The organism is Acinetobacter sp. CIP 102637, from assembly GCF_000368425.1.
GTDB classification, from domain to species: domain Bacteria; phylum Pseudomonadota; class Gammaproteobacteria; order Pseudomonadales; family Moraxellaceae; genus Acinetobacter; species Acinetobacter parvus.
Genome location: NZ_KB849435.1, coordinates 1424296 through 1481966, shown reverse-complemented (window position 1 = coordinate 1481966; position 57671 = coordinate 1424296). Strand labels below are relative to the sequence as shown.

Annotated in this window: 50 protein-coding genes, 1 other RNA gene and 3 pseudogenes (2 of these 54 only partly in view); 29 read left to right on the top strand and 25 right to left on the bottom strand. The window is 42.1% G+C overall.

From position 1 onward, the window contains the following. Both F967_RS10120 and trxB read right to left on the bottom strand, forming a co-directional pair. On the bottom strand, positions 1 to 1217 hold the 5' portion of the coding sequence (locus F967_RS10120; RefSeq protein ID WP_004757377.1) for a methyltransferase regulatory domain-containing protein. The gene continues 340 nt to the left of window position 1, outside the view; only the first 1217 of its 1557 coding nucleotides appear in the window; it begins with the start codon at positions 1215 to 1217; its stop codon lies beyond the left edge, outside the window. Between the two features lie 111 nt (positions 1218 to 1328). Further along, positions 1329 to 2279, bottom strand: a complete 951-nt coding sequence (gene trxB, locus F967_RS10115; RefSeq protein WP_004761805.1) for a thioredoxin-disulfide reductase — start codon at positions 2277 to 2279, stop codon at positions 1329 to 1331. A gap of 293 nt (positions 2280 to 2572) precedes the next feature. On the opposite strand from trxB, the gene F967_RS10110 reads away from it, so the two are divergent. Both F967_RS10110 and rhtC read left to right on the top strand, forming a co-directional pair. Next, complete coding sequence (locus tag F967_RS10110; RefSeq protein WP_004799691.1) at positions 2573 to 5656, top strand: DNA translocase FtsK; 3084 nt, start codon at positions 2573 to 2575, stop codon at positions 5654 to 5656. Positions 5657 to 5783: 127 nt separating this feature from the next. After that, entirely contained in the window at positions 5784 to 6398 is a 615-nt protein-coding gene (rhtC, locus tag F967_RS10105; RefSeq protein WP_004799689.1) for a threonine export protein RhtC, read from the top strand. Between the two features lie 46 nt (positions 6399 to 6444). Here the strand turns inward: rhtC and F967_RS10100 are convergent, their stop codons facing one another. The 6 genes from F967_RS10100 to F967_RS10075 all read right to left on the bottom strand — a co-directional run bounded on the left by F967_RS10100 (position 6445) and on the right by F967_RS10075 (position 11150). Next, on the bottom strand, positions 6445 to 6732 hold the full coding sequence (locus F967_RS10100) for a PA4642 family protein (protein WP_004676583.1): 288 nt from the start codon (positions 6730 to 6732) through the stop codon (positions 6445 to 6447). A 125-nt stretch (positions 6733 to 6857) separates the two neighbouring features. Continuing rightward, positions 6858 to 7130 (bottom strand): cell division topological specificity factor MinE, encoded by a 273-nt coding sequence (minE, locus tag F967_RS10095; RefSeq protein ID WP_004676585.1) that lies wholly within the window; start codon positions 7128 to 7130, stop codon positions 6858 to 6860. 2 nt (positions 7131 to 7132) lie between these two features. Beyond that, positions 7133 to 7945: a septum site-determining protein MinD gene (gene minD, locus F967_RS10090; RefSeq protein WP_004757381.1), complete on the bottom strand. Its 813-nt coding sequence runs from the start codon at positions 7943 to 7945 to the stop codon at positions 7133 to 7135. A 73-nt stretch (positions 7946 to 8018) separates the two neighbouring features. Further along, positions 8019 to 8738: a septum site-determining protein MinC gene (gene minC / locus F967_RS10085; protein ID WP_004676589.1), complete on the bottom strand. Its 720-nt coding sequence runs from the start codon at positions 8736 to 8738 to the stop codon at positions 8019 to 8021. A 409-nt stretch (positions 8739 to 9147) separates the two neighbouring features. Beyond that, positions 9148 to 10209 (bottom strand): hypothetical protein, encoded by a 1062-nt coding sequence (locus F967_RS10080; protein ID WP_004799684.1) that lies wholly within the window; start codon positions 10207 to 10209, stop codon positions 9148 to 9150. 23 nt (positions 10210 to 10232) lie between these two features. Continuing rightward, positions 10233 to 11150, bottom strand: coding sequence for an acyltransferase (locus F967_RS10075; RefSeq protein ID WP_004799683.1), 918 nt, complete (start codon positions 11148 to 11150; stop codon positions 10233 to 10235). Positions 11151 to 11533: 383 nt separating this feature from the next. Between F967_RS10075 and F967_RS10070 the strand changes: the two genes are divergently transcribed. The 10 genes and pseudogenes from F967_RS10070 (at position 11534) to F967_RS10025 (ending at position 21617) form a co-directional block, all read left to right on the top strand. After that, complete coding sequence (locus F967_RS10070) at positions 11534 to 12187, top strand: YiaD family glycine zipper/OmpA-like lipoprotein (RefSeq protein WP_004676595.1); 654 nt, start codon at positions 11534 to 11536, stop codon at positions 12185 to 12187. A gap of 223 nt (positions 12188 to 12410) precedes the next feature. Beyond that, positions 12411 to 14450 (top strand): UvrD-helicase domain-containing protein, encoded by a 2040-nt coding sequence (locus F967_RS10065; protein WP_004761799.1) that lies wholly within the window; start codon positions 12411 to 12413, stop codon positions 14448 to 14450. 23 nt (positions 14451 to 14473) lie between these two features. Then, complete coding sequence (gene dut, locus F967_RS10060; RefSeq protein WP_004682795.1) at positions 14474 to 14926, top strand: dUTP diphosphatase; 453 nt, start codon at positions 14474 to 14476, stop codon at positions 14924 to 14926. 193 nt (positions 14927 to 15119) lie between these two features. After that, positions 15120 to 16541: a phosphomannomutase/phosphoglucomutase gene (locus F967_RS10055; protein ID WP_004799680.1), complete on the top strand. Its 1422-nt coding sequence runs from the start codon at positions 15120 to 15122 to the stop codon at positions 16539 to 16541. A 14-nt stretch (positions 16542 to 16555) separates the two neighbouring features. Continuing rightward, positions 16556 to 17455, top strand: a complete 900-nt coding sequence (gene argB, locus F967_RS10050; RefSeq protein ID WP_004682793.1) for an acetylglutamate kinase — start codon at positions 16556 to 16558, stop codon at positions 17453 to 17455. 123 nt (positions 17456 to 17578) lie between these two features. Beyond that, entirely contained in the window at positions 17579 to 18355 is a 777-nt protein-coding gene (locus F967_RS10045) for a GNAT family N-acetyltransferase (RefSeq protein ID WP_004757387.1), read from the top strand. 98 nt (positions 18356 to 18453) lie between these two features. After that, positions 18454 to 19302 carry a class II glutamine amidotransferase gene (locus F967_RS10040; protein ID WP_004682790.1) on the top strand — a complete coding sequence of 283 codons (849 nt, stop codon included), beginning with the start codon at positions 18454 to 18456 and terminating at the stop codon, positions 19300 to 19302. A 428-nt stretch (positions 19303 to 19730) separates the two neighbouring features. After that, positions 19731 to 20021, top strand: a pseudogene (locus F967_RS10035) (bacteriohemerythrin); the annotation flags it as partial. A gap of 193 nt (positions 20022 to 20214) precedes the next feature. Further along, positions 20215 to 21297: an SLC5/6 family protein gene (locus F967_RS10030; RefSeq protein WP_004799677.1), complete on the top strand. Its 1083-nt coding sequence runs from the start codon at positions 20215 to 20217 to the stop codon at positions 21295 to 21297. Then, a complete protein-coding gene (locus F967_RS10025) occupies positions 21297 to 21617 on the top strand; it encodes an RnfH family protein (protein ID WP_004682787.1) in 321 nt (106 codons plus the stop codon). The genes F967_RS10030 and F967_RS10025 overlap by 1 nt, the downstream gene beginning before the upstream one ends. A 325-nt stretch (positions 21618 to 21942) precedes the next feature. On the opposite strand, the gene F967_RS10020 is transcribed toward F967_RS10025, so the two are convergent. Beyond that, on the bottom strand, positions 21943 to 22341 hold the full coding sequence (locus tag F967_RS10020; protein WP_004676608.1) for an outer membrane protein assembly factor BamE: 399 nt from the start codon (positions 22339 to 22341) through the stop codon (positions 21943 to 21945). A 380-nt stretch (positions 22342 to 22721) separates the two neighbouring features. On the opposite strand from F967_RS10020, the gene fur reads away from it, so the two are divergent. Next, positions 22722 to 23159, top strand: coding sequence for a ferric iron uptake transcriptional regulator (gene fur / locus F967_RS10015; RefSeq protein ID WP_004682786.1), 438 nt, complete (start codon positions 22722 to 22724; stop codon positions 23157 to 23159). 103 nt (positions 23160 to 23262) lie between these two features. Here fur and F967_RS10010 read toward each other — a convergent pair whose 3' ends face one another. Next, the gene (locus F967_RS10010; protein WP_004799675.1) at positions 23263 to 24381 is read right to left on the bottom strand and encodes a PilT/PilU family type 4a pilus ATPase; all 1119 of its coding nucleotides are present in this window, start codon (positions 24379 to 24381) and stop codon (positions 23263 to 23265) included. A 25-nt stretch (positions 24382 to 24406) separates the two neighbouring features. Then, a complete protein-coding gene (locus F967_RS10005) occupies positions 24407 to 25444 on the bottom strand; it encodes a type IV pilus twitching motility protein PilT (RefSeq protein ID WP_004676611.1) in 1038 nt (345 codons plus the stop codon). Positions 25445 to 25570: 126 nt separating this feature from the next. On the opposite strand from F967_RS10005, the gene F967_RS10000 reads away from it, so the two are divergent. Then, positions 25571 to 26257, top strand: coding sequence for a YggS family pyridoxal phosphate-dependent enzyme (locus F967_RS10000; protein WP_004799671.1), 687 nt, complete (start codon positions 25571 to 25573; stop codon positions 26255 to 26257). Here the strand turns inward: F967_RS10000 and F967_RS09995 are convergent. The 3 genes from F967_RS09995 to F967_RS09985 form a co-directional block, all read right to left on the bottom strand. Next, positions 26254 to 26463, bottom strand: a complete 210-nt coding sequence (locus tag F967_RS09995; RefSeq protein ID WP_004676613.1) for a hypothetical protein — start codon at positions 26461 to 26463, stop codon at positions 26254 to 26256. The two genes, F967_RS10000 and F967_RS09995, sit on opposite strands and share 4 nt — an antisense overlap. A gap of 127 nt (positions 26464 to 26590) precedes the next feature. After that, on the bottom strand, positions 26591 to 30187 hold the full coding sequence (locus F967_RS09990; RefSeq protein ID WP_004799669.1) for an AAA family ATPase: 3597 nt from the start codon (positions 30185 to 30187) through the stop codon (positions 26591 to 26593). Between the two features lie 9 nt (positions 30188 to 30196). Further along, on the bottom strand, positions 30197 to 31447 hold the full coding sequence (locus tag F967_RS09985; protein WP_004799666.1) for an exonuclease SbcCD subunit D C-terminal domain-containing protein: 1251 nt from the start codon (positions 31445 to 31447) through the stop codon (positions 30197 to 30199). A 210-nt stretch (positions 31448 to 31657) separates the two neighbouring features. On the opposite strand from F967_RS09985, the gene F967_RS09980 reads away from it, so the two are divergent. Genes F967_RS09980 through F967_RS09960 form a run of 5 tightly spaced genes read left to right on the top strand, consistent with a single transcriptional unit; the run spans position 31658 to position 39301 of the window. Continuing rightward, positions 31658 to 33124 carry a DUF3375 domain-containing protein gene (locus tag F967_RS09980; protein WP_004676616.1) on the top strand — a complete coding sequence of 489 codons (1467 nt, stop codon included), beginning with the start codon at positions 31658 to 31660 and terminating at the stop codon, positions 33122 to 33124. Positions 33125 to 33136: 12 nt separating this feature from the next. After that, on the top strand, positions 33137 to 33922 hold the full coding sequence (locus F967_RS09975; RefSeq protein ID WP_004799664.1) for a DUF4194 domain-containing protein: 786 nt from the start codon (positions 33137 to 33139) through the stop codon (positions 33920 to 33922). Continuing rightward, positions 33922 to 37299, top strand: coding sequence for an ATP-binding protein (locus tag F967_RS09970; RefSeq protein ID WP_004799662.1), 3378 nt, complete (start codon positions 33922 to 33924; stop codon positions 37297 to 37299). The genes F967_RS09975 and F967_RS09970 overlap by 1 nt, the downstream gene beginning before the upstream one ends. Next, entirely contained in the window at positions 37292 to 38506 is a 1215-nt protein-coding gene (locus F967_RS09965; protein ID WP_004799659.1) for a Wadjet anti-phage system protein JetD domain-containing protein, read from the top strand. The genes F967_RS09970 and F967_RS09965 overlap by 8 nt, the downstream gene beginning before the upstream one ends. 12 nt (positions 38507 to 38518) lie before the next feature. Continuing rightward, positions 38519 to 39301: a crotonase/enoyl-CoA hydratase family protein gene (locus tag F967_RS09960; RefSeq protein ID WP_004682775.1), complete on the top strand. Its 783-nt coding sequence runs from the start codon at positions 38519 to 38521 to the stop codon at positions 39299 to 39301. A 58-nt stretch (positions 39302 to 39359) separates the two neighbouring features. Here F967_RS09960 and F967_RS09955 read toward each other — a convergent pair whose 3' ends face one another. Next, positions 39360 to 40013, bottom strand: a complete 654-nt coding sequence (locus F967_RS09955) for a hypothetical protein (RefSeq protein WP_004761774.1) — start codon at positions 40011 to 40013, stop codon at positions 39360 to 39362. Positions 40014 to 40403: 390 nt separating this feature from the next. Here F967_RS09955 and F967_RS09950 point away from each other — a divergent pair, with 390 nt between their 5' ends. Together F967_RS09950 and F967_RS09945 are read left to right on the top strand one after the other, a co-directional pair. Continuing rightward, positions 40404 to 40850 (top strand): ABZJ_00895 family protein, encoded by a 447-nt coding sequence (locus F967_RS09950; RefSeq protein ID WP_004769643.1) that lies wholly within the window; start codon positions 40404 to 40406, stop codon positions 40848 to 40850. Positions 40851 to 40925: 75 nt separating this feature from the next. Continuing rightward, positions 40926 to 41831 carry a TIGR01777 family oxidoreductase gene (locus F967_RS09945; RefSeq protein ID WP_004757410.1) on the top strand — a complete coding sequence of 302 codons (906 nt, stop codon included), beginning with the start codon at positions 40926 to 40928 and terminating at the stop codon, positions 41829 to 41831. Here F967_RS09945 and thiO read toward each other — a convergent pair. Both thiO and hemB read right to left on the bottom strand, forming a co-directional pair. Then, entirely contained in the window at positions 41817 to 42938 is a 1122-nt protein-coding gene (thiO, locus tag F967_RS09940) for a glycine oxidase ThiO (protein ID WP_004799656.1), read from the bottom strand. The genes F967_RS09945 and thiO overlap by 15 nt on opposite strands. 391 nt (positions 42939 to 43329) lie before the next feature. Further along, positions 43330 to 44343 carry a porphobilinogen synthase gene (gene hemB / locus F967_RS09935; RefSeq protein WP_004799654.1) on the bottom strand — a complete coding sequence of 338 codons (1014 nt, stop codon included), beginning with the start codon at positions 44341 to 44343 and terminating at the stop codon, positions 43330 to 43332. A gap of 171 nt (positions 44344 to 44514) precedes the next feature. Between hemB and F967_RS09930 the strand changes: the two genes are divergently transcribed. Continuing rightward, a complete protein-coding gene (locus tag F967_RS09930) occupies positions 44515 to 45012 on the top strand; it encodes a thioesterase family protein (protein ID WP_004676633.1) in 498 nt (165 codons plus the stop codon). 35 nt (positions 45013 to 45047) lie between these two features. On the opposite strand, the pseudogene F967_RS09925 reads toward F967_RS09930, so the two are convergent. From F967_RS09925 to F967_RS13915, 3 genes and pseudogenes are all read right to left on the bottom strand, one after another. Next, positions 45048 to 45203 (bottom strand): annotated as a pseudogene (locus tag F967_RS09925) (Arm DNA-binding domain-containing protein); the annotation flags it as partial. Between the two features lie 178 nt (positions 45204 to 45381). Beyond that, positions 45382 to 45741, bottom strand: a transfer-messenger RNA (tmRNA) gene (gene ssrA / locus F967_RS13920). A gap of 172 nt (positions 45742 to 45913) precedes the next feature. Then, positions 45914 to 46230: pseudogene (locus tag F967_RS13915) on the bottom strand (integrase core domain-containing protein); the annotation flags it as partial. Between F967_RS13915 and F967_RS09920 the strand changes: the two are divergent. The 6 genes from F967_RS09920 to F967_RS14355 all read left to right on the top strand — a co-directional run bounded on the left by F967_RS09920 (position 46216) and on the right by F967_RS14355 (position 50542). Continuing rightward, on the top strand, positions 46216 to 46539 hold the full coding sequence (locus F967_RS09920; RefSeq protein ID WP_004676637.1) for a hypothetical protein: 324 nt from the start codon (positions 46216 to 46218) through the stop codon (positions 46537 to 46539). The pseudogene F967_RS13915 and the gene F967_RS09920 overlap by 15 nt on opposite strands. Before the next feature lie 63 nt (positions 46540 to 46602). After that, positions 46603 to 48066 (top strand): NAD-dependent succinate-semialdehyde dehydrogenase, encoded by a 1464-nt coding sequence (locus F967_RS09915; protein WP_004682769.1) that lies wholly within the window; start codon positions 46603 to 46605, stop codon positions 48064 to 48066. Between the two features lie 323 nt (positions 48067 to 48389). Further along, positions 48390 to 48710 (top strand): metalloregulator ArsR/SmtB family transcription factor, encoded by a 321-nt coding sequence (locus F967_RS09910; protein WP_004682768.1) that lies wholly within the window; start codon positions 48390 to 48392, stop codon positions 48708 to 48710. A gap of 6 nt (positions 48711 to 48716) precedes the next feature. Further along, positions 48717 to 49190, top strand: coding sequence for an arsenate reductase ArsC (locus F967_RS09905; RefSeq protein WP_004761761.1), 474 nt, complete (start codon positions 48717 to 48719; stop codon positions 49188 to 49190). Positions 49191 to 49197: 7 nt separating this feature from the next. After that, positions 49198 to 50262 (top strand): ACR3 family arsenite efflux transporter, encoded by a 1065-nt coding sequence (gene arsB / locus F967_RS09900; RefSeq protein ID WP_004799652.1) that lies wholly within the window; start codon positions 49198 to 49200, stop codon positions 50260 to 50262. Positions 50263 to 50431: 169 nt separating this feature from the next. Then, positions 50432 to 50542, top strand: a complete 111-nt coding sequence (locus F967_RS14355; RefSeq protein ID WP_004799650.1) for a hypothetical protein — start codon at positions 50432 to 50434, stop codon at positions 50540 to 50542. A gap of 328 nt (positions 50543 to 50870) precedes the next feature. On the opposite strand, the gene F967_RS09895 is transcribed toward F967_RS14355, so the two are convergent. The 5 genes from F967_RS09895 to carA form a co-directional block, all read right to left on the bottom strand. After that, a complete protein-coding gene (locus tag F967_RS09895; protein WP_004799649.1) occupies positions 50871 to 51308 on the bottom strand; it encodes a universal stress protein in 438 nt (145 codons plus the stop codon). A 230-nt stretch (positions 51309 to 51538) separates the two neighbouring features. Beyond that, positions 51539 to 52165, bottom strand: coding sequence for a CatB-related O-acetyltransferase (locus F967_RS09890; RefSeq protein WP_004799648.1), 627 nt, complete (start codon positions 52163 to 52165; stop codon positions 51539 to 51541). A 68-nt stretch (positions 52166 to 52233) separates the two neighbouring features. Beyond that, complete coding sequence (greA, locus tag F967_RS09885) at positions 52234 to 52710, bottom strand: transcription elongation factor GreA (protein WP_004761751.1); 477 nt, start codon at positions 52708 to 52710, stop codon at positions 52234 to 52236. 91 nt (positions 52711 to 52801) lie between these two features. After that, positions 52802 to 56035 (bottom strand): carbamoyl-phosphate synthase large subunit, encoded by a 3234-nt coding sequence (gene carB, locus F967_RS09880; protein WP_004799645.1) that lies wholly within the window; start codon positions 56033 to 56035, stop codon positions 52802 to 52804. A 96-nt stretch (positions 56036 to 56131) separates the two neighbouring features. Beyond that, entirely contained in the window at positions 56132 to 57286 is a 1155-nt protein-coding gene (carA, locus tag F967_RS09875) for a glutamine-hydrolyzing carbamoyl-phosphate synthase small subunit (protein WP_004757565.1), read from the bottom strand. A gap of 360 nt (positions 57287 to 57646) precedes the next feature. On the opposite strand from carA, the gene F967_RS09870 reads away from it, so the two are divergent. Next, positions 57647 to 57671, top strand: the start of a protein-coding gene (locus F967_RS09870; protein ID WP_004682762.1) for a hypothetical protein. 518 nt of this gene lie beyond the right edge of the window; only the first 25 of its 543 coding nucleotides appear in the window; its start codon is at positions 57647 to 57649; its stop codon lies beyond the right edge, outside the window.

Genomic DNA, 57671 nt, shown 5'->3' with positions numbered 1-57671 from the left:
AACATTTTTTGAGATGGTTCATTATTTTGACATGGTTGAGCTAGTCCAAGATGGCACAGGATAACGAGCGCATTTAAGATTTTTGCATAGTGAAGCTCGGGAAAACTAGCTTCTAAATCTGCAATAGTGAGCGGTTGATAGTTAACTTCAGCAAATCGATTGCCAATTGGTTGATAAATTTCCTCTATCAAATTGAATGTCCCCAATAGTCCTGTAATGCTACTCGGTAATTGCTCTTTGGCTGTTAGAAGCACAAATGCTGTTTTTCGGAGTTTTGCTTGGACTTGTAATGGGGTTAAATTATTCTTGCCTCGAATAAATAAATCCCGTCTAAATTGTGTGTTGGCAAAATAATCTCGGCACTGTTCTTTGAAAATCGGGTGTTCAATCGCATTTAGAAATTGCTGATGTTCTTCTGAAAAATTAATGTTATCTAGATGCGTTCCTAAGTCTGTAGACCCAGCATAAGATAATTTAATTTCATCTAGGATTCTGACTACTTGCTGAAATGAAAAGCATTGCCAATCTTGATTCAAATATTCATGAATTAAGTAATTTGGATTTTGTTGTTTGAGATCGATTACTTTTTGCAAAGCATTGGGATTTCTTTGAGCAAAGATTGGATTTTGTTTAAGTAGTTCTTCGCTAAAATTTAATGCTTCATTTACTTTTTGCAGTGGGTTTGTACTTTTGCTATTAAATTTAAAATGACTATGAAATAACTCGCGTATAGGCATATTGGCAGCCCAACCTGTCACGCAGTTATAACTGATATAGACAATACCATTGGGTTTTAAATATTTACGAATGAATTTCAAAATGATGTGTTGGTTTTCATAGCTTATCCAGCTCCATATTCCATGTAGGCTAATTGAATCAAACATGGGTAAATCATTTCGATTTAATAATTCTTCAAAGCTATCATCAAAAAAATAAGGCTTAGTTTGGCTATGTTGTGCTAATTGGTTGGCATGAGCTGCATGTGCAGGGTTAAAGTCAGTACCATAAAAATTGGCATCAGTACTTGCTGCATGTATGTTGATGCTGACACCTTGCCCAAAGCCAAGTTCACAATGTGTTTGATTTGTCTGAATATCTGGACTATCTATCCCATTTAAAAGTAAACAGAATTTTTGGAAGTTAGGGCTAAGATCACGATAATATCCATAGGTGTAATTGACTTCAGTTTGGTAGCCATTGGTCCATGTTGTTGTCATGTATTCATCCAAAATATAATTGTTGTTAAATAAAGCCATGTTTTTGATTATATATATCATTTAACAAAAAAAGCCACCATAAAAATGGTGGCTTTTTAAACTTAATGTAAATTAGTTTAAATTATCAAGATACTTCTCAGCATCTAATGCAGCCATACAGCCTGAACCTGCCGAGGTAATGGCCTGACGATAAACGCTATCCGCTACATCACCCGCCGCAAATACACCCTCAATGGAAGCTGCCGTTGCATTACCCGAAGTACCACTTTGAACCTGAATATAACCATCACGCAGGTTAAGCTGACCATCAAACATGCTGGTATTTGGTTTATGGCCAATCGCAACAAACAGGCCCTGAACCTGAACATCCTGTGTGCTGGCATCCTGGGTTGACTTGATACGCACAGCAGTTACACCCGTCTTGTCACCAAGCACTTCATCAACCTGATGGTTCCAGATGATACTGATCTTGCCTTCTTTTTCTTTGGCAAATAAATGGTCTTGTAAAATCTTTTCGGAACGCAGGCTGTCACGACGGTGTACCAGCGTTACATGCGCCGCAATGTTTGAAAGATAAAGCGCTTCCTCAACCGCAGTGTTACCACCACCCACAACCATGACATTCTGGTTTTTATAGAAGAAACCATCACAAGTTGCACAAGCACTTACACCTTGACCCATAAATGCAGCTTCAGATTCAAGACCCAAATATTGTGCTGTTGCACCTGTAGCAATAATCAGCGCATCACAGGTGTATTCTTCCATGTCGCCTTTTAAGACAAATGGACGCGTTTTAAGATCTACTTCGTTGATGTGATCATAGACAATTTCTGTACCGAAACGTTCTGCATGAGCTTGCATGCGTTCCATCAATACAGGACCAGTTAATCCCTCTGGGTCACCTGGCCAGTTATCCACTTCGGTGGTCGTTGTCAACTGTCCACCAAGTTGCAAACCAGCAATCAGGGTCGGCTTGAGGTTGGCACGCGCTGCATAAACTGCCGCGCTATAACCTGCAGGACCAGAACCCAAAATAATTAACCGTGAGTGACGAGCGCTCATTAAAGAACATCCTTTTTATATTGAAACTATTAAAATTATACGTGAATCCACAGGGGAGTGGGTTGGATAATATTGATATACTTAATCGAATTGGGCTATATCATCAATGGGGCTGTTGATATTTCGCCAGCGCTTTGCGATAAAGTCAACACGCCCACGATGTTAACAACAACATTAAACAATCGTGCATCTTTTTTGTAAGAACGGGTGCATAATAGAGAGCGTATTGATTGAAGATTCTTGATGAACTTCATTAATTCTAATGATAAATGAATTGGGTTACAGGACTGTATATGACTGCGGTGTCAAGTGTTTATGCACAACGCTTTTTAATGACATTATTTTTGATTTCTTTTGGCATTTACCTATTTCTTGCCACAGTGACTTATACACCATTTGATCCAGGATGGATGCATATCTCCAGTGATACCCAGCAGGTTTCCAACGCCAGTGGGGTGGCAGGTGCCTGGATTGCGGACCTGTTGTTTGGCTTTCTAGGCTGGGCCAGCCTGCTGATTCCATTATTCCTGTTTATGGAAGCGATTCAGGTCTGGTGGCCAAGAAGTTTTCTAAATCGCCCGTTTCGTTATGCGGCCCAGTTTTTCCTGATTTTATCGTTATCAACCCTGTTGTATTTACACTGGAATATGCCAGCCGACACGCTGGAAAATGCGGCGGGTGGCATTATCGGTTATGAGCTGGGACAGAGTTTATCGCAGTTGCTGACGATTTATGGGGCAACCTTATTCTTACTGATATTTGGCATTGTATTGATTACCTTGGCATTTGGAATCCAGTGGGACAAAACCTGGGTGACATTGAAAAATACGCCCGCTTATTTGCAGGACCTGTTTTATAAAAATGTACCACAGACCGAGTCGGCCTATGACCTCACTGAACAATTGACCAAAGAAACACCTGCCATTAAAAATAAAGTGCAAGCAGAAGCTACAGTTACCAGCCCCCCTGAGATGAAAGCAGTTGATCTAGTACAGAATGATAAAACTGCTACAGCTAAAGTGGAAGATACACATCATCAACAGGTGGCAGAAAGATTATTTGCGGATGTGGTTGCGAAAGAGCAGCAAAGTGTCCAGTCAGACGAAGCCCATGTCATTGAGGATTTTGAACAAACCCTGCAAAAGGCACATCAACTGGAAGCGGAAAGCCAACGCCTGATTCAGACGGGTGAGGTATGGCGTGCGCTGCAAAGCGATGATATCAGCCATAAACAGGAGATTGATGCGTTGTTAAAGGCTGCCGATGATTCTGATCAGCATGTGGCATCCTACAATACCATGCAGTCTCAACTGATTGAACCTACTTTGCAAAGAGAAAGCGGTAGCAATTTAGACTGGAATGATGACCAAATTTTTGATGAGTTGCTGGCTGCCGTTCCAAATAATAAAACTGCAACGCACACGCCGTTTACGCAAGATGTTCCAGCACATTCAAACTTTCATGAACAAGTGGATGTGGTGGAGTTTGAAGCAGATATAGAGGCATTGATCGCAGAATCGGCACAAACCATTGTAGTCCAGCCACATGCGTCTTCAGTTCAAAATGTTGTTCAGGAAGAGAAGCACAGTTCTACAAGTGAAGCGTTTGATGAGTTTAACGATCTTCTTGTTGATGAAGAGCAGGAAAATATAAGACCTCAAGCTTCAAGTTATGCTCAATCCTCTGCTTTTGTAAAAGCGCCAATTGAGGTCGCCGCACCAAAAGAGACACTTTCCAAGGAAGCCTTTATTGAGGCCTGGCAGGAGACCGCAGGTAAGGCTGAACCTGATGCAGACCTGGATATTGAAGATGATTTTGATCTGGATGCGCCATTAACCGATTCGTTTGGTCGTCCAATGTCCCGTGCCATGCAAGTGGCGCAGAAACGCCGTGACTTGCCAACCTTACCAGGTCTGGAACTACTGGATGATGTTGATCCAAATAAAAAGGTGAACTTCACTGCTGAACAATTAGCCCGATTGTCAGAGCTTCTGGAAATCAAGCTACAGGAATTTAACGTCAAGGCACAGGTAATTGAAGCCCAGCCAGGTCCAGTGGTCACACGTTTTGAACTTGATCTTGCACCAGGGGTTAAGGCATCCAAAGTCACCAATATTTCGCGTGACTTGGCGCGTTCTATGTCAATGGCTTCAGTACGTGTAGTTGAGGTAATTCCAGGGAAACCATATATCGGCATTGAAGTACCGAACAGTAGCCGTGAAATGGTACGTTTGATCGAATTATTGGAAACACCAACGTATCGTGATCCCAATAATTTAATTAGTATGGCGATGGGTAAGGATATTTCTGGTAATCCTGTACTGACTGATTTAGCCAAGGCGCCACATATGCTGGTTGCGGGTACTACAGGTTCGGGTAAATCGGTTGCGGTCAACTCGATGATCCTTTCGATGTTGCTGAAATATACACCTGATCAGTTGCGCCTGATCCTGATTGACCCGAAACAGTTGGAATTGGCCAACTATAATGATATTCCACATTTATTAACACCAGTAGTCACTGACATGAAAGATGCTGTCAGTGCATTAAACTGGTGTGTGAATGAAATGGAACGCCGTTACAAACTAATGTCATTCCTAAAAATCCGTAAACTTAGTGACTACAACCGCAAGGTGGAAGAGGCGATTACCAATGGTGAGGACCTGATTGATCCAACCTGGAAAGCAAGTGATTCGGTTGTGGGGGAGCGCGCACCGCGATTGACCCCACTCCCTTCGATCGTCATCGTTGCCGATGAGTTTGCTGATATGATCATGCAGGTCGGTAAAAAAGCTGAAGAGATGATTACCCGTTTGGCACAGAAATCCCGTGCGGCAGGCATTCATTTACTACTTGCGACACAGCGCCCCTCTGTAGATGTGATTACAGGCCTGATTAAGGCCAATATCCCAACCCGTGTGGCACTGCGTGTAAACAGTAAAATTGACTCACGTACTATTCTTGATGCGGGCGGGGCAGAAGATCTGCTTGGTCATGGTGATATGCTGTTCCTTGGACCTGGGAAGATTGAACCTGAACGTGTACATGGTGCATTTATCAGTGATGATGAGGTCAACCGTATCTGTGATGCTTGGCGTGAACGTGGTGAGCCTGATTATGTTGATGAAATCCTGACCCCATTTGACGAAGAGCCAACATCCCGTGGTTTTGAGGATGGAGAGGGTGATCCAAGTCGGGATGCATTATATGATCAGTGTGTATCTTTTGTACTGGAAACCCGTAAAGTATCTACTTCATCTATCCAGCGTAAATTTAGTCTGGGCTATAATCGTGCTGCCCGTATTGTTGATCAAATGGAAGAAAATGGGATTGTCAGTGCAATGGGAGCAAATGGCAAACGGGATATTCTGGTTTAACGATCATATTCCATTAACCAAGCCTCTATTCTGAGGCTTTGTCGTTTTTATTTTCTTGTTTTTATATGGTAATAATCACGTTTTTTATTTAAGCTAAACCTTTAGGGTTTTAACACTGGGTTTGGCTATGTGGGTTGCATTATGTACGCTCATCTTTATTCATTTTTGTGCATTGATTACCCCTGGTCCAGATTTTTTCTTAGTTTCCCAAACTGCAATTAGTCGCTCCCGCAAAGATGCGGTATTGGTGGTTCTCGGTATTTGTTTGGGTGCGATGTTGTGGTCTTTATTGGCACTCATGGGGCTGAATATTATTTTTGAAAAGATGGCATGGCTAAAGCAGGGCCTTTTAATTGCAGGTGGCCTGTATTTATGCTGGCTCGGTTTCCAGATGCTGCGCTCAGCCTTTTCAAAGGGTGATGAAACAGTAAAACAGATGGCCCTACCTCAATCACCTTATCTATTCTTTATGAAAGGTCTGCTCACCAACCTGTCCAATCCCAAGGCGATTATTTACTTTGGTAGTGTATTTTCACTGTTTTTAACCAATCCTTTATTTGACCAGCATCATTCCCTGCTTTTTATTATTGTGTCAATTGAGACAGCCTTGTGGTTCTTATTGGTTGCCTTTGTTTTTTCCTTGCCCGCATTTAGAGCTGCATACCAAAACTTTGCCAAATGGATTGATGGCATTTCTGGTGGAATATTCACTTTATTGGGTGTTTATCTGATTGGCAATTGATAATAATAGATATAATAAAAAAGCCTGCATGATGCAGGCTTTTTTATTAAGCAAATTTCGCTAAAACTTCCAGAAAGCCCTCTTTTTGGCGAGGATACTGTGCGATGACATCATGGATGCGCTGTCCCTCTGGATTGGTCGCATTCAGGTCACGGCCATCTGCCAGAAACTTGGTAATCAAACGCTCATAGTCATGTGGACGCATATGCTTGAATGCATGATAGAGCACATGGAAGTCAGCATTTACACCCGCTGGTGGAAGCTGGTTGAGGTAGGCAAACACACGCTCATCTGACCATTCTTCATTGAAAGTTGCTGGCTGTGATAATGCCATGACAATCTCCTCAGTTTTATAAAACAATAAAGGCAAAATCTTTGAAGTGGATGAAAAAGCAATGCTTTCCAAATCCACTCACGTATTCTGCCTTTATTTGCGAAAAATCGCTAATGAAAAAACTTCTATCGCTCTTCAGGTAAATTGATATTCATCTCAAGCATTTCGATATTTGCTTCTGAACGAACCTGCATTTGGATATGCTGTTCATCCACACCACGCACATAACGACTCACCACTTGCATGATTTCTTTCTTCATTTGATCAAGTTTGTCTTGCCCTAAACGGCGACCCAAGCCCTGTTCAGATGCAACAATGACCTTTAAACGATCTTTAGCCGTTTGTGCACTTGATGGTTTTTCATCACCGCTAAACAGTTTACTCCAGAATCCTGCCATAATTACGCTCCAAATAGTCTAGCCAACCAACCTTTTGGTTGCACTGCAATGTGTCGATAAGGACGGTCTTCGCCAAGGAAACGAGCAACCAGATCATCATAGGCTTGTCCAGCCTTTGCTTCTGGATAAAGAATCACAGGTTTACCTTCGTTCGATGCCTGTAGCACGCTTGAACACTCTGGAATCACGCCCAAAGTTGGAACACGTAAAATATCTTTAGAAATATCATCAATGGTCAGCATTTCCTGTTTATCTGCACGTTCAGGGTTGAAACGTGTGATACACAGGTGCTTACGGATACGGCCTTCATTTTGTTCGACTTTTTTGGTCTTGCTGTCCAGCATACCAATGATACGGTCAGAGTCACGAACCGATGAAATCTCAGGGTTAGTGACAATGATGGCTTCATCCGCATGGTACATGGCTAAAATCGCACCACGTTCAATCCCCGCAGGAGAGTCACAGATAATGTAGTCAAATTCCTGTGAAAGCTCGTCGATGACGCGCGCTACACCTTCATCACTCAGCGCATCTTTATCACGCGTTTGTGATGCAGGCAAAATGAACAGGTTTTCAATGTCTTTATCACGGATCAGTGCTTGCTGCAGACGGGCTTCATTATTGATGACATTGACAAAGTCATAAACCACACGGCGTTCACAGCCCATAATCAAATCAAGGTTACGTAAACCCACATCGAAATCAATCACAACAGTTTTATGACCACGTAGGGCTAAACCTGTTGCAAAAGCTGCACTTGTTGTAGTTTTACCTACACCACCTTTGCCTGATGTTACGACAACAATTTTGGCCACCGAATCCACTCCTATTTATGGTCATACGCCCCTAAAAGGGCTTTTTGGTGCTTTTTTGACTTAATCAGTTAAGTTAAAACTGTAAGGGTTCAAATTCAAGCTCTTGCTTGTTATTTAAATAAATATGTACAGGTTTTTTGATCATATCTTTGGGGATATCATCCGCCACACAATAGGTTCCTGCAATCGAGATCAGTTCCGCTTCCAGAGAATTGCAGAAAATACGTGCTGAGCCATGTCCACCTGCGCCTGCAATGACTCTACCACGGGCATTGCCATAGATGTGAATATTTCCAGATGCAATCACTTCTGATCCACTATTCATGCCAGCATTCAGGATAATATCGCCCTGATCCTGTACCAAAGACTGACCTGTACGCAAAATCTCATCATGATATGAGGTGACATGGGTAACCGATGTGTTTTTTTGTGGTGTTTGTATTGCAGTGCTATCGACTGTTTTTTCAGGTGCATGGTCAACGACCTGCTCTTTAGAGGCCTTGATGCGTTGCAAGGGCTGATCGGTAGGCAAAACAGGGAACTGGATTGCGCGTGCCTCATCCCCCAAGATACCATCGATCACCGCCATTGGCTGTAAACCCAAATCAATTAACAGTTGGATCAGGGCAATCAGCTCTTGCTCGACGGTACTGTCAATAATGACTAAAGTCCCTAAATAAGAACCCTCATTGAGTGTGCTTGTCAGTTGCTGTCGGATTGCAGCATGGTCATTTGTGTCGAAAGTCAGTCGACTAAAATTCACCATTCTGCCCGTAATCCGTATATCAGCCATAATTTATCCTTCAGGGCTTTTTAAGCACTCTATTGTATAGGGTCTGTTGATATTTCAGCCATGCATTGCGTTATCGGCTAAAACGACATAAACAAGGCATGAAACGTAGGCAATGGCGATCCCCTTGTCAAGTTTCATAACGCAGTTTAGGGAAGTTTTAGCCATAACCCTGCGGGACAGGGACATTTTTTGCCGCTACGGCGTTATGTCTTATTTATTTAGAATGACTAAATTGCATAAGCCACGCCTTGTATCGTCTAAAAAATGTCCTCTGTCGCAATGAGAGCTGAAAGCTCGCAAGGTGAAATGTCAACAGACCCTAAGGGCAATGCCCTGCATATGTTGTAAATAAGAGCAAATGCTAGAACAAATTACAGTAATTCTCTAGCGTGATTGGTAAATTTTCTTGTCAACTTTCTGATTTTTTATCCAATTGATCGTATTCCTGCAAAGTTTGCTGCCATTGTTTGATCTTGACCTGCTTTCGTATTGCTTCAAGGCTTTCAAATACCACCGATTCCACCAGCTCTTCCAGATATTGGTTGTCAATGTTCAGTGCACTGACCTTTTCTGCGATAAGTTGATAGTTTTCATTGGGGCGATGTAGGGAACCTGCTGTAAATGGCTCAATTAAACCCGCACTGATATTCTCACCCAGACGTTGTCCAATACTCTGAATCTGCTGTTCAATCCGCCCCCCGACAATTGGAATCAAACGCAGCAGTTGTGTCAGCTCAGGTGTATCCTCAATCGCCTGATTAACGATGATACCCACTTTCTGAGTAATCACAGGCTGTTGCTGCTGTAATGCCTTGGCTAGCGATTCCTGTAGCATGGAGGAAAGCGTGATTGTAAACAATTCACGATGATGATCAACCAGGTCGTGGATAATCTTTTTGTGCGTGGAGCTGGTTTCAAGTTCGTGTCTTATACCATCAATCACGGTGATCACCACACGGTCAGACAGTTCTTCCATGATCACACTGTAATAAAACATCGCCTTAATGCGGATATTGTCTGGGATGACCTTGTAGCCAAGTTCATATAAACGGTAGGCGATGATACCTGCACGAAATAAGCGCAAAAAACGCAGGTGTGGAATGATGGCCAGAATCTCATACCAGTGGATAAAGGGAAAGAACCACCAGCGTGCATGATGTTTTTGCACAATTGAGAGTAGCCAGCGTACCGCCAGCTCAGTGATTAAAAAAATAATAAACCATGCTTCAGTGGTAATCACCCAGGGATGTAAATATGTACGATAGAACTCAAGGACACTGGGAAGATGGATAGTGTTGAAAAACCATTCCCCAATGTTGCTCATAAGGAAAAAGTTCATGCCCAGACAGAATAGATTGAAAACAATAATAAAGACCATGAAAATATCATAGGCGAGGAATAGTTTAAAAAACTTACTATTCGGATTCACATTATTATATTTAGGGTTTTGTCCTGAGTCCTGCTGGGTCATTTCTTGTTTAATCCCTAAAAAAATTATGGCTTATATTTGGATTTCATTGCAGTAATGAGTTGATCTTTTTCAGTCCAGACCTGATCCACCCATTTTTGGAAACGTTCCCGATAAACAGGATCATCTTCATAATTACCGCCAACCACCCAATTAGGAATGTCAATTTGACGCAAATCCACTGCAATGCGTGGAACATCGCCAAGCCAGAAATCTCCATAGTCTGGTACGCCGTCTGGATAGACAATAGTCATGTCAACCAGGGCATCAATCTTATCTCCCAGAATATTCAAGGCCAATGCCAGACCGCCTGCTTTAGGCTTGAGCAGGTTTTTATATGGGGATTGCTGCTGTGCATGCTTTTCTGGAGTGAAACGTGTACCTTCCAGATAGTTTAAAAGGGTAAAAGGCTGGCTCAATAACTGTTCGCAGGCTTTTCGCGCCTCATACATATCGCGTGACTTCAGTTCAGGATTTTTTGCAATCTGTTCCTTGGTGTGGCGTTTCATCATCGGGAAACCCAGGATTTTAAATGCCTGACCCACAAACGGAATGAAAATAAGTTCCCATTTGGTAAAGAAACGGGTAAGGGGCATACGGCTTAAACCAAAATACTGGTTCACTGTGGTATCCACCCAGCTTTGATGGTTACAAATCATCATATAGCGGCCCTGTAAATTAAGGTCAAGCTTTTCATCAATGCTGATATCCCACTTTAGGTTTGGCAGCACCTTTTCAATCAGGTGGTTGTTTATGCCAATCCAGCTATTGGCCAATTGAATATTGGTTTCGTCTATTTTTTTTGATTTTTTAAACAGCTTGGTAAAACCGAGTGCCAAAACAGGGGGACCATGTAAAAACGTGCTTCCTGTAATGACTGAACCAACTGTGAGTCCTTTACTGACTTTTTGCAATAAGGATGCTTTTTTATGGGCAGTAGACATAAATCTAACCTTGAGTACAGAGATTTAAAAAGATGTTCCAACTATAAACAACGGAAATTGCAATACAATTGTATATTTGAAGATGTTGACATTTTTTATGGACTTACCCATTTTCTGCAATTTTAATCCACTTTATCATATGTGAAGCACCCAGCATTTATAAAGTTCTTAAATAACTTTTATTGAAACATATATCTCATATTTTTAGAAATCCGATAAATTGAAAATAATGGAGAGAATATGAGGATTTTATGAAGTAAAATGCATCAAAATATTACAAAAAGATAAATAAATTGTTTATTATTAACAAAATATCAATGGTCTAGCTGAATTTTCTCATTCATTATTTGATCAGACAAAAATACATAGACAGGAGCTACGCAATGCGTGCATTAGTAATTTCAACACTGGTTGGGGCTGGATTGGTACTTTCTGGTTGCCAAACTACAGGTAATAACATGGGTGGCGTAGAATATGATAAAGCTGCCCTAGGTACAATAATTGGTGCTGCGGCAGGTTATGGCATATCTAAAGGTAATGCAAACACAAGTAAGCAAAATAACCGTGCTGCGGCAATTGGTGCGGTGCTTGGTGGTGCTGGCGGTTTATATCTTGACGATAAAGAGAAAAAACTACGTCAACAAATGCAGGGTACTGGTGTAGAAGTGGGCCGTAATGCAGATGGTTCTGTTCAATTGATTATGCCTGGTAGCATTACATTTGACACCAACAAGTCAAACATTAAGCCAAACTTCTATGGTACCTTGAACAAAGTGGCGCAAACTTTGGCTGAAGATAACCAGAGTGCGATTCTTGTAACTGGTTATACAGACAATACAGGTAATGACTCAATCAACATTCCATTGTCTCAAGCGCGTGCTCAGTCAGTAAAAAGCTATTTGGCAAGTCAGGGTGTATCAGCGGGCCGTATTGATGCGCAAGGTTATGGTTCATCAAACCCAATTGCGGACAACAGCACTGCTTCTGGCCGTGAACAAAACCGTCGTGTTGAAATCAGCATTTATGCAAAACAGTAATCTTCTTTACTGATTTGTGGGAAACCAGCTTCGGCTGGTTTTTTATTGCCTAAAATTAGGGTGTTGGAACTTTTAATATAATTAGTGCGACGAGTGGCGACGTATGGGTTGAGCGAGGCATCATAATTTATACATATCCTGAGATTTAGGATTAGGATTCTAAAACGGAGATGTCTATACTTAGTCTCGCAAAATCGGGCTCAAAAATGAGGGGTATGTACAGATGTCGACTGGTAGTCAACTCAATGACAAGCAATATGAAGCCATGAAATATGTTCAAGGGCCTTTGTTGGTGCTTGCAGGAGCAGGTTCTGGTAAAACATCTGTGATTACCCAAAAAATTGCCTATTTGGTGAAGCAATGTGGGATACCTGCCTACCGTATTACCGCGATGACCTTTACCAATAAGGCCGCACGTGAGATGAAAGAGCGTGTGGGGAAACTACTTTCCCGTGAAGAGGCCAAAGGGCTTTCTGTCTCAACGTTTCATACCTTTGGTTTGAATTTATTACGTTTGGAACTTAAACATTTACCGCTTAAAAATAATTTTTCCATTTTAGATGCTGATGACTGCAAACGTATCCTGATGGACTTGATGCAGCGTGACAACCTGTCTGGTGCGGAGAGTAAGGAACTCATTGCCAAGGCGATGAAGAAGATTTCAGACTGGAAGAATGATCTCATCATCCCTGAACAGGCGCATTCTGTCTGTGAAACAGTTGAGGATGTTCAACTTGCCCATTTGTATCAACTCTATGAACGTAACCTACGTGCCTATAATGCGGTTGATTTCGATGACTTGATTGTGCTGCCAACCCGCTTGCTTCAGGAAAATGCTGAGGTGCGAGAAAAATGGCAAAACCGTGTCCGTTATTTATTGGTCGATGAATATCAGGATACCAACACCGCACAATATACGCTGGTCAAGCTTCTGGTTGGAGTGATGGGGCAGTTCACCGCCGTTGGTGATGATGACCAGTCCATTTACGCATGGCGTGGAGCAAAGCCTGAAAACATGGCATTGCTGAAAGAAGATTTTCATAATTTAAACGTGATCAAGCTGGAGCAAAACTATCGCTCCACCAGCCGTATCCTCAAAGCAGCAAATGCTGTCATTGGTAATAATCCACATATCTTTGACAAGAAATTGTGGAGTGACAAGGGACATGGTGAAACCATTCGGATTATCACCTGTTTAAATGACGATGATGAAGCTGAACGGGTGGTGAAAGACCTGATTACGCATAAACTAATGAATGGCAAAAGCTGGAAAGACTACGCAATTTTATATCGTGGCAACTTTCAGGCACGGGTTCTCGAAACGCAACTGCGCCAAATGCAGATTCCTTATAAACTATCAGGTGGTCAATCATTCTTTGCTCGTGCCGAGATTAAGGATGTGATGAGCTATTTACGCTTAATTATCAATCCAGAAGATGACAGTGCATTCTTGCGTATTATCAATACGCCAAAACGAGCCATTGGTCCTGTGACATTGGAAAAACTTGGCTTGTTTGCGCAGGAAAACACCTTGTCATTGCTTACCGCATCATCAGACCAGCGTTTAGCTATGGTATTGCCAAAAAAAGCAGCCACACAATTGCATGAGTTTGCCGAATTTATTGCCACTTTTACCCGTGAATTACTGGATGATGATACGCCTGTGCCTAAGGTTCGTCAGATGATTATGGAAGCGGGTTATATCGACTATGTCCGTGAACAGGCTGCGACTCCTGCACAGGAAAAAACCAAACTCGACAATATCGAGAGTCTATATACCAGTATTCAAAATCTAATTAATCGCACTGATGATGTTGATGAGAAAAATATTGAAAGCGTGATTCGCAAGCTGGTGCTGCTGGATATGCTGGAGCAGCAACAGGAAGAAGAAGACACGGATAAGGTGAATTTGTTGACATTACATGCAGCGAAAGGGCTGGAATTTCCGTATGTGTACATGATTGGGCTAGAAGAAGAACTATTACCACATAAAAACTCGATTGCGGCTGAAACGATTGAGGAAGAACGCCGTTTAATGTATGTAGGAATTACCCGTGCGCGTCAGGGTCTAACCCTGACTTTGGCTGAGCAACGCAAGAATGGTGGGCAGATGCGTCAAATGACCCCAAGCCGTTTTCTGGATGAATTGCCACAGGATGAACTGGAGTGGCATGGTCGTAAAAAGAAACTTGCCCCGAATGTTGATCCGAAAGAACAGGCTCAACAGCATCTCGCCAATTTAAGAGCTTTATTGAAACGTTAATAAATCATCAGTAGGAATTTGTCATGAAAGTTCAGGTTAAAGTATTAGATGCCCGTTTAGGTCAGGAGTGGGCAATGCCTGCCTATGCAACTACAGGTTCAGCAGGTCTGGATTTACGTGCCTGTTTAGATGAAGCGATTGAGATTGCAGCGGGTGAAACCGTCCTGGTCAAAACTGGTCTGGCCATTTATATTGAAGATCCAAACTTTGCGGGCTTGATCTTACCACGTTCGGGTTTGGGACATAAGCATGGCATCGTATTGGGTAATTTAGTGGGTTTAATTGACTCGGATTATCAAGGTGAATTGATGGTTTCTGTGTGGAACCGTGGACAAAACACTTTCCGTCTGGAACCAGGTGAGCGTTTGGCACAATATGTTTTAGTGCCTGTGGTACAGGCAGAGTTTGAACAAGTGGAAGAATTTGTTGCAACTGGGCGTGGTGCAGGTGGTTTTGGACATACTGGGAAACAGTAAGTTTTTCGTTAATTATCACTTTAAATGCAATGTTTTGCTTAAAAACGTTGCATTTTTCATATTGCTTGTTCCTTAAAATTAGATTAAAAAGCAGCTGATTCATTATTTTAATTTTTCTGAATAAGGACTACTCATTTACTTAATAGTCTATATTTTTTAATTATTCTTAAATGTTGAGAATAGAGGGCTTGCTGTGAATATACAACAAACGTTTCCTCTGAATATTTTTCGTGCTTATGATATTCGCGGAAAACTTTCAAATCTTACCCCAGATATTATATGTTCCATTGCATATGCTTTAGCCCAACAATATAAATATGCTGAGCAGACTCAAATTGTGATTGGCTATGACGCACGTTTAACCAGCCCAAGCTATGCCAATATTATTCAAAAAGTATTGGAACAACAAGGCTTGAACGTGACTAATATCGGTTGCTGTTCATCGCCAATGATGTACTACATTGCCCGTGATTTTGGTGGGAATGGCATTATGGTGACTGCCAGCCATAATCCTAAATCGGACAATGGTATTAAATGGATTTTAAAGGGTGAACCGCCTAGCCCTGAGATTATTCAGCAGGTCGGTTTAGCAGCTCAATTTGCCTCAGAAAAAATTGGAAAAAATACTGATCTACAAGAATTATCGCATCATATTATTCCTGAATTTTGTTTAAAATATCAACAATCCTTATTGAGTGATATTCAGTTGCTGCGCCCCTTAAAAATTGTTCTGGATGGCTTACATGGTTCAGCAGGACACTGTGCCAAACAGGTCTTGCAGAATTTGGGCTGTGAAGTCATTGCATTGCGTTGTGAGGCGAATGGCCATTTCCCAGACCATGCACCCGATCCATCCCATGCTGCCCATTTGCAGCAATTGCAGGCCACGATTATTGCTGAAAAAGCGGATTTGGGTATTGCCCTTGATGGGGATGGTGATCGGGTCGTATTGCTGGATGAACAGGCACATATTATTAGTCCTGACCGCCTCATCTCTTTATTTGCGCAAATATGCTTACAACAACATCCGCATAAAGAAATCGTATTTGATGTGAAATGCTCTCGGATGGTTGCTGATACGGTGGGGCAACTTGATGGTCAGGCCAAAATGATCCGTACGGGCAGCAGTTTCCTGCGTGCCTATTTGTCCAAATCGCACGGTACAGCCGTATTTGGTGGTGAATATGCAGGCCACTATGTATTTAATGATGGACGTGGCTTTGGCTACGATGATGGTTTGTATGCCGCGTTACGGGTGATGGAATACCTCACCCAGTCCAATGCTCAAAGTCTGTCTGAATTGTTTAGTATTTACCCTGAACGATATTGTACCGAAGATACCTATATCAGTACGCATGAGGTCAATCCTAAACAGGTTTTGGATGACATTGAGCTGCTAAGCCAGCATTTAGGCGCTCGTTTAAGTAAAATTGATGGGGTAAGGCTTGATTTTGACGATGGTTTTGGCATTATTCGAGCATCCAATACAGGTGAATATTTCACTGTCCGCTTTGATGCAGATCATCCAGATCGGTTAACTGAGATTCGCCAAAAATTTGTTTCTATGCTGCAACATCAATATCCACAAATTGCACAAGAACTTGCACAGGCTTAATAAGGAGAGGGCGCATGCCACACGAGCATATCGGCATTGATAAAGCAAAAATTTTGATTGAAGCTTTGCCGTATATTCAGCGTTTTGCAGGAAAAACGCTGGTGGTCAAATATGGTGGTAATGCCATGACTGATCCAGAGCTGGAAAGCTCATTTGCTCGTGACATCGTGTTGTTGAAAACAGTGGGTTTAAATCCAATTGTGGTCCATGGTGGTGGTCCACAGGTCGATTCATTGTTGAAGCGTCTTGGGCAGGAATCTGACCGTATTGATGGGATGCGTGTGACTGATGCTGCCACTATGGAAGTGGTTGAAATGGTTTTGGGCGGTAGTGTCAATAAATCCATTGTCAACCTGATCAACCAGCATGGTGGCCGTGCCATTGGTTTAACAGGTAAAGATGGTAACTTGCTGCGTGCCCGTAAATTACTGATGGAAAAACAGGAAGCCGACGGTTCAGTCACTCAAATTGATTTGGGGATGGTCGGTGAAGTCACAGGTGTTAAAACAGATGTACTGGAAATGTTTACCCAAGGTGACTTTATTCCAGTGATTGCGCCTTTGGGTGTGGATGAAGAGGGCAATACCTATAACATCAATGCAGACTTGGTTGCGGGGAAAGTGGCTGAAGCCTTGGGTGCTGAAAAATTGATTTTATTGACCAATATCACAGGGGTATTGGATGAGAATAAAAACCTGTTGACTGGACTGAGCACGCAGGAAGTTGATCGCCTGATTGAGACTGGTGTGATCTATGGTGGTATGATTCCTAAAGTGGGTTGTGCACTGGATGCGGTGAAAGGTGGTGTAGTCAGCGCACACATCGTTGATGGTCGTGTACCACATGCCACCTTATTGGAAATCTTTACCGATCATGGGGTGGGTACTTTAATTACCAATCGAGCAAAACACTAGGATTTTGCAAATAAAAAGAGACCTCATACAGGTCTCTTTTTTCGTCATCATCTGTTCATGTTTTATTCATTGAAGTGTCATTGAAGCGATTTAAGGTAACTCTAGTCATAAGGAGCTTTCATTATGCTAGAAAAATTAAATCAGTATCGTCATACACTGACTTCACCTTTACGCCAGAAACCATCACAAAACCAGTTTCGTTTTGAGTGGGTGGATAATCTAAAAGAATTACAACAAGTACAACGCTTTAGGGCAGCACAGTTTAGCCACCAGTTTGGACTGTCCTTTGAGGATGGTCTGGATCAGGACCTTTATGATTTTGGCTGCGAACATGCGGTATTACGTGAAAAATGGACAGGTGAAATTGTTGCCTATACTCGCCTCAAGTTGTTTCAGGGGCATGAAATTGGGCAGAGCTACAGCGCTCAGGAATTTGAAATCATCCCTCATTTGTCCCATTTACCAAACGTTTTGGAAATTGGACGTACCTGTGTACATCCACAGTTTCGATCTGGCAAGGCATTATCCATGTTGTGGCTGAATCTTGCCCCTAAAGTGCTTTGGTCGATGCGTGCCAAATACCTCATGGGCTGTGTCAGTATTCATCTGGAGGATAATCTGGCGCGTGCCTATTATACCCATCGCCAGCTTCAGCAGTTGGCGGATCATCAAAGCATTGACATTCGTTCCAAGCGTGCCTTTGAACCAGAGCGTCCTGACTACAGCTTTCCGCAGGATGAAAAGATGCCTAAGCTATTTCAAACCTATTTGGGCATGCAGTCCAGACTCTCCAAACAAGCCTTTTATGATGAGGATTTTAAATGTCTGGATTATTTTGTATTTCTGGAAGTGAACAAGATCGCCACCTCATTTGTGATGAATAAAATGGCGCAACGGTAGGAATTATCACACTTCATCCAATAGTGCGCACATATTCAGATTTACAACGCATCTGAACCTCATGCACAATAGGCATAGATGTTAGCAAGTTAGAAGATATGTGCCAGCTATTAGGAATGAATTGCGCCACCCCTACAGACATTACCTTTTCTTTTCGTGGTTTTTCCCAACGAGCTGGTGTCACGTCTGATCACTGTGATGGTTTTGGTATTGCTTTTTTTGAAGATAAAGCCTGTCGCCTATTTGTCGATAATCAGTCTGCGGTTGAATCGCCAATTGCCGATTTAATTCGCAATTATCCGATTAAATCCCGTAATGTGATTGCACATATCCGAAAAGCAACACAAGGCAAAATTACGCTGGAAAATTCCCATCCATTTTTGCGTGAGTTATGGGGGCGGCATTGGATTTTTGCGCATAATGGCGATTTACATGATTTTAATCCCCAACTCAGTGGTCGTTTTGAACCTGTGGGCAATACCGATAGTGAACGTGCATTCTGTTACTTGCTGGATCAAATGGTTCAAACATTTGGCTATACCGAGCCTTGTATCGAAAAAGTCTTTTCCCTGTTAGAGCGTATTGCGCCACAGATTGCTGAATTCGGCACGTTCAATTTCTGCCTGTCCAATGGCAAGGCACTGTTTAGCTATGCAACCACCAAGCTGCACTGGCTGGTACGTGAATACCCATTTCAGCATGCCCACCTGATTGATCTGGATGTCGAGGTTGACTTTAGTGAGGTGACCACCCCAGAAGATCGTGTGGCTGTGATTACCACTGAACCTTTAACGCATAATGAAGCGTGGAAAGCGTATCAGCCTGGAGAAATGATCTTGTTTGAACATGGTCAACCGACTAAACATGCTTTAACGCGGGTCGAGCGTCTTATGCGGGAAGCTGAAAATCCAGCATTAAAGCGCATAACAAGGGCAGACCAATATTAGAGAAGAGAACAACAGAGTGGCTATTATCTCATTCAGATATTGTAGAGGGTATTCATTTTATAGATTTAAAAACACTTGTTGGTTTTAAAGCAGGTTATGGGTGTGAAAAATATATTCCTGATTTAAAGTGATAGAGCCTTATCTTTAAAATCTGAATAATAGGTTTTAATACCAAAGTATAATTTAAAATAATAAAAATTATTTTATTTCAATAAAATAATGAAGTTAATTTTATCATTGATTAAAAAATACTTGAGTGTTTTGATCGGTATAATATTAAATTAAATAGAAGACAATAGGTTAATTGTTTTTAAGTGAAAATTTTTAAAATCTGACAAAAATGCTGTGTTTTTATTTAAAAAATTTGTCGATATGATGTTTGAATTCGCCTTTTTATTCACTAAATAACGTTGGTTTTCAGGTGGGGTGTGGGGATGAAGTGGTCTGTCGAATATAATACAGGAATAGACGTTATTGATGATCAGCATCGTCGTATTCTGGATTATATCAATGAAATTGCTGATTTAAAATATGCCAGTGATCGGGTAAAGATGAAAGGGATTCTGGATAATATTATTGATTATACCCAGTCACATTTTATCTTCGAGGAAAGCTTGCAGGAAGAGGCAAACTATAAATACCGTATACCACACAAGCGCGTACATGACTTATTTATCAAGAAAATAGAGTCCTATCGAGAGCGTTTTGAGTGGGGGCATGATAAATAAGGGATCGAACGAGTAAAATAATAAATGATGCGCGGCAAATCATCTGAATGGGTGATTTGCTTTTTTCTTTCGGCATCTTTTGTTTTGATTTTCACGCTTGAGAAAGGCAAAATAGATTGAATATTTCATTGTAAGCTCCATAAAGAAGTGCAATGAGTTCAAGGATTTTTTCAAGGAATGCATTATGCAGGACACCGCTCTGTCACGCTGGCTGGCTCCAGTGATGGCATTTTGCTTATCTTTTGTCATGATCACAACATTGGCCCCTACCGTTGGTATCCAGATTGATCGTCAATTTGACTTCTGGCTGTTGTGGTTGGGTACTATGTTTGTGTTGGCATTACCCATTGGCTATCTTGAAATTGCTTTAGCAAAGCGTTCACAGACCACAGCATTGCAGGCACTTTCCAGCTTGACACGCGATGCGGATGCCTCACCTAGATGGCGTCTGGTTGGCTGGTTAGCTGTGATTTTTGTTCCCTTTTTTACAGGGAGTGTTTTAACCACAGCAACGCATGTGGTCGCTCTGCAACTTGCAGCAGATATGTCCAGCCAAATTATTTTTGCGGTTTTGGCAATCATCGCTGTTGGCGTGTCCTTTATTCCACGTTTATTTTTAATTGCACTGACAGCAATTGGTGTGATTAGCGCATTTATCCTTGCCAATGTAATGGGAACCGAGCTACAGGCATGGCACTGGACAGGAGTGGAGTTTAGGGAATGGGGCAATGCCACCGTTTTGGCTCTGGTGGCCAGTGGTTTAGGCTTGGGTCTATATTGGCAGAGCAGCTTGTCTACAATTAAAAAGCAGGACAATGCATCTTCAGCCACATTACCGATCTGGATAGCCCAGTTATTTGCTGTGATTGCTTTTGGATTCTTTTCAATTCAGGCCCAGCTTCCAGCTCTAGCCTGGGTGTTTGCTGCAATCATGTCAGCCGCGTTATTGATTCAATTGGCGAAAGAACAGTTGGCACAACGTCAACTTGCAGTCATTGTGCAGTGGGTGATTATTGTTGCTGCCATTGCAGTTTGGATCATACCTCAGGTTGAGCAAATCTTTAATGTTTTACTGATGTTATGGGGACTGGTCATTTGCCTGATCTATGCCATTTTTGCAGGCTGGATCATGAAGATTAGCCATCTGCGTAAAGCCATGAATTTTAGCAATGAACTGTTTTATAACCTGTGGCGTATTGCCGTGCGTCTGGTGTTGCCACTTTCCATTATTGTTGCGATGGTGGCCGTTATTGGACAAAGTCTATAATGGAACAGGGCAAACAAGTCTGGGTTGCCTTTGCCAGCCCTGAGCATCAATTTCATATCGCCGTTGCCTTTATTGAGGGCATGACTGCATTGCAGGCAATCCAGAACAGTGGCTTGGCTGATCAGGTCAGTTTACCTGAACCTTTGCAGTTGGGCGTTTTTGGTTCAAGAATTGAGGCTGAAACAATATTGCAGGCTGGGGACCGTGTTGAGGTCTATCGCGCTTTAACCATTAATCCCAAAGATATTCGACGTAAGCGAGCTGCAAAGAATCCAGTTGGTCGATTTGTAAAGGGGAATCGGTTTAGACCATCACAATAAGAGGGGCTGCTGATATTTCAGCCATGCCTTGCGTTATAGGCTAAAACCATACAAACAAGGCATGAAACGCAGGCAATGGCGATACCCTTGTCAAGTTTCATAACGAAGTTTGGGGCAGTTTTAGCCATAACCCTGCGGGACAGGGACATTTTTTGCCGCTACTGCGTTATGCCTTATTCATTTAGAATAGCTAAATCTCATAAGTCATGCCTTGTATCGTCTAAAAAATGTCCTCTGTCGCAAGCATCTGTGAAATATTAGCAGCCCCTCAGAATAAAACCCCTCACGAATGCTTCGATGAGGGGCTTTATTTATGGGAAAGTGGTTATAGTGGGGGCGCAGTCAAGATGGCTTCTTTTGATGCTGGTAAACCAGGCTGTGATTCAGGGATGGTATCCAGGCCCTCAATACGTTGTACATTACCATTTTCGTCAAAGTAAACTTTTAAATGTTGGCCATGGGCTGCTGGTATTTTTGCTTTTTTTGCATAGGTACCTGGTATATAGTTGTAGATGTAGTCCCAGCGCTGTGGATTTAAAGGATCTGTCACAGTTGGACTACCCAGCAAGAAACGGACTTGCTGAAAGCTCATGCCGACCTGTACTTGAGATGCCTGTGCTTTGGTTAAGGGTGTTCCCTGTGGAATATCAACTTTATAAACACCAAAGACTGAACAACCGCTAAGTACTGAAGTGACGAACAACGCCAGCATGATTTTTTGCATTTTGCTACACTATCCTGATAAATGATGATGCATTTGATTCAAGGATAGATCATACTGCATTTAAATACTAGGGTCTGCTGCCATTTCAGCCATGCCTTGCGTTATCGGTTAGAACGACATAAACGAGGCATGAAACGCAGGCAATGGCGACTCCCTTGTCAAGTTTCATAACGAAGTTTGGGGAAGTTTTAACCATAACCCTGTGGGACAGGGGCATTTTTTGCCGCTACTGCGTTATATCTTACTTATTTAGAATTGCTAAATTTCGTAAGTTATGCCTTGTATCGTCTAAAAAATGCCCTCTGTCGCAAGCATCTGTGAAATGTCAGCAGACCCTACTTGCCTATTCCAACTTAAGATTTGTTGAGAGACCTTTTTTCATGCCTATTTCCAACCAAGACTTACGTAAAGCTGGACTTAAAGTCACCCTTCCTCGTATTAAGATTTTGGAATTATTAGAAAATTCAAAGCAACACCATTTAAGTGCGGAAGATATTTATAAAACACTGCTAGAGCAAGGTGAAGATGTTGGCTTGGCAACAGTTTACCGTGTGTTAACACAATTTGAGGCTGCTGGAATCATTCAGCGTCATCATTTTGAAAACAACCACTCTGTTTTTGAAATTATGCAGGAAGATCACCACGACCACCTAGTATGCCTGAATTGCAACAAAGTTGTTGAATTTACAAATGATGTGATTGAAAAGGAGCAACATTCAGTTGCAGATCAGCATGGTTTTGCCTTAACTGGCCATTCGCTGAATTTGTATGGTTATTGTAGTGATGCTGAATGTCAGGAAGCTTTTCGTAAGAAATAAGTATTCAAGCTCGTAAAGTTTGTTTAATTGACCAAAATTAAACAAATAAAAAAGAGAAAGTTGCTCACAACTTTCTCTTTTTTAATGGATTAAAAAAAATCGCTTATTGACCATCAAAGGTAATATTTTTGCTGGCACTGAGTAGTTGATCTGCACCTTCTTCTGAAAGTTTGATGGTGAGACGTAAATCGTTTGGCGAGTCTGCATGTTTAAGTGCATCTTTGTAGGTGATTTCACCTGCCTTATAAAGGTCAAATAAGGCTTGGTCAAAGGTCTGCATCCCTAATTCACGTGAACGCTTCATCAGATCTTTAATTTCATGTACTTCACCTTTGCGGATGTAATCTGCCAATAATGGTGTATTGATCAAAATTTCAATGGCAGCACGGCGTGAATTACCGTCAGGGGTTGGAATCAGCTGTTGTGCGACCATTGCTCTCATATTAAGCGACAAGTCCATATAAAGCTGGCTATGGCGATCTGCTTCAAAGAAGTGAATAATACGATCAAGTGCTTGGTTTGCGTTATTTGCATGTAGGGTGGCTAATACCAAGTGGCCTGTTTCCGCAAAGGCAATGGCATAGTCCATGGTTTCACGGGAACGGATCTCACCAATCAGGATCACATCAGGTGCCTGACGTAAGGTATTCTTCAATGCAATCTCAAATGAGTCAGTATCAATACCCACTTCACGTTGAGTGACAATACAACCCGCATGTTGATGTACAAATTCAATTGGGTCCTCAATGGTAATAATATGACCCTTTGAATTTTGGTTACGGTAACCAATCATCGAAGCTAATGAGGTTGATTTACCTGTACCTGTTGCGCCTACAAAGATAATAATACCACGTTTGGTCATGGCGAGTTCTTTCAGCACACTAGGGAGCTTGAGTTCATCCATGGTTGGAATAACAGTTTCAATACGACGTAAAACCATTCCAGGCATATCACGTTGCTGAAATGCGCTGACACGGAAGCGTGCTGTTTTTTCACGGTTGGTGATGGCAAAGTTACATTCACGTGTATCGGCAAATTCTTTACGTTGCTTGTCAGTCATCACTGAGTTGATCAGTTGACCGACAATTTCACCCGATAGCTTGGTTTTGGCAACAGGCACAATTTGTCCGTTAATTTTCATTGACGGTTCAACATCTGCGGTGACAAACAAGTCCGATGCATTTTGTTGAATCATCAGATTAAGTAAATCATTAAAATCCATATTATTTCTCTAATCCATTTTATTCTTATAAGAATGATTCAGGCTGTTTGGCTGCGGTACGAGCAGTTTGAGTACTAATCACACCTTTGGAGACCAGTGTTTTCAGGCTTTGATCCAGTGTGGTCATACCGTAGTTTGCACCTGTTTGAATCGCAGAGTACATTTGGGCAACCTTGTTCTCACGGACAAGGTTACGAATTGCTGGAATACCAATCATGATCTCGTGTGCTGCAACACGACCACCACCATTCTTTTTCAAGAGTGTTTGGGAAATCACCGCTTGTAGAGATTCTGAAAGCATGGCACGTACCATGTCTTTTTCTTCAGCAGGGAATACGTCAATCACACGGTCAATGGTTTTTGCCGCAGAGGTGGTATGTAGTGTACCAAACACCAAGTGGCCCGTTTCCGCAGCAGTCAATGCCAGACGAATGGTTTCCAGGTCACGCATTTCACCAACCAGGATAATGTCAGGGTCTTCACGCAGTGCTGAACGCAGTGCTTCATTGAAGCCATGTGTATCACGGTGCACTTCACGCTGGTTGATCAGGCATTTTTTAGACTGGTGTACAAATTCGATTGGGTCTTCGACCGTTAAAATGTGGTCATAGCGGTTTTCGTTGATATAGTCGATCATCGCCGCAAGTGTGGTTGATTTACCAGAACCCGTTGGCCCTGTCACCAGTACAATCCCGCGTGGATAATCACAGATTTCCTTGAAGATTGAACCCAGCCCCAGATCTTCCATACTTAAAACCTTTGATGGAATGGTACGGAACACCGCACCCGCACCGCGGTTCTGGTTAAACGCGTTCACACGGAAACGGGCAATGTTGGGAACTTCAAATGAAAAGTCTGTTTCCAGCTTTTCTTCATAGTCACGACGTTGTTTATCGTTCATGATGTCATACACCAGACGGTGTACATCTTTATGCTCAAGTGCTGGCAAGTTGATTCGGCGAACTTCACCATCCACACGAATCATAGGAGGCATACCTGATGAAAGGTGTAAATCCGAAGCACCGTTTTTGACTGAAAAGGCGAGTAGTTCTGTAATATCCATAATTTCCCCGAAACAAACCAAAATGTCTCATTATTTTGTAGAATAATATACGGCTTTCATTCAGGCTTACCAACACCCTGAGTCCTATCAATGTAAAAAAAGATTTTACAAGTGAGAACTGTGTCAATGAATCAATCGCAACAATCCCGTCAATCCGTATTAGATCAGATTCAACTGGCGTGTGAGCGTGTCCAGCGTGATCCTGCATCCGTGCAATTGCTGGCTGTTTCAAAGACTCATCCCAGCCAAAGTCTGCGGGAAATGTATCAGGCTGGACAGCGTAGCTTTGGGGAAAACTATTTGCAGGAAGCGTTGACAAAAATTGATGAACTACAGGATTTAGAGATTGAATGGCATTTTATTGGTCATGTACAGCGCAATAAAACTAAACATTTGGCGGAAAAGTTTGATTGGGTGCATGGCGTAGATCGCCTGATTATTGCTGAGCGATTATCCAGTCAGCGTATGGACAGTCGAAAGCCTTTAAATATCTGTATTCAGGTGAATATTGATGGGCAAGACAGCAAGGATGGCTGCCAGCCTGATGAGGTTGTTGAACTGGTTAAACAGATTAGCCAACTTCCAAACATACGTTTACGTGGGCTAATGGTGATTCCAGCGCCAGAAAATAGTGTCGCATTTGCCGATGCAAAAACCTTGTTTGAGCAAGTAAAATCACTCCATGCACGGCCTCAAGATTGGGATACCTTGAGTATGGGGATGTCAGGTGATTTGGACGCTGCTATTGCGGCAGGTTCAACCATGGTCAGAGTCGGGACAGCGCTGTTTGGTGCACGGGACTATCATCATTAGAGCTTGGTAATTTGGGGTTTGATTTTGATCAGTTCGGCTGTTCCAAATAAAGAGGCAAAGGGCACATCTTTAGCATCCAAACCTGTACCAACCCTTACAAACTCATCAATCGCTCCCATATTCGTTGCATCAAACAGTATCCATTGTTGACCCAGATAAACTTCAAAAATGGCATGGAAATCAGGTAGTGCCTGGTAAAAAGGCATATAGCCAAACACGATTTGACATGGTGAAATTCTAAGGTAATGAACGAATCGTAACAACTTAAGCTAAGCAAACAAAATGCCAAGTTGGGTTTGCCAGTTTTTAAATGAAGCGTTGGGTTACTGCATATTAACCCACTACTTCAATCCGACTTGAACCAGAACCCATCGGCTGCACCTGAATCTGCACAGGAATCCGTTCATGCATTTCCTGAATATGTGAAATTAAAATGACTTTACGCCCTTGGCTTTGTAATTGATCCAGCGCATTCATCACCATATGCAACGAAGATGCATCCAGCGTGCCAAAACCTTCATCAATAAATAGTGATTCGATTTTCATGGAACCTGAGGCCATATTGGCAATCGCCAATGAAATTGCAAGGGCAGTGAGGAATGATTCCCCACCAGAAAGAGAAGCCACTGAACGGGTTTCACCATCCATATCATGGTCAATAATGGCAAGACTGAGTGAATTGTCCAGACGTTTGAGCGTATAACGCTGTGACAGCATCGCCAATTGCTGATTGGCATATTCCAGCAAAATATCCAGATTATATTGTTGGGCCAAATCACGGAAATCTTTGCCCTTAGAATCGCCAATCAAACTGGAAATTTTATTCCAGCGGTATTCCTGCTGTTGTATCTGTTGAATTTGATCTGCAAACTGTTTTTGCTTGGCAAGGTTTTGCTGATGCAATTCAAGCTGAACTTTATATTGATCTCGTTGTTCAAGCTGCTGTTGCAGTTTGTCCTGATTTAATTGAATCAGTTCGGTCAGTTGTTCATGTTGAATCTCAGGTTGCTGTTGCTGGTGTTCATTGAATAGCTGTTGCGCAGTTTTAAGCGCATAAGCGGCCTCACTCAAGACACGATCCGCATCTTGTAGCGTTAAGCGGATTTGCTGTTCCTGCGTTGAAGAAATGGCTAGCAATTGAAGGAGTTGCTGTTCTTCAAAATCTCTGTGCTGCGTCAACCATGCACCGATTTCTGTTGTGCATTGTGTGAAAGCATGTTGATTGTGCTGGTGCTGTGCTTTGAGTTGCTCTAGTTCATTTTTGTGTTGCTCAAAGCTTTGTCGTGCCTGTTCGAAATTCTGTTTTAGCTGCTGATATTGATGCTGCAGTTGCTGGCGTTGTTGATCATGTTGATGCAACCATTCATTGGCTTTGAGTTCTGTTGAACCTGCCATGGCCAGAATGAGTTGATTGGCATCCTCACTATTTTGTTGACCCTTTTTCGCAATGTCCTGCAATTGCTGATTTAGCTCAGTATGTTGCGTGCTCAAAGCATTGAGATTTGATATTAATAAATTGAGTTGTTGTGTGCTGTGCTGTTGCTGTTTACCTAGTCCGTCCGCATGATCAAGCTGTTGTAGGCGTTGCTTTAAACGCTGCACAATCTGTTTTGATTGTACTAATGGTTGTTCCAGCCAAACTGTTTTCTCATGTGAATCCAGGCAATCCACAATATGCTGAATCTGTTGTTGTAACTGCTGTACTGTTTCCAGTTGATAGGCCGTGTTCTGGATAGACTGGTTTAAATGAAGCTGCTGTTTGCTGGCATGGCTGAGCTGTTGTAATTCCTGCTCAAGCTGTTGTTTTGTTTGTGTAGATTGGGTATTTAAGCCTTGCAGGTAAACTTCAAGTTCAGGTTGCGAAACATTCAAATCGAGTTGAATATGCGTTTGAGTCAAATATTGCTGTAACTCTTGCTGTTGAGTATTTAATTTTTCCTGAGTTTGTTGCAAGGCGGTTTGGCGCTGTTTTTGCTCAGATTGAAGCTGGGTGAATTGTTGCTGTGTAGTCTGCCAAAGCTGGAAGCATTGTTGCTCTTGCCGTAATGCCTGTTGTTCCTGCTGTTGCTGTAATGCATATAAGGCTTTCGAAACAGGACTTTCATCCTCACGATAGGGGTGTTCAGTACTGCCACAGACCAGACAAGCTTCACCTTGTTTCAGTTCAGCACGTAAATGTTCAATATTCTCGGCATGGAGTAAGCGTTGCTGTTGCAAGACCTGCTGTAATTTTTCCCGCTCGGTTTTTGCTGCCTGAAATTCACTTTCTGCTTTTTGAGTATTTTGCTCGAGCTGTTGATACTGGACTTGTATGGTATTTAATGTGTGTTGCAGCTCTGAGACTTCATTTTTTAATTGAAAATGATGTTGTAGTTTTTGTTGAATCACATCCAGTTGATTTAGCTGAGTCAACACTTGCTCTTTCTGTGTCTGTTTCTGCTCAAGGGTGTGATCAATCTGCTGCGTTGTACCAAACTGCGAGATTAATTGCTCAAGTTGGCTTTTATCTTGCTCAAGTTTGCTTTGGGCCTGTTGAATATTTCCCAGCGTATTTTCAACTTTTTGATAATGCTGAATAAACTGCTCTAATTGTTGTACATGGGCATGCAGGCCCTTATCCAAAGTTGAGAAGTGGGCACTTTGCTGTAATTGCTCAAGGCAGCAGGTCTGTTGTGTACCTATATTCTGGAGATTCTGCTCAAGCTGTTGCTGCTGTTGTAGCAAAGGTTGTTGCTGAGTTTCAATATGTGTCAGCCTGCTTTTGGTCTTTTTATAATCTTCGGCAATATAGTCACGTTCCTGAACGTATTTACGTAGCTGACTCAACTCATCTTGATGTTGCAGCTCAAAATTTTGAAATTGTTGCAGCGCCGTTTCCGCTTGCATATAGCAGACTTTTTCCTGCTCAAATTCTGTGGTTAAGCGACTAAAATGTTGCTGTTTTTGTTGAAGCTGCGGCTCAAGTTGTTGCAGTGTTTTTTGGATTTGCTGTTGTTGAAACACAACAGGGCGAATGTCAGAAAAGATGTCCAATTGTTCAAGCAACTGGCGATCTGTTGCGAGGGCAGTATGGGCATTGAGTTGCGTTTCATGCTGCCGCTGTTTGATGGTGATTTCACTTTCTAGCTTTTGTTGTTGTTCAAACCATTGCTGTTGTTGCTTGAGTTGAGTCCGCTCGGTTTCAAGCTGCTGGACCTGTTGTTGTGTCTGTTGAAATTGCGCTTGTATGGCAGCAACGTCTTCATCGGTGCGAATCTCAATATGACCTAAAACATTTTCCAGTTGTTTGCGCTGGTTGGTCATTTCACGGGTTTTTTCAAACGCCAGTTGTCCAATTTTGGCAAAGATACTTGAGTTGGTCAGGTATTCCAGCAATTCGCCTCGTTCAGTATCACGCGCCTTTAAAAATGCGGTCACTTCCGATTGTGCCAGTAAAACGGCACGAGTGAATTGTTCAAAACTGAGTTGGGTAATTTGCTGGATATGGCTTTCGACGGCTTTACTTTTATCTGCAACCACCACGCCATCGGTCAGACATTTGAGCGAGCGCTGCACACTTTGCAATTTCCCACTGGCATTTTCACGGGCACGCTTAATTTCCCAACGCGCCAGATAATGTTTTTGGTCTTGTGCCACAAAACACAGTTCAGCAAAGCCGTGTCCTGTACCGCGACGTAAAACGGTCAGGGGAGAGTTGGTGAGCAGTTCAGAACCATCCACATCCAGAAGCTTGCCGTCACTTTCTTTAAGGCGAGGAATTTTATTAAACAGGGCCAGACACATGGCATCTAAAATGGTGGATTTGCCTGCCCCCGTTTTCCCGATAATCGCGATCAAGCCTGCATTGGCTAAAGGATCACATTCAAAATCAATAAAATGCTCACCTGCAAGAGATGCCAGATTTTTTAGTCGAATCGATAAAATTTTCATGGCATGTCCTTAAGAACTTTGATCATCTTCAAGTTTTTTTTGTGCTTCATTCACCAGACTTAAGAAATCTTTGGTGACCTCATCGTCTGCGTGATAGCCCTTTTTCTCCCAGATCTGCTGGAATAATTTTTCTGGTGTGGGTGGCTCTAGGCTAATGCTCTGCTTGTTTTCAGCATTATTTTCATTCGATAAATATTGTCTGGAAATACGCACCAGACGGTAGCGATCTTTCGGCAAGGCATCTTCAAATTGTTGGCGCAAATTCGGCTGTGGAGGAATCGCCGTATGATATTCAATATCGACATATTCTCGATGGTCAATATTTTCGATAGGGCCACTGGGTAGGTTTTTAAGCTGCTGCATAACCGCTGTGAGTTCATCTTTAATTTTATGCAGTTGAATACTTCGTGGGATGGCCAATGCTTCAAAATCCAGCTTATTTTCTGGTTTGGTCGAGTCAATCGTAACCTCAACCACTTGGTGCTTATAGTTGATTTCACTAAAGGACAAGGGAATTGGGGAACCGCTATACCGAATATGATCTTGCCCAACTTTCTGCGGTTTATGTAGATGTCCGAGCGCCACATAATCAATGCTGTCATCAAACAGGCTGGTCGAAAGTGCCTCTTCATTGCCAATAATAATTGGCCGTTCTGAATCTGAAGTTTCCCCCCCTTGCATATGGGCATGTGACATCAGAATTAGGGCCTGATCATCTGTTTTGCGCCGTTTGGCCTCGGCAATGAGTTGTTGATGTAAGTAGGCAATGGCATTTTGACTATTAGTGGTATGTTCATTAAAGCCTGTAATCTCCGCAGAGCGTAAGAAAGGCAGGGCAATACACCACGCGACAACCTCTTTTTGTTCATCGTAGATTGGCAAAATTAAACGATCTAAATCTAAATTATTTTCTTTATTCGGGCGAATCACCCCAACCGTTTTGGCATTATATTTCGCTAATAATGGCTCAACCTGTTCAATTCGATAGCCTGAATCGTGATTGCCTGCGATCATCAGTGTTTGCATGTGCGGTGCGCGTTCATGCGCATCGGCGAGGAATTGATACAGTTGTTTTTGTGCCTGAGAACTTGGATTGATCACATCAAAAATATCGCCTGCAATCAGCAAGGCATGCGGTTGTTTCTGTTTGATTTGTTCAAGTAACCATGTCAGAAATTGTTCATGTTCATAATGGCGGGAATGATTATAAAAGAATTGCCCCAAATGCCAGTCAGACGTATGAAAAAAACGCACGGTCATGAAATAGAAAATCCCTATTTTTGTATGGGAATAAGGTAGCATAAATTTGTACATGACAATTTGCAAAATAATGGTTAAAGATAAAGTGATGCTTAAAAATGTATTTTTTATAACTACGACATCTTGAGTCGTTGAGTTTATTCAGTCAACTATAGAGTTGACTGAATTATTGATATGATAAGTTTTTATATTCATGATGTATGAGAAAATATGAATATTCAGGGGATACAGGCAACTTACCGCCGTTTATATCATGAAAGTCCAGTCTGGAAATTATTAAGAGCAGAAAATGCGCCACACATTTTAGCATTTATTGCCGATTTATTTGTCGAAGAAACCGAAGTTCCCTATGGTCGTGCCCGAAGCTTACTGGATGAATTTATTAAATATAGTCGCGAACAGGGATTGTGGCAAACCGAAAATAATGCAGCCTATTATTTAAATAGCTGGATTAAGGCAGGCTGGTTGCGTGAAATGGATGACATGCTCAGCAAGACTGATGCCAGTGAAACAGTATTGCGTTTTTGTCGCAATCTAGACGAGCGTCATAGCAGTACTACTGCCTCACATTTGAGAATTGTACAGGATGCAGTACGGGATTTCGTGGTTGCCATTAGCGACAGTATTGATGATCGTGTCAACTTATTAGAACAAAAGAAAGCCCAGATTCAACAAGAAATTGATGACTTGCATGCAGGGGTGGTGACGCAGCTCAATGAAACGGAACAACGGGAACGGATTCGGGAAATTTATCAACTGGCTTCTATTTTAACAGGTGATTTTAGGCGAGTTGAAGATGAAATTCGTCAGTTAGATAAAGAGTTAAGAATTGATATGATTGAGGGCAATGCTTCACGAGGTGAAGTGTTACTGGCATTGATGCAAAAAGAGCAATTACTTGCCAAAAGCGATGCTGGCAGTGCTTTTGATGGTTTCTGTCAATTATTACAGGATCAGGATCGTTCCACTGAGTTTCGGGAACAACTACGCAGTATTCTCAATCACCCTGTAGCACAGCAACTTAGTGAAGCACAAAAGAAATATCTAGGACAGCTCATGCGTGAACTGGCGCGGGAAAGTGGTCGGGTATTTCAGGTGCGTCGCCGTACTGAAGAGGGATTGCGGGCATATATTGAAAGTGGAGCTGCACTGGAAAATCGTATGATCGAGCGTTTGCTATCGCAACTGGAAAAACAGGCAGTGAATTTAACACTGGAACAGCAGTGCGATTTAAAAACCGAAATGCAGGTGGATTTGGCAGTCGGTTCGGTTCAGATCAGCTCACCTGAAAATTTTGCTTTGAAAAGTCCGAATGAACACATGGATACACGTGGCGTACAGCAACAACAAAATCGTAAAGAACCGAGTAATCAAATGCTGCACTATCTGGACAGTGTACAGGTACGAGAGGTTGCTGAGAAAGCACGCCATACATTGCTGAAAAAAGGGGTTATGAGTATTGCACATTTAACCCAAGAACATCCATTACAGGCAGGTCTGGAGGAATTGGTGGCATACTTACGAATTGCCAAAGCCATTAAAGCGCCGCAATTAACAGAACAAAATGAGCAGATTCAATTTCAGGATCAACATGGCGTGAATCTACAAGCCCGTATCCCGACTTATTATTTAAGTGCAGAATTATTCCCTGAAAATTTAGATGAATTGGCATTATAAGAGTGTAGAGACATGCAACCACAAGAGAGCAGTTTTTTTGATAGGGTGCGTCGCCCAACATCAAACGAAAATCATGATATTCAACCGCAGCGCATCGCCGAAGTCGAAGATGAACTGATAGAAGTTGAAGCAGATCAAGAGATGGAGAACGATTTACAGCTAAGTGATGAACTATCTAGTATGCCGCATGAAGCCAGACGGGTTTTGGTCTATTTGATGCGACAGGGAACGATTCTGGCAGCTGAAAATCTAAAACTGTTTGATGTGTTATGTCGTTATGAAACAGTGATTCGCCAGCATCTTGCCGAAGTATATATTCAACTGGTTTTAGATGCCAAACAGGGCGTGGCGTATATTATTAATACTGAAAACATCAATGATGAAAATGACGATACAGCATTATCAGATGATTTCCCTACGCTGATTCGAAAGCGTACCTTAACCTTATATGACACTTTGGTATTACTCATTTTACGGAAATATTATCAGGAGCGGGAAACCGCAGGTGAGCAAAAAATTATTATTGATCTGGAACGAATTCAGGCAAGTTTGATCCCTTTTATTCCGATTACCAATCATGACAGTAAAGACCGTAAAAAACTAAGTGGCACACTAGATAAATTCAGTGAAAAGAAAATTCTCAGTGTAATACGAGGTGAGGATGGGCGTTATGAAATTACACCGATTATCCGTTATGTGGTCAATGCTGAATTTCTACAAAGTTTATTGACCGAATATGAGCAACTGGCAGATAAAGCAGCTATGCATCAATGCGAGCAGAATAAAGGAAAGGTATAATGCAAGAAATGACTTTGGATACTTTATTTGCTCAGGGACAAATTCGTCTGGCTGAGATTTCCGTGTTTAACTGGGGCTCATTCCATAATTTACATACAGCCCGAATTGATCCTGAAGGGACGTTGATTACAGGCGACAATGGTGCTGGTAAATCTACCTTTATTGATGGACTGATGGCATTGTTACAACCTGCCAGCAAAGCCAGTTTTAACGTAGCAGCCGCACAGGGTGACCGTTCAGATCGTTCTTTAGTGACCTATATGCGCGGCAGTTACGGCTCTGAACATGATGGTTCCAGTACCAAAGTCAAAAGTAAACGAGAAAAAGCTGTAACCACGGCACTACGAGCCTTGTATATTGCAGAGGATGGTTCTCAGATTACCCTGATTGGCTTGTTTTGGCTTGGACAAGGCAAAAATTCACTCAGTGATGTCAATCGTTTATATATGATAGCCAGTCGCAATGTGTTACTGACTGAAGTATTAGAGATTTTTGCCGATGGTAATACACGCCAACTGAAACAGCATTTTAATCCCAAGACAGATCAGCGTATTCATTATTTTGAAAGTGATTTTAAAAGCTATCAGGATATGTACCGTAAATATTTATTTATGGACAATCAGAATGCACCTGCATTACTTTCCCGAGCATTGGGTTTAAAGAAAATTGATGATTTAACCAAGCTGATTCGGGAATTGGTGTTAGAGCCGAGTAATTTACGAGAAACTGCACAAACGGCGGTGAATGAATTTGCTGATTTAGAAGCCAATTATAAGCATCTGGTGGATACGCGTGAACAGGTGGAGCATATAGAGCGTTTGCCACAATGTGCTGAACAAATTGCCGAATTGACGCAGCGTTTAGCGCAGCTTCATTTGGAAAAACAATCGATTGCTGCTTATTTTGGTGAATTATTTGCCGCATTATGGACTGAAAAGTTACAGCAGCTTGAACAGGAATTGCTACAACTCAAACAACAATTTCAGCAGATTGAACAACTGGAACAGGATGCAGAGACACGGCAGGAACGTCGTCATGAGGAATATTTACAGTTGGGTGGTCATCAGATTGAAAATCTGCACAAAGAACTGGGTTTTATTACAGATAAACTCAAAAGTCTGGTTATAGAAGCATCTCGTTATCAGGACGATGCCCGACAGTTACAACTTGCGGATGATTTAACCGAGCATGCTTTGCTGGAAAATCAGGGCATTGCGACTGAAAAATTGGTCAATACTGAACAGGATACCAAGCAACGTCAGGATGAATTTGCTGAAATCAGTGGAAAATACGCACAAACCCAACAACAGCTCAAAGATATTCAGGAAGATATTCAGGAAATTGAAGCCAGACCCGATAGTAATATTCATGATGTGCATTTATTGCGTTTACGTGATGAATTAAAACAGCATTTATCTTTTGATGAACATGAACTGATGTTTATTGGGGAATTGATTGATGTTAAAGAGCACGAAAAAGCATGGCAAGGCGCGATTGAGCGAGCATTAGGTGGACTCAAAACCACATTACTTGTGCCACAGGATCGTTATTCGATGGTGACCAAATGGGTCAATGCGCGTAATAATAAAACTCATGTGCGTTTACAGGTGGTTAATCTAAAACAAGTGGAGCATGTCCATTTTAAGGACAATGGTTTTCTTGGGAAGTTGCTTTGGCGAGAACACGCCTATCGTGACTGGTTAAAACAGCATTTACAGCGTTTTGATTTAAATTGCGTGAGTGATACCCAAATACTGGATCATATGCCATTTTCCATGACTCAACAGGGCTTAATTCATTTAGAACGAGGACGCTTTGAGAAAAAAGACCAACAACGTGTTGATGATCGTAAAGCATGGTGTCTGGGCTTTTCCAATACCTCTCGTCTGAGCTTGCTTAAACATGAATATAGTCAGTTAGAACAACAGCTTAAACAGCTATACCAACAGATTGAACAGGCTCGGCAGTTACTTAATAATGTGAATCAGCAAAAAGGCTTGTGGGAAAGATTGCAGCGTTATCAATGGGATAATATTAATTTACCGTATTGGCAACAACGTCAGCAGCAAACCCAACAGGACTTGCAGCGTTTACAGCAGGCAGATTCTGATGCTGAACAGGCTCGCCAGCGTTGGGAAGATGCAAAAAATGAGCTCAAACAGATTCGCTTACAAAAAGGTGAGTCACAAAAAATCCGAGGTCAGTTAGAACAGCAACATCATGATACCCAGTTAAAACAGCAAAAAGCACAACAAGCAGCCGAGCACGGAATCAGTGATGATGCTCGACAGTTATTGAAACAACGGATAGGCGAAGTCAAACAACTAGATGATGCGTTGCAGGCAGAAGCCGAACGAAAACTTGAGCGTTTAATTGGGCAGGCAAATGACCAAAAAACTACGGTCAGTAATACCGCCAATGGCATTATGGTGTCATTCCGCAGTAAAGATAAATGGGCACATATTCCTTTACAAAGAGAATGGGCGACAGGGCTGGCTGCTTTAGAAGATTATGTTGCCTATTTGCAGGAATTACAGCAGGAGGGTTTGCCGAATCTGGTTGAGCAATTCCAGCAACGTTTGCATAAACACACCGCTCAGTCTTTAAGTGTGATTCAGGATAAATTGAATGCAAATCGGGAAGAAATCATTGACCGAATTGACATGATTAATCAGGTATTACAACGCACGGAATTTAAGCTCGGCAGCTATTTAAGACTGGGCTATAAGAAAGAAAAATATCCACATGTACAGGATTTTGAGCAGCGTTTAAAGCAAGTTTTGTCTGGCGTGAATAGTGAAGAATATGAACGTCGTTTTAAACACTTGGCGGAGTTAATGGCGATTTTGGACAGAGCCAGTAGCTCGGCAACTGCCAATAATCAGGAAAGTTTACGTTTGCTTGATCCTCGTTATCAAATGTCATTCCATGCCGAAGAAGTGGATGCGCAAACAAGTGAAATAAGGGATGTGTTGGAATCCTCTAGTGGAAAATCAGGCGGTGAAAAAGAATCCTTTGCAGGTACCATTGTCGCAGCAAGTTTAGCTTATGTATTGACACCTGATGGTTATGATTACCCGATTTATAGCACTGTATTTTTAGATGAAGCTTTTTCCAATACCGCTGAAGCAGTTAGTCGTCGTGTGCTAAAAGTATTTAAGGCACTGAAAATACATGTCAATCTGATTACACCCTATAAAAACCTGAATCTGGCACGTGAATCTGCCCGATCATTACTGATTGCTGAACGTGATATTGACCAACATGAAAGTCATTTATGTGAAGTCACATGGCAAGAGATTGATGAACGGATGCAGCAACGCAAACAGACCATAACCACCGAGGCGCAGCAACTTGGAATTGAGCTTCATGGCTAAAACAGTAGCATGGGGAATTTTGCCTGATGATGCCATCGCTCAGTTACGCAAGAAAGAATGGGATCATCCACGGCATTTAAAACAACGTTTGCGCCATCAACGTCCATTCCCGATTGTACTTTCACTCAAAGCCCCGACAGGTCAGCAGGCATTTGCAGATATAGATCATTTCCATACATTTTTTAAGACATGGAAAAATTTTGCCTATCCTGATCTGGTGGAATGGCAACAACGTCAATTTAAACAGTTGGCAACACAGCATGTCCCTGTCAAACTGGTCATTCCTACATTAGATGTCATGGTGGAGTTGTTAGGACAGCAACAGAGACTTAAAAAAATTTCAGACAAAATTTCCTTTCTGTTGCAACAGCTATTTGTAGAGCCACATATAGAATATGCACTATTTTCTACATTAATTGAATATTTAGAACAGATTGAACAATACCCTGAACATGATTGGCAATTACTGATCCACTTGATTGCCCAGCTTAAAGCAAATATGGGCGCAGGGCATTATTTAAGAGCATTGCCTTTACAGCATGTCGATACCAAATTTTTAGAAAAAAATCTGATTTTTGTGGAAGCTATTTGTGATGTCTTGCATCAAGGCGAAATACAAGCAACAGGTGGATTACTCAGTTGGCTTAATTGTCTGGATCATCCTAAAGGCTGGCTAATGATCAAACCCTTATGTGCCAAAGTGCAACAATCATTGGGTGGATTTCCAGTCTTTCAGCTTTCGACTGATGTATTGACAGAATTTGAATTGCCTGCCCAACATATTATTGTGGTTGAAAATATTCAGTCAGGTTTAGCCTTACCTATGTTGGAAAACAGTATCGTGGTCTGTGGCGGCGGTAAAAATATCAAATGGCTCAATGCGGCTTGGCTACAACATAAAAAAGTTTATTACTGGGGTGATCTGGATTCAGAGGGTTTAAATATCCTGAGCATGGTACGCCAAAAAATTCCGGATGTTATTCCTTTAATGATGGATGAAGCCACAGTACTGCAATTTCAGGATAAAATGGTCGATGAACCTGATTCTGTCTTTAGCGAACCGCAATATTTAACAGCAGAAGAGTTGAGTTTGTTTCATGCTTTAAGAAAGAATTGCTATAAAAATAAGCGACTGGAACAGGAACGAATCAGCAATGACTGGATAAATTTATATTTGACAGTAGAATCGAAGTTATTAAAAAAATGAGGAAATACAAAAATGAGTTCAGGAAAAGTAAGCCGCGAAATTATTGATCGCATGATGTTGATTGGTTTGGATCGGGTCGCAAAACGAAATGCCTTTGATAGTCATATGATTGAGGATTTATCTCTGGCTTTAACCGAATATGAGAACAATCCTGAATTACGTTGCGCCGTGATTTTTGCACATGGTGATCATTTCACGGCAGGTCTGGACTTGGTGGAATTACAACCCAAAATTCCACAGGGCATTTTTAATTTTGGGGAAAGCCAAATTAATCCCTGGGGTGTTGGTGGGCGGCACAGAACAAAGCCTGTCGTTGTCGCAGTACAAGGGATTTGTTATACCGCTGGGGTGGAGTTGATGCTGAATGCTGATGTGGTGATTGCCAGTGAAAATACGGTATTTGGTCAGCTTGAAGTGCTACGCGGAATTATGCCTTTTGGAGGCGCAACCGTACGTTTTGTACAAGCGGCAGGTTGGCAAAAGGCCATGCCGTATTTGTTAACAGGTAAGACCTTTAATAGCAAAACGGCTGATCAACTGAATCTTGTGTCTGAGATTGTTGAAAATGGTAAACAATTGCAACGTGCCATCGAAATTGCCAAAGAAATTTGTATTGCTGCACCGCTTGCTGTACAGGCCTTATTGGCTTCGGCAACCGATGCGGTGACACAGGGGCAGACTTTTGCATTCCAGAACATGGACAGTTATCTCAAACCACTGTTTGTATCAGAAGATGCACAAGAGGGAGTACGTGCCATGCTGGAGAGACGTTTGCCACAGTTTAAAGGGCAATAAAAACCAGAATTGACAATTCATGCCATGAGGGAGTGTCGGTGAATAATTTTAAATCGGTTTATCTTCGCTCAGGTTTATATTGTGATTGTATTCTTTTCAATGCATGAAATAAGTAGTGGTGTCTTTCTGGAGCGAGTCCAAGACCAAATGTGATAGGCTGATTTGCCTCAATGACAATTTGAGCTTGTTGTTTATTGGATGAGTTGGCGACATAATTCTCACGGATTCTGGTCACTTCATGCCATTGGAAAGATTTGGATTTTCCTATTTTTCCAATGCCTGTAAAAACACGTCCTCCTTGACGGTCAATGCTTAGTTCCACTTTGCCGAATGTCATCATCAGGGTAATGAATCCAAAAAATAATGTGCCAAGCAGAAATGGAATCCCAAATAGGCTTTGTAAAAGGCTGAACTGCTGCTTTGCGATTTGAGTACCATAAATACCACCCAATGACCCACCTGACCAAATCAGCATAAATGGCACAAGAAAGAACGCGATTGGACTTCTTAGCGTTGCCCCAAGCCTAATTTCCTGCATATTGTTTTTATACCAGGCCCCTTTAGGAGGCTGGTTCAGGTCAAATGCAAATGCAGGCATGTCGAAATGTTCTGAAACACGAAACAGGTGATTGCATGCCTGGCATTTTCCCATATCACTTTGAATATTGATATTGTCGTTTGCCACTTCTGTTTGACAGTTTGGACATTTCATTTTTAAAACTTAACTATTTTAATTTTATGAAATTTTAGTATAACACTGACATTTTACATTCATATTCATTTCTTAAATATTAATGAAATGATGATCTTAAATATTTTAAGGCTATCTAAAAAAATAAAACCGACGATTCGAGTGATGAGGAATCGTCGGTCAAAATCTTAATCTGCATTTTGGCTGCTAACAAAAGCACAGACAAAGATTGGAGAGTCATAATGAAAGGTCACCGAAAACGTTGCGGATGCCGTGCAATGTCCAATCGGTTGCTGCGACCTAATACCCTATATAACGGTGATAGTTGAGGATTGGTTGACATAAAAATGAAAAAAAAGTGAAAAAAAATTATAATTATTTCTCGAAACCGCTCTAGCTAGGTTTATGTTAATGATTTCATTGCGTTTGTACTATATTTGGTTTTTTATTATTTGTCTGGTTTCAACTTTGATTGCTGGGGTATTGGCAGCAATTCTACCCAATAGTATTGGTGGTGTGCTTACCGCTGTTCCTTATTTAATCGCGATTATTTTTGTCTTATTCAGGTTTTTAAAGCAACAGCGCCGCGCCCCAACTGCGCAGGAAAAGAAACGCCTGACTTTGGGATTTACCCTGATTTTTTGGGGATATAACATTTGTGGTTTATTACTTGGTTTATTTATGTTTGCGCGTAAAGACCCTGAAATCTGGCAGAATTTCTTACTCTATTTAAAGCAGCCGCAATTTTTACTTGCTGTTTTAGCCATGTGGTTGGTGATTGCCTTACCCTTATTTTTAATTACTTACTGGTTTTATGGACCACAAGCACAAAGAATGGCAAACAAGATGGTTAATTAGGATAAAAAACTTCACTTGTAATTCATGCCAATTTTGCCAAGACTAGGATGCATATCATTTTATAAAGGTTGTGTGATGCAAAAATTAACCGTCCTGGTCACGGGCGCCAGTGGTTTTATCGGTTCCCATCTATTGCCATTTTTATTGGAAAGGCAATACAAGGTCATTGCGCTCACTCGGCAAAAGAATAAAGTTTCTGATCATCCAGATTTAACTTGGGTAAATGACTTTGAACAGATGAGCTCCCAAAAGATTGATTATGTGATCAATCTAGCTGGAGAAAATATTGGGCAAAAACGCTGGACGGAACAGAGGAAGCAACAACTCATTGAAAGTCGTGTCTCTATGACCCAAAGACTGTATGAATGGTTAGAACAAAAGCAGATTTTCCCACAATGCATTCTTTCAGGTTCAGCGATTGGCTATTATGGCATTGATCCGCAGGAACAGTGGACGACCATCTGTGATGAAAACACACCACCACAAACCATTTTTATGTCTGAGCTTTGTCAGGCTTGGGAACAAACTGCACTGGAATTTAGTCAGCAAAATACCAAAATTATTCGGTTAGGCGTTGTGTTTGGAAATGGGGGTATTTTACCGCAAATGCTGTTCCCCATTCGCTTAAATGCGGTAGGCAAGATTGGTTCAGGACGGCAGCCAATTGTCTGGATTCATATTCAGGATGTACTTAATGCAATGGTTTTTCTGCTGCAATCGAACAATAAGCAACAGGTTTATAATCTGGTTGCGCCTGAGCAATCCAATCAGCAAAAATTTGTTCAGGTCGCAGGGCAGGTTTTAAAACGTAGGCCTTTTATTCGAATGCCGAAATGTGTCTTTGAACTGGCTTTGGGTGAGCAATCCCAGTTGATTTTAAATGGTCAGTATGTAAAACCGAAAGCATTGCTGGACCAAGGTTTCCAGTTTCAGTATCCCGACCTGAAATCGGCCTTGAGCGAAATTTTAGGAAGAGATTAAATCCTGTTTTTTTAAGCGTTCTGGTGAATAGGCGATTGGCGAAACAAGGGTTTCTTGTCCTAGCATTAACTGGCGCAGTAAACGTGCTGAACCTGCTCCCATACACAGTCCGTTACGGAAATGTCCAAAATTGGCCCATAGGTTTTCTATTTCAGGCATTGCGCCAATATACGGAATGCCATGAGGAGAGCTTGGACGTAACCCAGCCCAGCGTTGCACAATCGGGAACTGTTCCAGCTTAGGCACCATTTCCAGACAGGCTGTTAAAATATCCTGCTGCGTTTGCTCATCCACAGCCGTACTAAAACCACAGTCAGCCATACTCGAACCACAGACAATATGACCATCCTGACGTGGAATCAGGTACATCACCCGATTCATGCACATGGTGGGCAACCAGTTTTCAGGTGTTTTAAACAGTAGCATTTGACCTTGTACAGGATGCACCGAGATTTTTCGTTGAACCTGTTCTGACCAGTGCTGGCTCCATGCGCCACAACTCATCACAACATGATCTGCACTAAAGTTTCTGCCATCTTCGGTGTGTACACCTTGTACCTTTTTATTTTGAATGATCAATTTTTCAACGGGACAATATTCAAAAAAACGCACTGAAGAATGCTGTTTTAAATAGCCAATCAGCGATTGCAATAAACGTGGATTACGGACATTGGAAAGCTGTGGAAAATAAATCGCTTGCTGGAATTGTGCTGAAATATGCGGATTAACCCGTTCAAGTTGCTTGCGATTGAGCAGGTCGCATTGCTGCATCGGTTCATTGAATTGGGCTGCGTAACTTAATCCTATGTCGAAATCTTCTCGGTCAAAAATCAGCATGCCTGTATCGTGGATTTGAAAATCAATGCCTGTGATCGGCAGCAGTTTTTCATTCCACATTTGATACAACGATTTGCCATATTGGGCGAGTTGGTTGACTTCAGGCGCATATCGCCACGGATACATGGGGGAGAGGATACCGCCACCCGCCCACGAAGCAGCCTGACCCGCTTGATGCTGATCAAAAATATCAACTGAGCAGCCTTGTTCAGCAAGCTCCAGTGCAGTCATTAAGCCACTAATGCCTGCACCAATGATGGCAATATGCATAAAAATCTAAACCAAAGTCATAGTTTAATTTCAGCTTAATTTAAACTATTTTAGAATTACTAGTAATGATATGCATGGCGGAGTCTTGCCGAGTTCTCATTATATTTCAGGATAAGCCACTTCGTCTTGCGCTTCACCAAAGCTTTAGTCGCTTTGGCTTGCTCAGGCTGGACTTACTTTGGTTTCGCCCAAATGAGAAGCAACGCTTCGCAAGAAAGGCATCTTGCGCTGCTATAATCGCAGCTCACCACAAAACTCGTTGACTACCATCAGCTTGTTGAATGGGTCGCAGAAACGGCATTCTTTTAGTGTCGTCCTGTCTCGAACAATTGTGGATGACGTTTCCGTGTATCCAGTTTCAACATAAGTTCTTATATTGAACTAGCAATAATTATTTCATCTCTTTCAGTTTACGTGCAGCTTCTTCTGCAAAATACGTCCAGATGCCATCTGCACCTGCACGACGGCAGCACATCAAGGATTCCAGAATCACACTGTCCGATAACCAGCCATTTTGAATTGCGCCCGCAAGCATCGCATATTCACCACTGACTTGATAGATAAAGGTTGGGACACCAAAGGTATCTTTGACTTCACGCACAATATCCAGATATGGCATACCAGGCTTTACAATCACCATGTCCGCACCCTCCTGAATATCAAGGGCGATTTCATGCAGGGCTTCTGCACGGTTGCCTATATCCATCTGGTAGTTATATTTATTGCCCCCTTTGAGGTTGCTGGCTGAATCTACCGCATCACGGAATGGGCCATAAAAGCTGGATGCATATTTGGCTGAATACGCCATGATATTGGTATAAATAAAACCATTTTGCTCAAGTGCCTGACGAATCGCACCAATACGGCCATCCATCATGTCACTTGGTGCGACCACATCCGCACCTGCTGCGGCATGGCTCAATGCCTGTTTGATTAGGCATTCCACCGTTTCATCATTCAGTACATAGCCTGTATTATCAATAATACCGTCCTGACCATGTGTGGTGTATGGATCAAGTGCGCCATCGGTGATCAGCACCATTTCAGGCAATTCTTTTTTAAGCAGACGGCAGGTGTTTTGAACCAGACCATCTTCATGCCAGGCCGCTTCCGCCATTAAACTTTTATCTTGTTGTGGGGTTACGGGGAATAGGGCAAGTTTGGATACGCCAAGTTCCAGCAGGCTTTCCGCCTTTTTGAGCAATAAATCGGCAGACAGGCGCTGCACATTTGGCATGCTTGGAATATCCTGGCTTTGTTGTTGTCCTGGTAGTACAAATACTGGATAAATCAAGTGATTAGCTGTGAGTTGTGTTTCGCTGACCATGGCACGGAGCTGGTCATTTTTACGGATACGGCGCATGCGAGTCGCAGGGAAAGCTGGACGATTGAACGTATAAGTCATAACAATCTCGATGTTCAGTATTACACTATAGGAATAATTGGCTCATTTAAGGCATGCTGGGGAGAGCTTGGCAGCCTGAACCAATGAAAGAACCTCGCTATTGTAGCCCCATAATTTTAGATTTGTACAAAATAGTGGGATGTTTATCGTTCCTTTGGATGTTGGCAGCGTATGAATGATGTAAAGAAAAACTGGACGGGTAATATTCAGTTGGGTGTGGAAGTAGATCATGCTGTGGTGTTAAAGCAACTTTGTAAATCCTTTAATGCCTGTCCATTCTTTAAATACAGTGGTATGGAGATGCGTGTGGTCGATGACCAGATTGAAGCCTATGTGGAAATGAAGCCTGAACTGGTGGGGAATCTGGCCTTTCAAATCCTGCATGGCGGCGTGGCTGCAACCATACTGGATAGTATTGGTGGAATTGTCGCGATGGAGCAGCTTTACCGTCATTCAACCCCTGAGAATTTACCTGATACCATCAAAAAAGTTTCCCGTTTGGCAACAGTCGATATGCGTGTTGATTATCTGGCACCAGGGCGTGGCCAGTTCTTTATTGCGCGTGCTGAAACATTACGTTTAGGCCGTAAGGGCTGCACCATGCGTATGACCATGGTCAATGATGAAGATAAACCAATCGCAACCGCAATTGCCTCTTATGCGTACTAGGGCATTGAGCAAACATTTAAAGCGTCATTGGACGCTTTTTTATATCTGAATAACCATGCTTTCTTACCATCAGGTTTGACACGAAAATATAAGCCTTTACCGTCAAGCTCTCTATATTCTTTTGATTCAGGTTCAAGGTTCGCAAGAGCAGTATCTGATAATGGCCTGCGTTTAATTTCTGTTCTTTTCATGGCTTGTACACCAGCGGATTCAATAAATCTTGCAATGTACAAGGCAGTGTACACGGTGCATGTACACTATAGCTGGTTATATTTGGTTATGTTTAGGGATTAAAAAAGCCCTAACCATTTCTGGCTAAGGCTTTCAGTCTTATGTATCGTGATAAATCTTGATACATTTTTCGGAATTTGGTGGAGGTGGCGGGAGTTGAACCCGCGTCCGCCAGCACTACACTCGAGAATACTACATGCTTAGATATCGTCTATTGTTTTAACACCAAGCGACCCGACGAACAGGGTACAAGGCGCGATCCTCTAAGTTTGGTATAAAGCCCCGAGGCTTGACTTTATACGGACTTGTGTGCGTGCGCTTCGATCGGGTTCACTGACCACAAGTATTCAGTGAAGCGGACAAGCTGCCCTTAGGCAGCTAGAGCGTAAGTTTCGTCGTTTGCGACTATTAAAATGCAAATTTTATTTACGAGAGAAAATGCGCTCTCGGCATGCATCTATGAGCTTCATCACCAGCGTCGAAGCCAATAACACCCCCATATATGAACGAGCATCATAACATACTTATTGAAAATTGACATCTAAATCTATAAATCAGGGTGTTAATGATTGAAATATAAGCAAGTGTAGTCGCTGGATAAAGATTAAAAAGACTTGTACTAGCTCAAAACTGATCTGACAGTTACCCATTTTTTATTGTGCCTGTCAGGTTAAATTTGAGCTAAATTCTTCTCAGCCCAAATCCGTTTTCCATCAAGTAAAGTTTCAAGTGGTGTACGACCCCAACACATTTTTCCTTGATGAGTCCGTTCAGTATTATAGGATTTCAGCCAATCGTCTAGATCAACTTGTAATTCTTCCAATGAGCTATAAAGCTTCTTTCTAAACGTAATTTGATAGAACTCCTGCAAAATCGTTTTATGGAAACGCTCACATATACCATTTTTTGCGGGGAAGCTGCTTTTCTCTTCGTGTGATCAATATCATTGACTGCCAGATACAACTCATAGTCATGTTGTTCTACCTTATCGCGTTCCGTAAAGCCCCATTGTCTTCACTTTCTGACCAGACCTGCCAGTTCTGGCAAAGCCGCAATACCCGTTTTATTCAGGTCAACCGTTCCAAAAGTGGCCTAAACCGCAACCAGCCTTTAACAGCTTCAGATCAACCCATCCGTAATTATTTATGGCTGGTTCGAACTTTATTGGCACAGCATAAAAAGCTGCAAGCAGGTGAGGTGATTCTCACAGGTTCAATCATTCGCCCAATGGATTTAAAGGCTGGGCAATATCAGTTTCAAATGCTTGGACAACAAGTTTCACTAAAGGTAACTTGAATCAGTCAGGATTGCTGTTAAAAATAAGAAAAGCTCAATGTTTGATAATAGGGAAACAAGAAAATGGCACAGTTGAATGATCACGGGTTATTAAAGTCACAGGCATTGATCAACGGTCGGTGGCGGGATGCACTCTCTGGTCAGACCCTAAGCGTGACCAATCCAGCTACAGGCGAAAGTATTGGTACTGTACCCAAAATGGGCAAACAGGAAGCACTAGATGCGGTTGCCGCCGCTGAGCAGGCATTGCCATTGTGGCGTAAAAAAAGTGCCAAGGAACGCAGTAAGATTTTACGCCAGTGGTTTGACCTGATCATGCAGCATCAGGATGATCTGGCCTATATTCTCACCTTGGAACAAGGTAAACCCTTGAGTGAAGCCAAAGGCGAGATTGCTTATGGTGCGGCTTATATTGAATGGTTTGCCGAAGAAGCCAAACGGGTATATGGCGATATTATTCCCGCAAATGGTTCTGATCAAAAGATTCTTGTGAATAAGCAGCCGATTGGGGTTTGTGCTGCAATTACCCCGTGGAATTTCCCGAATGCCATGATCACCCGTAAGGTTGCGCCAGCATTGGCGGCAGGTTGTACCATCGTTGTCCGTCCAGCTTCGCAAACCCCATTATCTGCCTTTGCGATTGCAGAGCTTGCCTTGCGTGCAGGTATTCCAGCAGGGGTATTTAACGTCATCACAGGCGGTTCCACTGAAATCGGTGAAGTGCTGACTACCGATGACCGAGTGCAGAAGTTTAGTTTCACAGGTTCAACCGAGGTGGGTAAAAAACTGATTGCCCAATGCGCCTCAACGGTGAAAAAGGTGTCGATGGAACTGGGTGGTAATGCACCGTTTATGGTGTTTGATGATGCCGATCTTGATGCTGCGGTAAAAGGCGCGATTGCCAGCAAATTCCGTAATGCAGGCCAGACCTGCGTCTGTGCCAACCGTATTTATGTACAGTCAGGAATTTATGACCTGTTTATAGAAAAACTCTCTGAGGCAGTAAGACAGTTCAAGATCGGCAATGGCTTGGAGGCTGGAGTAGACTTTGGCCCAGTGATTGACAGTGCAGCCATGCAGAAAGTGGAAGAACATATTGAGGATGCGGTCAGCAAGGGCGCTCAGGTGGTGCTGGGTGGAAAACCCCATCCTTTGGGCCAATTGTTCTTTGAACCAACCATTGTCAAAGATGTCACGGCTGACATGAAAGTGGCCAAAGAAGAAACCTTTGGACCTTTGGCACCTATATTTAAATTTGAAACTGAGGACGAGGTGGTGGGCTATGCCAATGATACCGAGTTTGGTTTGGCATCCTATTTCTACAGTCAGGATTTAGGCAGGGCGATGCGAGTTTCCGATGCGCTGGAATACGGCATGGTGGCGCTCAATACAGGAATCTTATCCAATGAGGTCGCGCCGTTTGGTGGGGTCAAGCAGTCAGGTCTGGGACGTGAAGGCTCCAAATATGGCATTGAGGATTATCTGGAAATTAAATATGTGTTGCTGGCTGGTTTAGACAATAGATAACTATTGTATTGTTCAGTTTTATGGGAGGAAAGATATTGCATTTTTCCTCTCAGCTATTCTTCATTGTTTTAGATAACAGTAAATTGACCTAACTTTCTATACAGACTATATGGATGAAACTATTATTCAGCAAATAAAATCGATCAAAAAAATAAATCCGATATATGAAGTTGCATATATATGAAAAATCATATATAAATGCATATAAGCAACATCCATGAAAGGATTTTTTTATTCATGCGGAAGATGATGATCAGAGAATGACTTTAACAATTTACTTATCATATATGTTTATCTATATATCCAAATAAATGGGAGTGAATATGGATCAGGTGACTTTCTTTAAATGCTTGTCAGATGAGACCCGTCTTAACATTGTGACTTTAGTTGCTGAAAATAAGGAGCTGTGTGTCTGTGACCTCACGGAAAAATTACAGTTAAGCCAACCCAAGATTTCAAGGCATCTTGCGTTGTTACGTGCTTCAGGATTGTTGCAAGATAGGCGACAAAGCCAATGGGTGTATTACAGCATCAATTCACAGTTGCCAGCGTGGTGTCATGACATTTTAACGATCTTGGTTGCTCATCCATCAAAAAACCTCTCTACATTAGCAGCATGTCATACCCCAAATTATTGTGAGTAATCCCCAATGAAATTTCTCTTTTTATGCACTGGAAACAGTTGTCGTAGTATTTTGTCTGAAGTACTGTTTAACAGTCGTGCGCCTGAGAGCTGGAAAGCGTACAGTGCAGGCAGCAAACCCTCTGGACAGGTACATCCATTGACCATTGAAACTTTACAGAATCTGGGCCTTTCGACCAATGGTTTGTGGAGCAAAACCATTGCTGACTGTGAACAATATCAGCCTGAGGTGGTAATCACCGTTTGTGATTCAGCAGCGCAGGAAGCTTGTCCGCTTTATTTAGGTGGAGCGATCAAGGCACATTGGGGATTGGCTGACCCATCGCATTTAGATTTACCGAAAGAGCAAAAGTTACAGGCGTTTCAGCTAACAGTAGATCACATCAATCGCCGTTTAGATGCTTTATTTGCATTAGATACGGCAAATATGACCCGTCCTGAATTGATTGCTGCAATCAATCAAATCTCAAACATCGAATGAGAATGTCATGGCTCAAGAAAGACTGTCATTTTTAGATCGTAACCTGACGCTATGGATTTTTATTGCGATGGGGGTAGGGGTTGCGATCGGTGTGTTTTTACCTCAAGCTTCCATTACTTTAGACAAAATGAGTGTGTATTCTGTCAATATTCCAATTGCGATTGGCTTGATTCTGATGATGTATCCACCTCTAGCCAAGGTGGACTATGCCGCTCTGCCACAAGTATTTAAAGATAAGAAAACCTTAACTTTATCGCTGGTACAGAACTGGCTGATTGCACCTGTATTGATGTTTGTGCTGGCAGTCGTATTTTTGCATGATTATCCAGAATATATGACAGGGCTTATCCTGATCGGTTTGGCTCGCTGTATTGCCATGGTGCTGGTCTGGAATGGCTTGGCCTGTGGTGATAACCAATATGTTGCGGCATTGGTGGCATTTAACAGTATTTTCCAGATTCTGTTCTTTAGCAGTTACGCATGGTTGTTCCTGACATTTTTGCCACCCTATTTTGGAATTGCAGGACAAGTCATCCATGTCGATTTTTGGACCATTACCCATGCAGTATTGGTGTATTTGGGGATTCCATTTTTCCTTGGCTTTATGACACGATTTACTCTCGTGAAAGCTAAAGGTTTGGAGTGGTATCAAAATGTCTTTTTACCCAAGATCAGCCCACTCAGTTTGTTCGCACTTCTATTTACCATTGTGGCAATGTTCAGCCTAAAAGGTGGTGATGTGGTGAGCTTACCCTTGGATGTTCTGCATATCGCAATCCCACTGACCATTTACTTTGTGGTGATGTTTCTCATCAGCTTCTTTATGAGCAGGTGGTTGGGTAATGACTATTCTAAAACCACAGCAATCTCTTTTACGGCTGCTGGCAATAATTTCGAGCTGGCTTTGGCGGTTGCAATTGCCACTTTTGGCTTGGCTTCACCTGTTGCGTTTACAACGGTAATCGGACCTTTGGTGGAAGTTCCCGTATTGATTTCACTTGTGACCGTCTCGCTGTGGTTAAGGAAGAAGTATTTTCCAAAGGAGTCGAGTGAGATATGGCTTCAAAAATAATATTTCTGCTGATCGTGCAAAATCATTTTTTATTATCCCAAGGCAGAATTTTTATAACAGATCAGTTTGGCTGAACTGATCTGTTATATTTTTTTAAAGGTATTTTGTGTCTATTCTTGTTTTGTATATTCATCCAGAATCTAGCTTAGACAAGATTTGGGAGCAGAATATGAGTTTTTTAAAAAAGAAAAATAATGCCGCTTTTGTATTCTTTATTATCACACTTTACGCATTCCTAGGCTTTGGACTTGGCTTTATCATTTGGGAATATGTTTTATAAGTAGAGCAAGGCTTTATGTAGGTTGATCTTTATGGATTGATCAATCGCATTAGCAAGCTAATCGTCAAGTCTTAATCGTACAGAACTGATCGTTATCGTTGAGTTAGCGCAATAGGCCCCATATGCGATCTGTCACAATGCGTTGAGGTTGGTTAAGAAAATTGGCCAAATCGCAGCGACGCTTACTGAAATTCTGATAGGAATAATGGCGATAAGGCTTGAATCTATAGATTTTATTAAAGTGAATTCGGTTTAAGCAGATTTTAATTTAATCATTTGAATCAAACAGGTATTAGACCAATGTTTTGATCCAATACCTGACTGAAATTTAACGCACAATCAACACTGGAACATGGCTTTCACCCAATACTTTTTGCGCTACACTTCCCAGAATAAATTTCTTGAAACCTGTTCTACCATGTGAACCCATAATGATCAGGTCTGCACCTAGGTTTTGTGCAGCCCCAATAATTTCCTGAGGGATAGAAAAACCCTCCAGAACCTGAGTGGCAACCGTTAAGCCCAGCTCTTCAAATTTCTGCTCGGCTTTTGCCAGATTTTCTTCCACATAACCACGCACACGCTCAATTAAATCATTGCTCTGACCAAATCGAACATAGGTATCGGCTAAATATGGGTCCAATGCCATCACCTCAACCACAGTAATTTCACTGTTGAGCGCTTTGGCAAGTTGAGCTGCTTGCTGAATGACATTGACCGAAATTTCTGAGTCATCAATCGCAACGAGGATTTTTTGATAAGTCATGTTTATTACTCCTTATAATTCCATTTTAAGATTCAGCAGGTTTATAAATATTTGTATAAAATAAGATCTATGTTTTTATGGTAACCCTATTTTTGAAAGAATAAAACCTAGTATTTTTATAGGGATAGGTAAGTTACTTATCTGTATTTAGGGAAAATGGCTAAAATAAAATTATGTGAAATTTCTATGAATATGAGAAGTGCAGGATATCAATAAGTTATCTTCATCATTTATAAGTTTTCTTGAAGAAAACTCTTTAGATGATCAATATTATCTGTTTGTAACAGTTCACGTATTTTTAAAATTTGCCTTTCATCTGAATCATAAAGTTTGAGTGCAAGTAGTTTTTCTATATCTTGTGGAGAAAAGCGGTACTTCATTACTTTGGCGGGAACACCAGCAACAATCGCATAGGGTGGCACATCCTGAGTGACAACAGCACCTGTTGCGACCACCGCTCCCTCACCAAGTTTTACTCCCTGCATAATCATGGCGCGACTGCCAATCCAGCAACCATCTTCAATGATGGTATCTCCAGCAGGCAAAAAACTACGTGTATCAAAGGGAAAGGTTGAAATCCAGTCTGGTCGATGCAACTGATTGCCACCCATCATAATCACGCATTCAGCACCAAAGCAGACAAAATTGCCAATATGCAGTTGATCAATTGGTTTTTCAGGTGTAGCAGGTTTGTCATGTAGATAACGTACCACACAACGCTCAAAACCCTGATCCCAATAGGCTGAATAATAAGAATAATTACCTTTGATATGGATATTTGGATTGTTTACTGTTTTAGCAATAAATTCGAACTCGCACCAGTGTTTAACAGGTGAGTTGATTAAGGATGAGTCCATTTATCTTCCATGAGTGACAGGATTTAAAGAAAAACCCCTCAATTTGAGGGGTTGATCATGTAGGAATATTACAGGTATTCCACACTGATAATTTCGTATTCAACTTCGCCATTTGGTGTTTGAATCTTGGCTTCATCACCTTCACTTTTACCTAAAAGACCACGTGCAATTGGAGAATTGACAGAAATCTTATTAATTTTAAAATCTGCCTCATCATCACCTACGATCTTATAGGTTTTACGCTCTTCTGTGTCCAGGTTCTCGATGGTGACAGTCACACCAAAAACCACACGGCCTGTCTGCTCAAGTTCCTTAACATCAATCACCTGACAAGCACCAAGCTTTCCTTCGATGTCCTGAATACGGCCTTCACAGAAACCCTGCTGTTCACGGGCTGCGTGGTATTCAGCATTTTCCTTGAGGTCACCGTGTTCACGGGCCTCAGCAATCGCCTGTGTGATGCGAGGGCGGTCCACTGTTTTTAACTGTTGTAATTCTTTCTCTAAGGCAGCCTTGCCTTCAGGAGTCATTGGATAACGTTGCATGTTCATCCCCTTTTGAATTGTTGGGAAAATACAGGATTAAAAAAAGAAAAAGCCCGCCACCGATAAGGTGGCGGGGCTTATCGGTACAGAATTAACCTACAGTTTGTAAATCTTGCAAGCGGTAAACATCCATTGGTAATTTCACGGCAAATGCTTGGCAAACAGCCTCAGCACCATTAATGGTCGTGGTGTAATACACTTTGCCTTGTAGGGCAGCACGACGAATCATTGCAGAATCATATTGAGCCTGTTTGCCTTCAGTTGTGTTGACAATAAGATGAATCTCACCATTTTTCAAGCGGTCTACAATATGTGGACGACCTTCGGTGACTTTATTCACAGCTTCACATTCCAAACCTGCTTCTTTAAGCACGCGATAGGTACCACCTGTTGCAACCAGTTTAAAGCCATACTGGATTAACTGCTTGGCAATGTTTGCAATGTGTTTCTTGTCCGATTCACGAACTGACAGGAATGCATGCTTCACTTCACCTTCAGTCGGCAAACCTGGTAAACGTTCATTTGAGCCAAGTACAGCCTTATAGAAAGCTTCACCAAATGTTGTACCAACACCCATCACTTCGCCTGTAGACTTCATCTCAGGGCCAAGAATTGGGTCAACACCCTGGAATTTAGCAAACGGGAACACCGCTTCTTTCACTGCAAAGTGGGTCGGAATGATTTCCTTGGTGAAACCTTGTGACTCAAGGGATTGACCCGCCATACAACGTGCAGCAACTTTTGCTAAAGACTCACCAATACATTTTGATACGAATGGAACAGTACGGGATGCACGTGGGTTCACTTCAAGGATGTAAATATCATCACCCTTTACGGCAAACTGAACGTTCATCAAGCCGATTACGCCAAGTTCTTTTGCCATTGCAACAGTTTGGCGACGCATTTCATCCTGAACTTCTTGTGAAAGCGAGTAAGGAGGAATCGAACATGCTGAGTCACCTGAGTGAATCCCTGCTTGTTCAATGTGCTGCATGATACCGCCGATCACAACATCTTTACCGTCAGATACGCAGTCAACGTCAACTTCAGTTGCATCGTCAAGGAAACGGTCAAGTAGAACAGGGGCTTCATTCGATGCCTGAACCGCTTCACGAAGATAACGTTTTAACTCGTCTTCGTTATACACGATTTCCATTGCACGACCACCCAATACATAAGATGGACGAACAACCAATGGATAACCGACTTTAGCCGCTTCTGAAATACCTTCTTCAGCAGATTTAACGATGCTGTTGTTTGGTTGGCGAAGCTGTAGACGTTGAATCATTTGCTGGAAACGTTCACGGTCTTCTGCACGGTCAATCGCATCAGGTGAAGTTCCAATAATCGGTGTACCTGCTTCTTCTAAAGCACGCGCCAATTTCAATGGTGTTTGACCACCGTACTGTACGATTACGCCTTTAGGCTTCTCTGTACGTACGATTTCAAGTACATCTTCCAATGTTACAGGTTCGAAGTACAAACGATCTGATGTGTCATAGTCGGTAGAAACAGTTTCAGGGTTACAGTTCACCATGATTGTTTCGTAACCGTCATCACGCATAGCTAGGGCAGCGTGTACACAGCAGTAATCAAACTCGATCCCTTGACCAATACGGTTCGGACCACCACCAATCACCATGATTTTGTCACGGTTCGATGGATTGGCTTCACATTCTTCGTCGTAAGTTGAGTACATGTACGCTGTGCCAGATTCAAACTCGGCTGCACAAGTATCAACACGTTTGTAAACTGGATAGACACCCAAGTTCCAACGTTGTTTACGGAATTGCTTTTGTGAAATACCCATCAAGTCCGCAATACGAAGGTCAGATAAACCTTTGCGTTTGAACGAACGGATATTGTCAGCATTTAAATCGCCAAAGCCTAAAGTTTTCACTTGAGCTTCAGTTTTAACGATGTCTTCGATTTGGATCAAGAACCAAGGATCGATCTTAGTTGCTTCGAATACGTCATCTAATGAGAAACCATGACGGAATGCATCAGCTACATACCAAATTCGCTCAGGGCCTGGAACTTTAAGTTCTTTTAAGATGATATCTTTGGCATTAGCCGTACCAACTTCGATTTTTTCATCAAAGCCGCTGACACCTACTTCAAGACCACGAAGTGCTTTTTGAACAGATTCTTGGAAGTTACGACCAATTGCCATCACTTCGCCCACAGATTTCATCTGAGTCGTCAATACAGGCTCAGCTTGTGGGAATTTTTCGAAGTTGAAGCGAGGAATCTTGGTGACAACATAGTCAATTGCTGGTTCGAAGCTTGCAGGTGTGATACCGCCTGTGATGTCATTTTTCAATTCATCAAGGGTATAGCCAACTGCAAGTTTTGCCGCGATTTTCGCAATCGGGAAACCTGTTGCTTTAGATGCAAGCGCAGATGAACGAGAAACACGAGGGTTCATCTCAATCACAACCATACGACCGTCTTTCGGGTTAATACCGAATTGAACGTTTGAACCACCTGTTTCAACACCGATTTCACGAAGAACCGCAACCGATGCATTACGCATGATTTGATATTCTTTATCTGTCAATGTTTGCGCAGGGGCAACCGTGATTGAGTCGCCTGTGTGTACGCCCATTGGGTCAAAGTTTTCAATCGCACATACGATGATACAGTTGTCGTTTTTGTCACGAACAACTTCCATTTCGTATTCTTTCCAACCAATTAAAGATTCATCAATCAATAATTGTTTAGTTGGAGAAAGATCGAAACCACGTTCGCAGATTTCAATAAATTCTTCTTTATTGTATGCGATACCGCCACCAGAACCACCCATGGTAAATGATGGACGAATGATCACTGGGAAGCCGAAACGTGACTGAATTTCCAGTGCATGTTCCATACTTTCAGCAACATCGGCACGAGGACATTCCAAGCCGATTTTACGCATGGCGATGTCAAACAGTTTACGATCTTCTGCTTTTTCAATCGCTTCTTTAGATGCACCAATCAATTCAACATTGTATTTTTCTAAAATACCGTTGGCATCGAGTGCAAGTGCGCAGTTTAATGCTGTTTGACCGCCCATCGTTGGGAGAACCGCATCTGGACGTTCTTTTTCAATGATCTGTGCAACTGTCTGCCAGGTGATTGGCTCGATATAGGTTGCATCTGCCATTGAAGGGTCAGTCATGATGGTCGCTGGATTCGAGTTGACCAAAATAACACGGTAGCCTTCTTCACGAAGCGCCTTACATGCTTGCGCACCTGAGTAGTCAAACTCACACGCCTGACCAATGACAATAGGACCAGCACCAATAATTAAGATGCTTTTAATATCCGTACGTTTAGGCATTATTCGCTCCTGAGTGAGGGTAAAGCGGAGCGAAGCTCCGTCCGAACGCAAGACGAGAAGCTATGCTTCGAGTAGTCGCAATATTCATCTTAAACATCATTTTTTAGCCTGCTCAATCAAGTGAATAAAATGATCGAACAATGGGGCACAGTCATGTGGACCAGGGCTGGCTTCAGGGTGACCCTGGAAGCTGAATGCTGGTTTGTCAGTACGATGGATACCTTGGTTTGTACCATCAAACAGTGAACGATGTGTCACTTTTAAGTTTGCAGGTAAAGTACTTTCATCGACAGCAAAGCCGTGGTTCTGCGAAGTGATCATCACTGTACCGTGATGTTCGCTGAGAGGGTCAAGATTTTGTACAGGATGGTTCGCACCATGATGTCCATGATTCATTTTCATGGTTTTCGCGCCAGAAGCGAGCGCCAAAATCTGGTGACCTAAACAAATACCAAATACAGGTAAAGTCGTAGTTTCAACAATCGTTTTTACTGCTTCAATGGCATAGTCACATGCCGCTGGATCACCAGGACCATTTGACAGGAACACGCCATCTGGATTCAACGCGAGCACTTTCTCCGCAGGAGTTTGTGCAGGAACAACTGTTAATTTACAACCACGGTCTGCGAGCATACGTAAGATGTTGGTTTTGACACCATAATCGTATGCAACGACATGAAATTTAAATTCAGGTTGAGCAAAGCCTTGACCTAAAGCCCAGGAACCTTCAGTCCATTCAAAGCCCTCAGGATCACAGCATTCTTTTGCAAGGTCTAAACCATTTAAACCACCGAAGGCACGCGCTTTCGCAATCGCCTCTTCTTCAGTGATATTTTCGCCAGCAAGGATGCAACCGTTTTGCGCGCCTTTGTCACGTAAAATACGTGTCAATTTACGCGTGTCAATATCAGCGATGGCAACAACATTGTGTTGTTCAAGGTATTCGCTCAGCGATTGTTCAGCACGGAAATTGCTGTGTAATAAAGGAAGATCACGAATAATTAAACCGTTCGCCCATACTTTATGGATGCGACCAGATTCAACGTCTTCGCTATTACAGCCTGTATTTCCAATATGGGGATAAGTCAGCGTCACAATTTGTTGCGCATAACTTGGGTCAGTCAAAATTTCCTGGTAGCCAGTCATGGCTGTATTAAAAACGACTTCACCAGTCGTACTACCCGATGCACCGATAGACGTTCCTTTAAAGATCGTTCCATCTGCGAGGGCTAAAATGGCGGGGGTGCTCAAACCAAAGCTCCTGAACTAAAACCACAAAAATAGGGCTGTAAAAAAGCGAGAAGACATAAAAAAAGGCAGGCTGTCTTTAAAAACATGCCCCTCCTTCCAGTCTGCTCGCTTGTAACTTAACAGCGCATTATACGCATGAGTAGGTGAAAAGTCTATGTGTTTTGTCTATTAAACTCAGGAATTGGTGTTTTTCTTTTATAAGTTTAAATGGACAGGTGTCTATTGCAAAATCAGTCATTCTTATAAATATATCATGAGATATTATGCAAATTGTCTAACAATTTTTTAGGGCTTTAGGTGGAAAGCGCTTTATCTTATATATAGCCAAAAAATCAACGATCAATATAGAGGGGAATCAAGATGGCTGAGACAAAAACCGCACCTG

What these genes read in the sequence shown, in the direction of transcription:
- trxB (WP_004761805.1), bottom strand. Translation starts at nt 2,279, where the DNA reads ATGAGCGCTCGTCACTCACGGTTAATTATTTTGGGTTCTGGTCCTGCA.
- F967_RS10110 (WP_004799691.1), top strand. Translation starts at nt 2,573, where the DNA reads ATGACTGCGGTGTCAAGTGTTTATGCACAACGCTTTTTAATGACATTA.
- rhtC (WP_004799689.1), top strand. Translation starts at nt 5,784, where the DNA reads ATGTGGGTTGCATTATGTACGCTCATCTTTATTCATTTTTGTGCATTG.
- F967_RS10100 (WP_004676583.1), bottom strand. Translation starts at nt 6,732, where the DNA reads ATGGCATTATCACAGCCAGCAACTTTCAATGAAGAATGGTCAGATGAG.
- minE (WP_004676585.1), bottom strand. Translation starts at nt 7,130, where the DNA reads ATGGCAGGATTCTGGAGTAAACTGTTTAGCGGTGATGAAAAACCATCA.
- minC (WP_004676589.1), bottom strand. Translation starts at nt 8,738, where the DNA reads ATGGCTGATATACGGATTACGGGCAGAATGGTGAATTTTAGTCGACTG.
- F967_RS10080 (WP_004799684.1), bottom strand. Translation starts at nt 10,209, where the DNA reads ATGACCCAGCAGGACTCAGGACAAAACCCTAAATATAATAATGTGAAT.
- F967_RS10075 (WP_004799683.1), bottom strand. Translation starts at nt 11,150, where the DNA reads ATGTCTACTGCCCATAAAAAAGCATCCTTATTGCAAAAAGTCAGTAAA.
- F967_RS10070 (WP_004676595.1), top strand. Translation starts at nt 11,534, where the DNA reads ATGCGTGCATTAGTAATTTCAACACTGGTTGGGGCTGGATTGGTACTT.
- F967_RS10065 (WP_004761799.1), top strand. Translation starts at nt 12,411, where the DNA reads ATGTCGACTGGTAGTCAACTCAATGACAAGCAATATGAAGCCATGAAA.
- dut (WP_004682795.1), top strand. Translation starts at nt 14,474, where the DNA reads ATGAAAGTTCAGGTTAAAGTATTAGATGCCCGTTTAGGTCAGGAGTGG.
- argB (WP_004682793.1), top strand. Translation starts at nt 16,556, where the DNA reads ATGCCACACGAGCATATCGGCATTGATAAAGCAAAAATTTTGATTGAA.
- F967_RS10045 (WP_004757387.1), top strand. Translation starts at nt 17,579, where the DNA reads ATGCTAGAAAAATTAAATCAGTATCGTCATACACTGACTTCACCTTTA.
- F967_RS10040 (WP_004682790.1), top strand. Translation starts at nt 18,454, where the DNA reads ATGTGCCAGCTATTAGGAATGAATTGCGCCACCCCTACAGACATTACC.
- F967_RS10030 (WP_004799677.1), top strand. Translation starts at nt 20,215, where the DNA reads ATGCAGGACACCGCTCTGTCACGCTGGCTGGCTCCAGTGATGGCATTT.
- F967_RS10025 (WP_004682787.1), top strand. Translation starts at nt 21,297, where the DNA reads ATGGAACAGGGCAAACAAGTCTGGGTTGCCTTTGCCAGCCCTGAGCAT.
- F967_RS10020 (WP_004676608.1), bottom strand. Translation starts at nt 22,341, where the DNA reads ATGCAAAAAATCATGCTGGCGTTGTTCGTCACTTCAGTACTTAGCGGT.
- fur (WP_004682786.1), top strand. Translation starts at nt 22,722, where the DNA reads ATGCCTATTTCCAACCAAGACTTACGTAAAGCTGGACTTAAAGTCACC.
- F967_RS10010 (WP_004799675.1), bottom strand. Translation starts at nt 24,381, where the DNA reads ATGGATTTTAATGATTTACTTAATCTGATGATTCAACAAAATGCATCG.
- F967_RS10005 (WP_004676611.1), bottom strand. Translation starts at nt 25,444, where the DNA reads ATGGATATTACAGAACTACTCGCCTTTTCAGTCAAAAACGGTGCTTCG.
- F967_RS10000 (WP_004799671.1), top strand. Translation starts at nt 25,571, where the DNA reads ATGAATCAATCGCAACAATCCCGTCAATCCGTATTAGATCAGATTCAA.
- F967_RS09995 (WP_004676613.1), bottom strand. Translation starts at nt 26,463, where the DNA reads ATGCCTTTTTACCAGGCACTACCTGATTTCCATGCCATTTTTGAAGTT.
- F967_RS09990 (WP_004799669.1), bottom strand. Translation starts at nt 30,187, where the DNA reads ATGAAAATTTTATCGATTCGACTAAAAAATCTGGCATCTCTTGCAGGT.
- F967_RS09985 (WP_004799666.1), bottom strand. Translation starts at nt 31,447, where the DNA reads ATGACCGTGCGTTTTTTTCATACGTCTGACTGGCATTTGGGGCAATTC.
- F967_RS09980 (WP_004676616.1), top strand. Translation starts at nt 31,658, where the DNA reads ATGAATATTCAGGGGATACAGGCAACTTACCGCCGTTTATATCATGAA.
- F967_RS09975 (WP_004799664.1), top strand. Translation starts at nt 33,137, where the DNA reads ATGCAACCACAAGAGAGCAGTTTTTTTGATAGGGTGCGTCGCCCAACA.
- F967_RS09970 (WP_004799662.1), top strand. Translation starts at nt 33,922, where the DNA reads ATGCAAGAAATGACTTTGGATACTTTATTTGCTCAGGGACAAATTCGT.
- F967_RS09965 (WP_004799659.1), top strand. Translation starts at nt 37,292, where the DNA reads ATGGCTAAAACAGTAGCATGGGGAATTTTGCCTGATGATGCCATCGCT.
- F967_RS09960 (WP_004682775.1), top strand. Translation starts at nt 38,519, where the DNA reads ATGAGTTCAGGAAAAGTAAGCCGCGAAATTATTGATCGCATGATGTTG.
- F967_RS09955 (WP_004761774.1), bottom strand. Translation starts at nt 40,013, where the DNA reads ATGAAATGTCCAAACTGTCAAACAGAAGTGGCAAACGACAATATCAAT.
- F967_RS09950 (WP_004769643.1), top strand. Translation starts at nt 40,404, where the DNA reads ATGATTTCATTGCGTTTGTACTATATTTGGTTTTTTATTATTTGTCTG.
- F967_RS09945 (WP_004757410.1), top strand. Translation starts at nt 40,926, where the DNA reads ATGCAAAAATTAACCGTCCTGGTCACGGGCGCCAGTGGTTTTATCGGT.
- thiO (WP_004799656.1), bottom strand. Translation starts at nt 42,938, where the DNA reads ATGCATATTGCCATCATTGGTGCAGGCATTAGTGGCTTAATGACTGCA.
- hemB (WP_004799654.1), bottom strand. Translation starts at nt 44,343, where the DNA reads ATGACTTATACGTTCAATCGTCCAGCTTTCCCTGCGACTCGCATGCGC.
- F967_RS09930 (WP_004676633.1), top strand. Translation starts at nt 44,515, where the DNA reads ATGAATGATGTAAAGAAAAACTGGACGGGTAATATTCAGTTGGGTGTG.
- F967_RS09920 (WP_004676637.1), top strand. Translation starts at nt 46,216, where the DNA reads ATGTTGTTCTACCTTATCGCGTTCCGTAAAGCCCCATTGTCTTCACTT.
- F967_RS09915 (WP_004682769.1), top strand. Translation starts at nt 46,603, where the DNA reads ATGGCACAGTTGAATGATCACGGGTTATTAAAGTCACAGGCATTGATC.
- F967_RS09910 (WP_004682768.1), top strand. Translation starts at nt 48,390, where the DNA reads ATGGATCAGGTGACTTTCTTTAAATGCTTGTCAGATGAGACCCGTCTT.
- F967_RS09905 (WP_004761761.1), top strand. Translation starts at nt 48,717, where the DNA reads ATGAAATTTCTCTTTTTATGCACTGGAAACAGTTGTCGTAGTATTTTG.
- arsB (WP_004799652.1), top strand. Translation starts at nt 49,198, where the DNA reads ATGGCTCAAGAAAGACTGTCATTTTTAGATCGTAACCTGACGCTATGG.
- F967_RS14355 (WP_004799650.1), top strand. Translation starts at nt 50,432, where the DNA reads ATGAGTTTTTTAAAAAAGAAAAATAATGCCGCTTTTGTATTCTTTATT.
- F967_RS09895 (WP_004799649.1), bottom strand. Translation starts at nt 51,308, where the DNA reads ATGACTTATCAAAAAATCCTCGTTGCGATTGATGACTCAGAAATTTCG.
- F967_RS09890 (WP_004799648.1), bottom strand. Translation starts at nt 52,165, where the DNA reads ATGGACTCATCCTTAATCAACTCACCTGTTAAACACTGGTGCGAGTTC.
- greA (WP_004761751.1), bottom strand. Translation starts at nt 52,710, where the DNA reads ATGCAACGTTATCCAATGACTCCTGAAGGCAAGGCTGCCTTAGAGAAA.
- carB (WP_004799645.1), bottom strand. Translation starts at nt 56,035, where the DNA reads ATGCCTAAACGTACGGATATTAAAAGCATCTTAATTATTGGTGCTGGT.